The following is a 57,671-nucleotide window of genomic DNA, read 5'->3' on the forward strand; positions in this document are numbered from 1 at the left end:
GCGCTCACCGAGGCCGTCGCACCGCGCCGCGATGTCGCCGCCACCGTCGCCAACCGCCGCCGCAAGGGCACCCTCCACCTCCTCGAAGAACTCTCCGAGCGGGTGGCCGACTGGCCCGCCCGCGCCGTCGAACTCTCCCGCCACGTCTCCCACCACCAGCCCGTGAAGCTGTACGGGACCGGCGGCGCCGAGCGTGGGACGCGTGGCCGCACGGCCGACGTCAGGGACAGCTCCGCGCTCGACCTGGCGGGCGGCCCCTTCGGCGCGGTCGCCCGCTCGGTCGACGTACGCAGGGCCGACTCCCGGTACCGGCAAGGGGGTTGGACCCCGGCGGGCGTCGGACTCTTCGTCTGGCGGCTGAAGGCGTACTCGCTGACGTCCTCGCCGGCGTACTGCATCGACCGGGCCCGCAACCTCTACACCTTCTCGATCCTCGGCAACGACACCCCGCTGGTCACCAAGCCGGTCCCGGAGCCGTCGCCCACCCACATCGCGACCATCGACAACGTCCCGGCCTTCATCCGCCGCCGTCAGCTCCACGACCGCCTCGCCGACTACTACGGCCCCGGCAAGAGCTTCGTGATCCGGCGCGACGGCGAGGACCGGCCCGTACCGCCCGCCGACATCGTGGTCGCCGACCTGTCCGACTGGCGCTACCGGCCCAAGCGCGGCCAGGTCGCGGTCGACCCGGAGCTGGGCCGGATCGCCTTCGGCGCCCGCACCGCGCCCCGCAAGGGCGTCTGGGTCGACTACCACTACGCGTTCGGCGCCGACATGGGCGGCGGCGAGTACGTACGGGACCGCGAACCGCGTCCGGACGCCGCCGTGTTCCGGGTCGGGCCCGGCGAGACGTACCGGCAGATCATGGACGCCTACCGGGCCTGGCAGAACGACCGCCGGGCCGGCCGCTGCGGTCCCGAGGGCATCATCGAGATCACGCACAGCGGCGCCTACCAGGAGCAGCTGGACTTCGACCTCGACCCGGGCGACCGCCTCGAACTGCGCGCGGCCGAGGGCACCCGGCCGGTGATCCGCCTCCTCGACTGGTACAGCAACCGCCCCGACGCGCTCAACATCCGTGCCGTGTCCGAGGATTGCGCCCCCGGCGAGCGACCGCGCATCGTCCTCGACGGACTCCTCGTCGCGGGCCGAGGCATCAACGTCACGGGCCCGATGGGCGCCGTCGTCGTCCGCCACTCGACGCTCGTCCCCGGCTGGTCCCTGGAACCCGAGTGCGACCCGCACTCGCCGGAGGAGCCGAGCATCGTCCTGGAACGCACCACCGCGTGTCTCCAGGTCGAGCACAGCATCCTCGGCACGATCGAGGTCATCGGCGACGAGGTCTCCGAGGAACCCCTCGACATCCACCTCCGCGACAGCGTCCTCGACGCCACCGCCGACGACCGCGAGGCCCTCTCCGCCCCCGACTGCCGGCACGCCCACGCCGTCCTGCACCTGTACCGCACCACCGTGATCGGCGAGATCCACACCCACGCGGTCCGGATCGCCGAGAACTCGATCTTCACCGGACGCCTCCACGTGGCCCGCCGCGGCATCGGCTGCATCCGCTTCTCGTACGTGCCCACCGGGTCCCGTACGCCACGCCGCCACCGCTGCCGGCCGGACCTGGCGGGCCCCGAACAGGCCTCCCGCGTACGGCCGTTGTTCACCTCCCAGCGCTACGGGACGCCCTGGTACGGGCTGTTGGCCGACCGCAGCCCCGAGGAGATCCGGCGCGGCGCGGAGGACGGGGCCGAACTGGGCGCCTTCCACGACCTGTACCGGCCGCAGCGCGAGGACAGCCTGCGGGCTCGGCTCGCGGAGTACACGCCCGCGGGGACGGACGCGGGGATCTTCTTCGTGACCTGACCCACGCGCCCCACGCGCACTCGACGCGCCCCAGAACCCGCACGCAATTCCTGAACCAGGGGGATCCCCTTCATGCACGCAGACCTCTCCCGCTCCACGTTCCGCCCGGAGCGGCACTACTCCGCGGTCATCGCCCAGCAGGGCCGCGTCCAGCTCGACGCCGACGCCAACGAACAGACCGCGATCCAGCTCCACCAGGCCCGCACATTCACCGCCGACCTGATCGGGCAGCACGGAGGCCCGCGCGACGCCGCCGGCTTCCGCATCGAGTACGTCGGCGGCAAGCACGACATCGACACTCTCCACATCCACGGCGGCCGCTACTACGTCGACGGCATCCTGTGCGACGCGGACCGCCCGGCCCCCGGCGTCCCCGTACCGGACGAGGACGACGAGGAGGAGAAGGACAAGGACAAGGCGCAGGACTCCGCGCAGCAGCCCGCCTACTGGACCTACTGGGACCAGCCCGACGGCCACCGCGACCCGGAGAAGCCCGGTGACCGGCTGCCCTCGCCCGCCCAGGCCCCGTTCGTCGTCTACCTCCACGTGTGGGAGCGGTCGGTCACCGCGGCCGAGGACCCGGCGCTGCGCGAGGTCGCGCTCGGCGCGGCCATGCCGGACACCGCCGCCCGCGCCAAGATCGTCTGGCAGGTCCTGCCGCTCGCCCTCGACGAGTTGGAGACCGAAGAGACCGAGCCTTCCAAGGAAGTGGTCCGCGCGGCCTTCGCCCGCTGGGCGCAGAAGCAGTCCGCGCCCACGGCCCGGCTCGCGGCCCGCAGCGAACGGCCCGACCACGCCGACGAGGACCCCTGCCTGGTCAAGCCGGACTCCCGCTACCGCGGCCCCGAGAACCAGCTGTACCGCGTGGAGGTCCACGAGGGCGGCACGGCGGGCGAGCAGACCAAGGGGGACGGGTCGAAGGGGAACGGGTCGAAGGGCGCCACCTTCAAGTGGTCCCGCGAGAACGGCTCCGTGGTCTTCCCGGTCGACGAACTCGACGGCACCTGGGTCCAGTTGGCGTCCCTCGGCCACGACGACAAGCTGGACCTGGACGTCGGCGACCGGGTGGAGTTCACCGACACCGCGTACGCCTCCCGCCTCGAACCCCTGCCGCTGCTGAGGGTCGAGGAACTGGACCTGCCCGGCCGCCGCGTGCGCCTGTCCGCCGAGCCGGAGCCGGGCGTCGGACGCCTGCCGCACCTGCACCCGTTCCTGCGCCGCTGGGACCACCACGAGGGCCCGAAGCGCAAGGGCCGGTCAACCACCCTGCGGGGCGGGGCAGTTCCCGTCGCGGAGGGGGAGTGGCTGCCCCTGGAGGACGGCGTCGAGGTCTACTTCGCCAAGGGCGGCACGTACCGCACCGGCGACCACTGGATCGTCCCCGCCCGTACGGCCACCGGCAGCGTCGAGTGGCCGGTGGACCAGGCGCGCCGCCCGCTGCTCCAGGGCCCGGCAGGCATCGCCCGCCACTTCGCGCCCCTCGCCCTGGTGAAGGGCGAGGGCGAGGCACTGGACCTGCGGCTCGCCTTCGGCCCGCTCGCCAGCAGCATCCCGGCCGCCGACGAGGCGACGCTCGCGGCGGAGACCCGGGCGCGACAGGAGGAACAGGCGGCGGAGGCCGACCCCTCCGGCGGGAGGTCGCAGACCACCGCCGAGGCGGAGGCAGCCGCGGAAGGAGACAAGTAATGGCGAAGCCACTGACAGCCGCCAAGCTGGTGGAGATCCTGCGCGCGGAGGGCCTGACGGTCCATGAGGTGCGCAACTGGCGTCGCCACAACCGGAATTCGAAGGGCCCCTGGGGTCCGATGAACGGCGTGATGATCCACCACACCGTCACCTCCGGCACCGACGCCTCCGTCGACATCTGCTACGACGGCTATTCGGGCCTGCCCGGACCGCTGTGCCACGGCGTCATCGACAAGAAGGGCCACGTCCACCTCGTCGGCAACGGCCGCGCCAACCACGCGGGCCTCGGCGACGGCGACGTCCTGCGCGCCGTGGTCAACGAGACGAAGCTGCCCCCTGACAACGAGGCCGACACCGACGGCAACCGCCACTTCTACGGCTTCGAGTGCATCAACCTCGGCAACGGCAAGGACCCCTGGCCCGAGGCCCAGAAGGAGGCCATCGAGAAGGTCTCCGCCGCGATCTGCCGCGCCCACGGCTGGAGCGAGCGTTCCGTCATCGGCCACAAGGAGTGGCAGCCGGGCAAGCAGGACCCGCGCGGCTTCACGATGGACGGCATGCGGGGGCGCATAGGCGAGCGGCTACGAGGCAAGGGCGACAGCGGGAAACCCGCCCCTGACCCGAAGCCCGCACCCAGGCCCTCGTACGAGCCCTTCCCGGGCGGCGGCTTCTTCCACATCGGCCAGAAGTCCCCCGTGATCACGGCCATGGGCCGCCGCCTGGTCGCCGAGGGCTGCGGCCGCTACGAGGACGGCCCCAGCCCCGAATGGACCGAGGCCGACCGCAGGTCCTACGCGGCCTGGCAACAAAAACAAGGCTTCAAGGGCAAGGACGCGGACGGCATCCCGGGCAAAATCACCTGGACGGCACTGAGGGTCCCGGCGTCCAGCTAGGGCAAGAGGAACCGCCCATCTTCTAGGGGCGCGGGGAACTGCGCGACCAGCCACGGCCGGTCCGCACGTCAAACACCACAGTTCCCCGCGCGACCCCTCCATCCAGGCCACCCAGCGGAGCGCTCACGCACTGGTGGGCGGATACGTCGGCCGCGCCGGAATCGCCGTCCCCGGTGAGGACAGAGCGGGCAACGCCGTCTCCTGCAACCAGGACCGGAACAGCCCCTCCAACGGCTCGGCCGCATACCGGGCCACATGCGCGGTGAAGACGGCCGTGGTGACCGTCCCACTCCGGTGCACCGCGGCCCACCCCCGCAGCATCCGGAAGAACGCGTCGTCGCCCAGCGCACAACGCACCGCGTGCAGCACAAGACCGCCGCGCTGGTAGAGCCGGTCGTCGAACATCAGCTTGCGCCCCGGATCGGACAGCTTCAGGTCCTGCGGCAGCACGGACAGCTTGCGGTGCGCGATGCCCGCGAGCGCCTCCGCGCTGCGCCCGCCGGACCGCTCCGACCACAGCCACTCCGCGTACTTCGCGAACCCCTCGTTCAGCCAGATGTGCCGCCAGTCGGCGATGCTCACACTGTTGCCGAACCACTGGTGCGCCAGCTCGTGCGCCACCAGCCGCTCCGAACTCCTGCTCCCGTCCACGTGGTTGGCACCGAACAGCGAGAGCCCCTGCGCCTCCACCGGGACGTCCAGCTCCTCCTCGGTGACGACCACCGCGTACTCGCCGAACGGGTACGGACCGAAGAGCTCCTCGAACAGCCGCATCATGGTCGGCTGCCGCGCGAAGTCCCGCGAGAACTCCGTCAGCAGTTGTGCCGGGATGTGCCCCACCTGCGGGACGCCGCCCAGCCCCGGGTCGCCGAGCAGCACGGTCTGGTACTTCCCGACGGACAGCCCGACCAGATAGCTGGACGTGGGCGCCGACTGCTCGTACACCCACGTCGTCGTGGACGCCTTCGTCGTACGGGTCAGCAGCCGGCCACCCGCCACGACCTGGTACGCCGACGGCGTGGTGATCGAGATCTGGTACGAGGCCTTGTCCGCCGGGCGGTCGTTGCACGGGTACCAGGACGGCGCCCCGACCGGCTGGCTGGCCACCAGCGCCCCGTCCTCCAGCTCCTCCCAGCCGAGCCCGCCCCACGGGCTGCGCACCGGCTTGGGATTGCCCGACCAGTGCACCTCCACGGTGAACGCGGCCCCGGACCGGATCGGCTTCGACGGCCGGATCCGCAGCTTGCCGCCGCGGTGCGTGTAGTGCGTCGCCCGCCCGTCCACCCGGACCCGGCCGATCCTGAAGTCGGCCAGGTTCAGCTGGAACTCGGCGAGCGGGGCCCGGCCCGCTATGGCGTTGAGCCGAGCGGTGCCGGACAGCCGGTTGGGTCCCGGACGGTAGTCCAGGGCGAGTTCGTACCGATGCACCCGGTAACGGGGATCACCGTTCGCCGGGAAGTACGGATCCGCTCCCACTGTCTGCTGAACCACTGAAGTGTCTGCTCCCTGCGCTGTGCTCGTACGGCGTGCCGGTGGTCCCTCCCCGGGCGCCGGACGGGCCGCTAGTGTCCCGACAGGCAACGTTTGCCCCGTCGCGACGCCCGGCACGCTCCCCCACTGCCTTAAGGGCGTGGGAGGTGCCCCCACTCGCCGCACCGGCCGAAAGCCCCAGTACGTCCAGTACGAGGACTTCCGGCCGGCACGCCGAGAGCACGCACCGGACGCCGCTCCTTGAGGGCAAACGTTGCCTGCCGCGGCACTAGGGACGCCATGCCTCGATCGGGTTGCCCAGCCAGCGGGTGTCGTCGGGAACGGATTCCGCGGCCATGACGAGCGAGGCGGGGCCCAGAGTGCTGCGGGCTCCGACCGTGCTGCCGGGGAGGACGATTCCGCCAGGGCCCAGCGTCGCGCCCTCACGGAGGACCACAGTATCCGTCCGCAAGATCCGGTCATGGAAGAGGTGGGTCTGCAGCACGCAGCCACGATTCACGGTCGCCGCGTCCTCCAGCGTCACCAGGTCCGTCTCCGGCAGCCAGTAGCTCTCGACCCAGACGCCCTTGCCGATCCGGGCACCGAGGCCGCGCAGCCACAGGTTCATCACGGGAGTACCCGGCACGGACCCGGCCAACCACGGTACGGCGACGACCTCGACGAAGGTGTCGGCCAGCTCGTTGCGCCACACGAAGCCGCTCCACAGCGGGTGTTCACCGGTCCGGTGCCGCCCCACGAGCAGCCACTTGGCGATCACGGACAGCAGGCCGGCGGCCGCTCCGGCACCCAGCAGCACAACCCCGGCGAGCGCCCACGCCCACACACCCAGCGCGCTCAGCGCGGCCACCGTCAGCACGGCCAGCGCGGCCGAGCAGAAGACGGGCACGATTCGGCACAGCTCGACCAGACCGCGCGCCCACAGCAGCCGCGCGGGCGGGTCGTACGTACGGCTCTGGTCGCCGCCCTGCGTCGAGCGGGGCAGCTTGACCGGCGGCAGCCCCAGGTAGGAGCTGCCCTTCTTGGCCTTCTTCGGCGTCGCGGACAGCACGCCGACCAGGCCGCCGTCCGGCACGGAACGGCCCGGCGCGGTCATCCCGGAGTTCCCGAGGAAGGCCCGGCGCCCGATCTCCGCGCGCCCGATCCGCATCCAGCCGCCCCCGAGCTCGTACGGCGCGGTCAGCGTGTCGTCGGCCAGGAACGCGCCCTCGCCGACCGTCGTCAGGCTCGGCAGCGCGAGCACCGTCGACACCTCGGCACCTCGGCCGATCCGCATACCCAGCAGCCGCAGCCAGACCGGCGTGGCCAGCCCGGCGTACAGCGGGAACAGCGTGTCGCGGGAGCGGTCCATCAACTGCGTGACCGTCCAGGCCTGCCAGCCGATCCTGCTGTGCGTGGGATGCGTACCGGGCCGCAGTCCGAGACTGAGCAGTCGCACGTTGACCAGCAGAATCAGCGCGTAAGCGAGGCCGAAGGCCAGCGTCGCCGGCACCAGTGCGACGACGGCGCCCCGCAGCGCCTCGCCGAGACCGGCCTCCGGTGAGACGAAGACGCTCGCCACGAGCAGCGCGGCCAGGCCCGCGACCAGCGGCAACGCCGACAGCGCGAACCCGGTGGCGCCGTACATCACGCGCCAGTACGTACCCCGCTGCGGGCGCTCCTTGGGCCAGTCCCGCTTCGCCTTGCCGAGCTTGACCGCGGGCGCGCCGGCCCACCGCTGACCGGTCGTGACATGCCCGGAGACGGCCGAACCGGGCGCCACCTCGGACCGCTTGCCCACCCGGGCACCGGGGAAGAGCATGCTGCGGGTACCGACCACCGCGTGCGCGCCGACCTTGACCGGGCCGATCTCCAGCCGGTCGCCGTCCAGCCAGTGCCCCGACAGGTCCACCTCGGACTCCACGGCGGCACCCCGGCCGAGCTTGAGCATGCCGGTCACCGGCGGCAGCGAGTGCAGGTCCACGTCGGAGCCGACCTTGGCGCCGAGCGCCCGCGCGTACCGCTCCAGCCACGACCCCGTCAGCGAGGTCGCGCCGCTGAACTCGGCGAGCCGCTCGGCCGTCCACAGCCGCAGATGGACGCTCCCGCCCCGCGGGTAGCGCCCGGGCCTCACCCCGCGCAGCAGCAGCCGCGCCCCGCCGGCCGCGATCGCGAGCCGCCCCGGCGGACTGAAGAGCAGCCCCGCCCCGACGGCCACGACCCACCAGGAGACGGTCGGCACCCACGGATACGGCCCGAACCAGTGCAGTACGTTGCCCATCGCGGCCAGCGCCACGGTCCAGCGCAGCCCGAGCAGGGTGAACAGCGGGACGAGCACCAGCAGTTGAACGACCTTGGCGCGCAGGGGCACCGGCGCGATCTCGCGGGTGGCCCCGTCACTTTGAGCGGACTTCTCCAGATGCCGGGCCAGCTTGCGCAGCACGGGCTGCTGGTAGATGTCGACGACGGCGGCGCTGGGGTAGCGGGTGCGCAGCCTGGTGGTGAGCTGGGCGGCGGCGAGACTGCTGCCGCCGATCGCGAAGAAGTCGTCCCGCGCCGAACCGACCGGGATGCCGAGCACCTCGCTCCACTGCTCTGCGAGCCACGCCTCGGTGCCGTACAGCTGCTCGGCGGGTCCGCCCGTCTCCAGGCCCTCCAGGGGCCACGGCAGGGCGTTGCGGTCGACCTTGCCCGAGGTCCGGGTCGGCAGGTCGGCGACCGGCGCGATCAGCGGGACCAGGGCGGCGGGCAGCACGGCGCGCAGTTTCTCGACGGCCGTCGCGTGGTCCCAGCCGTCCTGGGCGACCACATAGCCGACGAGCAGCTGGTTGCCGCTGCGGGCCGTCCGTACGGCCGCCGCGGCGCCCGCGACACCGGGCAGTGCCTGGAGCGCGGTGTCCACCTCGCCCAGCTCGATCCGGCGCCCGCCGAGCTTGATCTGCTCGTCGGCCCGCCCGAGGAAGATCAGCCCTTCCTTCTCGGCCTTGACCAGGTCACCGCTGCGGTAGGCGCGCGGCCAGCCGAGCGACTCCAGCGGGGCGTACTTCTCCGCGTCCTTCTCGGGGTCGAGATAGCGGGCCAGTCCCACGCCGCCGATCACCAGCTGTCCGCTCTCGCCCATCGGCACCGGCTCGCCGGACTCGTCGACGACGGCCAGCTCCCAGCCGTTCAGCGGCAGCCCGATACGGACCGGCTCCTCGCCGGTCATCAGCGAGGCACAGGCGACGACGGTGGCCTCGGTCGGCCCGTACGTGTTCCAGACCTCGCGGCCCTCGGTCACCAGACGCTGCACCAGCTCGGGCGGGCAGGCCTCGCCGCCGAAGATCAGCAGCCGGACCTCGTTGAGAGCCTCCGGCTCCCAGAGGGCGGCCAGCGTCGGCACGGTGGAGACCACCGTGATCTCCTGCTCGACCAGCCACGGCCCCAGATCGGCGCCGCTGCGCACCTGGGAGCGCGGCACGGGCACCAGACAGGCCCCGTACCGCCAGGCCAGCCACATCTCCTCGCAGGACGCGTCGAAGGCGACGGAGAGGCCCGCCATGACCCTGTCACCCGGACCGATGGGGTCCTCGGTGAGGAACAGCCCGGCCTCGGCGTCCACGAAGGCGGCGGCGCTGCGGTGGCTGACGGCCACGCCCTTGGGCTTGCCGGTCGAACCGGAGGTGAAGATGATCCAGGCGTCGTGCTCGGCACCGGGCCGCGTGGCCGGGGTCTCGCTGCGCCCGTTGACGGTCAGCTCGTGCCCGGAGCCGACGACGGCCCGTACCCCGGCCTCGCCGAAGACCAGCTCGGCGCGCTCGTCCGGGTCCTCGGCGTCGACCGGCACGTAGGCGGCCCCCGCCGCGAGGACGGCCAGGATGGCCACGTACAGGTCGTTGGTCCCCGACGGGACGCGGACGCCCACGCGGTCCCCGAGGCCCACCCCGGCGATGCTCAGCCGCCGCCGCAGGGCCTCGACCTCGACGGCCAGGGCGCGGTAGGAGAGGGCGCGGTGGCCGTCGTCCAGCGCGGGCTCGTCGGGGTACGCCCGCACGGAGGCGTCGAGGATGTCGACGAGCGTGCGCGGCGAAGCCGCGGCGGCAGCGGAGAAGCGTGCCGGGTCGCCGAACTCCGCGCGCACCTCGTCGTCGAACAGCGCGAGTGCGGGGCCTTGCTCGAGGGCTGCCATCGGGTCCTCACGTGTGGTTCCCGGAGTAACCGGGGGAGCCGGCGGGCCCGCAGGTATGCCTGGGGATATTCCGGTCAGCTCCGAACAAGCGTGGAATTTTAGTACGACGCTAGCCGCGGACCTGCGTCTCAGCCATGTGAGCGGGCTTCCGGCGGGCTCTGAAGGCGTCTGCTCCGACGCTCTGACGTGGGGGTATGTCATCTTGACGAGATCTGCCCCACATATGAACGTAACACGGTCGAGCCGGGGGGCGTAGGCGACGAAAAAGGACCGCGACCAGTAGGTCGCGGCCCTTCCTCATCTCGTGTGTCCGAGGGGGGACTTGAACCCCCACGCCCGATAAAGGGCACTAGCACCTCAAGCTAGCGCGTCTGCCATTCCGCCACCCGGACAAGGTGCCTGTCGCGCGGGGTTCCCCTCGCGGCGACGGAGGAAACATTACCAGGCTTTCGAGAGCCCCCGATCACGGGCCGGCGGGCGTGAACGACGTGTGACGGGCCTGGTCCGCCCTTGGGGTGGGCAGGGTCGGAGGGGGAGGATGGAGACACCGCCGACGGGAACACCGCCGGCAGGCAGCGTGGGAGGAACCAGCGTGAGTGAGCCGGACACGACCAGGAGCGTCACGGGTGAGGATGAGGTCGTCGACCTCTGCCGCGAGCTGATCCAGATCGATACCAGCAACTACGGCGACCACTCGGGCCCGGGTGAGCGCAAGGCCGCCGAGTACGTCGCGGAGAAGCTCGCCGAGGTGGGACTCGAACCGCAGATCTTCGAGTCGCACCAGGGCCGCGCCTCCACGGTGGTCAGGATCGAGGGAGAGGACCGCTCACGGCCCGGGCTGCTCATCCACGGCCACACCGACGTCGTACCGGCCAACGCCGAGGACTGGACGCACCACCCGTTCTCCGGCGAGATCGCCGACGGCTGTGTGTGGGGCCGTGGCGCGGTCGACATGAAGGACATGGACGCGATGACCCTCGCGGTCGTCCGCGACCGGATGTGCAGCGGCCGCAAGCCGCCCCGCGACCTGGTGCTGGCCTTCCTGGCGGACGAGGAGGCGGGCGGCTTGTTCGGCGCCAAGCACCTCGTCACCAAGCACCCGGACCTCTTCGAGGGCGTGACCGAGGCGATCGGCGAGGTCGGCGGGTTCTCCTTCACGGTCAACGAGAAGCTGCGGCTGTATCTCGTCGAGACCGCCCAGAAGGGCATGCACTGGATGAAGCTGACCGTGGACGGTACCGCCGGACACGGTTCGATGATCCACCGGGACAACGCGATCACCGAGTTGTCGGAGGCCGTCGGCCGGCTCGGCCGGCACAAGTTCCCGGTGCGGGTGACGAAGACACTGCGGCACTTCCTCGACGAGCTCGGCGACGCGCTGGGCACCGAGCTGGACCCGGAGGACATGGACGCGACGCTCGCCAAGCTCGGCGGCATCGCCAAGCTCATCGGCGCCTCGCTCCAGAACACCGCCAACCCGACCCAGCTGGGCGCCGGCTACAAGGTGAACGTGATCCCGGGGCAGGCGACCGCGCACGTCGACGGCCGCTACCTGCCGGGGTACGAGGAGGAGTTCCTCGCCGACCTGGACCGCATCCTCGGCCCGCATGTGAAGCGCGAGGACGTGCACGCCGACAAGGCGCTGGAGACCACCTTCGACGGGGCCCTCGTGGACGCCATGCAGACCGCGTTGTCCGCCGAGGACCCGATCGCCCGGGCCGTCCCGTACATGCTCTCCGCCGGCACCGACGCCAAGTCCTTCGACGACCTCGGCATCCGCTGCTTCGGCTTCGCCCCGCTGAAGCTGCCGCCGGAGCTGGACTTCGCCGGGATGTTCCACGGTGTCGACGAGCGGGTCCCGGTCGACGCGCTCACGTTCGGAGTGCGGGTCCTGGACCGCTTCATCGAGGCGTCCTGAACCCCCGCTTCCTCGAAGCGTCCTGAATTAACCCGCTGAAACGACACTCCAATAATCGCCAGCGCGTACGGGGCCGACTGAGAAGAGTGAATGCGCTCATAGGCTCGTAGCCCTATTACTCCCTCCTCGTTACAGGTGATGTGATCCGCGGCTGGGATCGCATTGCCAACAAGGAGGAATAATGATCAAGAAGATCGTCGCCGCTGCTGCTGCCACTGGTGGCATCGTTCTCGCTGGTGCGGGTATCGCGGCTGCCGACGCCGGTGCTCAGGGTGCTGCCGTGCACTCTCCCGGTGTGCTCTCGGGCAACGTCGTCCAGGCGCCCATCCACGTGCCGGTGAACGCCTGTGGCAACACGGTCTCCGTGATCGGGCTGCTGAACCCTGCCTTCGGCAACACCTGCATCAACGTGTGACGTTGTGCTCATCTCATGAGGGTCTTCACCCCATGAAGGCCTGAAACCCATGAGGGTCTTGAGTTCGCGGCCCCGGAGTGCACGCCATGCGCTCCGGGGCCGCCGACATTCCGCATTCCGTATTCCGCGCAGGCGCACCGGGCGCGTGCGCGTTCCTGAAGCCGCAACGGCTTACAAGGATCACAAGGCAGGGAAAAGCTATGCGACAGGTCACCCGCAAAGGCCTGATGACGGTGGCGGCCGCGAGCGGCGTCCTCGCCGCCACCGGTGGCTACGCGCACGCCGACTCGGGGGCGCACGGCAGCGCCTCGGACTCCCCGGGCGTACTCTCGGGCAACTCGGTGCAGGCGCCGGTGCACGCGCCGGTCAACGTCTGCGGCAACACCGTGAACGTGGTCGGGCTGCTCAACCCGGCGGTGGGCAACAAGTGCTCCAACAAGGGCGGCGGCTCCGGCCGCCACCACGCCGGCGGCGGATCGCAGGCCGGCGGGCACACCGGTAACTCGCCCGGCGTGGGTTCGGGCAACCACGTCGAGGTTCCGGTGGACGTGCCGGTCAACGTCTGCGGCAACAGCGTCTCCGTCGGCGGTGTCGGCAACGCGGCCACGGGCAACGACTGCGCGAACACCGGCGGCGGGCACGGATCGACGCCTCCCGGATACGGGGAGCCGAACCCTCCGGGCAAGCCTGGTCAGCCGGGCGACCCCGGGGAGCCGGGCAAGCCGGGCGAGCCGGGGGAACCGGGACAGCCTGGTAAGCCGGGACAGCCTGGTGAACCGGGTCAGCCCGGTCAGCCCGGTGACCCGGGTCAGCCCGGTGACCCGGGTCGGCCCGGGGGTGAGGATCTGGGCTCCGCGAACCCGAACGACCCCGGCGCCCAGGGGGTCACGCAGCCCAAGGGTTCCGAGCAGCTGGCACAGACCGGCAGTGAGCTGCCCCTCGGCCTCGCGCTGCCGCTGGGCGCGGGCGCGCTCCTGACCGGCTCTGTGCTGTACCGCAAGGCTCGCGCCTCCGCGTGACACGACGCCAAGACCCGACAAACGGTGTCATGGCACGACAAAAGCCCCCGGGGCTGGTGGATGTACCCCCGTGGGGCGAACGGAGCGGGCCCCGTGTGCGCGGGGCCCGCTCCGTTTCAGCCGTCCCGGGTCACCACGTGGCCCGTACCTGGCGGATGATCCGTCGGCGCAGCCGCACCCTGCGACTGCCGTCCGGATGGAGGCTGAGGCGGTCCAACTCCCAGTGTCCGTACTCCGCATGGTCCGTCAGCAGACGTGTGGTTTCCTTGCGGGAGACTCCGCGCGGCACGTACACGTCGACAAATTCGTATTCCGGCATCGCATCTATTGTGCGTGCGGAGGCCCTGTACGGATAGCGTCTGCACTATGTCTGATGCTGCGCAGCCCACCGCTGCCGAGGTACGCGCCTCCGCCGAGGCGGTCAAGGCCGCGCTCGACCGCCACTTGGCGGCGGTCGAGCGCAGGTCGGGTGAGGACGACCCGGCCGTCTACGAGGCGTTCAACGAGCTGGCCGCGGCCGCCGAGGAGTACGACGAACTCCTCTACGACCGTTATGACGAGGTCACTCCCTTCGAGATCCCCGGCACGGAGGACGCGCTGCCGTACACCGGGCCGGAGGAGCCCAACGCGCTGAGTGTGCTGATCCGCCGGGACTACACGGTGGTGGAACCGCAGCGGCTGCTGGCGCAGGCGCAGCGGGTGGAGGCCGTGGAGGAGTCCGGGGCCGCGGCCGCGGGCTTCGACGCCGCGTCCGGGACCGTGCACGGCGCTCTGGGTGTTCTCTTCGGCGAGTTCGAGCCCGACGAGATCGCCTCCCGGCACAAGGAGTTCGGTCTGGAGGAGGGCGACTCCACGCTGTGGGTCACCGCCGCGGACGAACCCGCCGAGCCCGGCGAGTGGCTGGAGGCGCCGTTCGAGCAGGCCGATCCCCACCAGGTGGTGTGCCGCTTCGACGTCAGTGCCGTCTTCGACGACGAGTCGGAGACGGACCTCGACGACGACATCGAGGACACCGCCGGGCCGGACCCGCAGCTCGACGAGGACGAGGACCTGGAGCCGCTCGACGCGGATCGCTGAGGGGTCCGCCGGTTCGTACGGTGGCGGTCACCGGGCAGTGAGCCCGGTGACCGCCACCGGTGTTTTCAGGGTCCGGAGGGCGAAGGGCGGGGGCCGGAGGCCTGAGGCCTGAGGGCGGGCGTCAGACGGCCGCCGCCGGGACCTGGGCCCTGAGCAGTGCCGGGAGCCGGGTGGTACGCGGCTTCGCGGCGACCTCGGTGACCGCGTGCGGCAGTGCCTGCTCGACTCCGTGGACCACGGAGAGATGCCGCTCGGCGCGGCCGAAGGCGGTGTAGATCCAGGGCCGGGTGAGCGCCTGGGCGGCATCGCCGGGCAGCACCACGACCGCGGCGGGCCAGCGGGTACCGACCGCCTGGTGCGCGGTGATCGCCCAGCCGTGCCGCACGCTCTGCTCCACCCGCTCCTTCGGTACGACGACGGGAACGCCCGCGCACTCCAGGTGCAGCCCCTCGGCGTCGGCCTTCACCACGTGACCCGGGATCGTACGGCCCGGCGCGGCGGAGTACGCGATCCTGTCACCCGGGTCGAAGCCGCCGAAGCGGCCGGGGCCGGGGTTGAGCCGCTCCTTCAGCGCGGTGTTGAGCGCGCGGGTGCCCGCCGCGCCGCCGTGGCCCGGGGTGATCACCTGGGTCTGCTCGGACGGGATTCCGAAGGCCCGCGGCACCGAGTCCGCGATCAGCTGTACGGTCCGGTGGACGGCCTCTCCGGCGTCGCGTACCGGGACGATCACGACCTCCTTGCCCGGGGCGGTGACCTGGTTCAGCTCGCCGATACCGATGCCCGAGACCAGCTCGCCGATGGGACCGGGGTCGGGGGTCCGTGAGGCGATCTGCGGGCACACGCGCGCGGCGAGCAGATCCGCGAAGACGCGTCCGGGGCCCGCCGACCACAGCACACCGGGGTCCCCGCTCAGCACGAGCCGGGCCCCGTCGGGCAGCGATTCCGCGAGCATCGCCGCGCTCTCCACGTCGAGCTGCGGCGCGTCGAGCACGACCAGGAGGTCGGTCCGCAGCATGCCGTCGCCGTCCCGCCCCGGGCCCTCGGCTCCGGCGAGCAGTCCGGCGACGGTGGTCACGGCGTCGTGGCCCTCGGCATCGCCCGACGGACCGCTGCCCGACGGCCCGCCGACTGACGGCCCGTTGCCCGATGGCCCGCCCTCCGACGGCCCGGTGCTGGGGTGCCCGGATGTGCCGCCGTGTGTGTCGGCCGTGCTGTAGTGCGTCTGGGCCGGGCCGCCTGGGCCGCCCGGGCCGTCGTCGGCTCCGCGGCGCGGGCCGTTCGGCGCGCTCGCGTCTTCCGCCGCTTCCTGCGCGCTGCGGCCCGGTGCCGACGACGGGTCCGAACCCGCCGAGGCCGCGCCTTGCGCTCTCTGCGCGTCGGCCAGCAGCGCGGTGAAGCGGCGGCGGCCGTCCGGGCCGTGGGCGGCGACGCACACGCGCAGGCCCAGGGACCGGGCGGCGGCCACCAGGGCCGCCGGTTCCGCGCGGGACGCCTCGCCGCCGGTGTGCAGGACGAGGCTGTGGCCCGCGACGGCGCGGATCAGCTCGGCGGCGGAGCCGGACGCGGCGGACTCCCATTCCGCGGCCGAACTGTCTTCCTTGGGCAGCGAGTTGACCACCCGGGCGAGACCGTCGGCGAGGCTCTCCTCGGCGAGCGCGTACCTCTCCAGTCCGATGAGGACACGGACCGGACGCTCCGCCTCGCCCTCCTCGTCCTCATTCTCGTCCTCGCCCCGGGACTGCTGGGGCGAGGACGGTGCGCCGGGCTCGTCCAGCGCGTCCTGGAAGACCAGGGCGTCTCCCTCGGCGAGGGCGCTCTGCACGGCGGCGTCGGGATCCGGCACCGAGCGCTGAGCGAGCGCCGCGTGGAGCGCCTGGGCCTCCAGGGCGGTGTGTCCGGCGAGGGCCGCCTGTTCCAGGAGCCATACCGTGACCGCCCGGCCCCGCCGCTCGTCGTCGGGACCGCATTCCGCGCCGAGCAGTGCCCGCGCGAACCCGTCGGCCTGCTCGGGCCGCACCCCGGCAACGCGCAGCAACTGCCAGGGGTCCTCGCGCAGTTGAGTCTCCGCCCCCTCACCGAGGGTGGCAGCGACCTGCGCGGCCAGTGCCTCCGGGGCGCCGCCTTCGACGAGCACGGCCCTCACGGTGTCGACGGCCTCGGCGGCCACCGGCGCGGGCGTGGCGGAAGGCATGGGCTGCGGCCGCCGCACCGGCTCCGGCGCGGACCTGCGCGGCGCGGGCTCCGGCTCGCTGAAGACGCTCGACGGGGGCTTCTCCCCGCTCTCCACCGCCCGGACGGCGGCGAGCAGATCGGCGGCCTTCCCGCTCAGCCTCGCCCCGGCCTGGACCGGCCCCTCCTTCTCCGCCTTCCGCCGCTCGATCCGCTCCCGCAACTCCCGCTGCGCGGCCAACTCGGCCTCGGCTTCGGACAACTGGCCGGCGCTGTCGGCGGCAGCGGTGCCGTCGGCGGTGCTGTCGGCAGAACCGCCGTCCCCCTCTTCCTCTTCGTCGTGGCGAGCGTCACCGTCGGCCGGGCCGCCCGCGCCCGCGCCCTCGCCGCTCGTCGCGTCGCCGTCCGCGGCGGGGCCTTCCGACTCCGACGGCACGCCTTCACCGCTGCCCGCGTCCGCTGTGTCTGTCATGTCCGCCGCGTCCGCCGCGCTTGCGGCGGCCTCGTCACCGGGGTCGGCAGAAGCGCGGCTCTCGTCCGCGGAACCCGCGTCGCCCTCGGCCCCCGGTCCGGCCCCGGGCCCCCCGGGCTCCGGGCCGGTCACCGGCTCGGTTTCCTCCGCGGCAGCGGGATCCGTGGTCACAGCGTGCTCCAGTCGTGATCGGGATAGTGGTGCACGGGCGCTGACACATCGTCGAGCGCTCGGCAGATCTCGTCAGGAAGACTAAGGGTCTCCACTGACAACGCGCCCGTGAGCTGCAGCGCGTTGCGCGCGCCGACGATGGGGGCGGCCACGCCGGGCCGGTCGCGGATCCAGGCGAGGGCGACCTGGAGCGGGGTCACCGCGAGGCCGTCCGCCGCCGTCGCCACCGCGTCCACGATGCGGCTCGCCGCGTCGTCCAGGTACGGCGCGACGAACGGCGCGAGCTGGTCCGACGCGCCCCGCGAGTCCGCCGGCGTCGAGTGCCGGTACTTGCCGGTCAGCACGCCCCGGCCAAGGGGAGAGGACGGCAGCAGCCCGATACCCAGGTCCAGCGCCGCGGGCAGCACCTCGCGCTCGACACCGCGCTGCAGCAGTGAGTACTCCATCTGCGTACTGGCCAGCCGCGTGCGTATCCCGGGCGCGGCGAGCTGCCAGGTGGCCGCCTTCGCGAGCTGCCAGCCGCAGAAGTTGGAGACGCCGGCATACCGTGCACGGCCGCTGCTGACAGCGATGTCGAGAGCCTGGAGGGTCTCCTCCAGCGGCGACTCGGGATCGAAGGCGTGGATCTGCCACAGGTCGACATAGTCCGTGCCGAGCCGCGCCAGCGAGGCGTCGAGCGCCGACAGCAGATGCCCCCGCGAACCGTCGAAGCGCCGGTCCGGATCCGGCACGCTCCCCGCCTTCGTCGAGATCACCAGATCCCGGCGCGGCACCAGACCCTCCATGAGCTGCCCGAGCAGATACTCGGCCTCCCCGTCCCCGTACACATCGGCTGTGTCCACGAGCGTCCCGCCCGCCTCCCAGAACGCCTTCAACTGGTCCGCGGCGTCGTGCTCGTCGGTGTCCCGGCCCCAGGTGAGGGTGCCGAGCCCGATCCGTGACACGCGCAGGCCGGTACGGCCGAGATGCCTCTGCTCCATGTGGGCTGAGATTACTGGCCAGAAGTCGGTGTGTGGGGCCCTGTGGACAACCAGGATCATGTGATCCCCAACCCGGTCCCTGCCGCTCGGCGTACCAGCGCGCTAGGGTGCCGCACAAGGGACGTTACTGATCAGTAAGGGGATCGGCCATGCAGCTCGGGATCAACCTCGGCTACTGGGGTGCCGGAATGGACGCGGACAACCTCGCCGTGGCCAAGGAGGCCGACCGGCTGGGTTATGCGGTCTGCTGGGCCGCCGAGGCGTACGGATCGGACGCGGCCACCGTGCTGAGTTGGGTCGCCGCCAAGACCGAGCGCATCGACGTCGGCTCCGCCATCTTCCAGATCCCGGCCCGCCAGCCCGCGATGACCGCGATGACCGCCGCCACCCTCGACTCGCTCTCCGGCGGCCGCTTCCGCCTCGGCCTCGGCGTCTCCGGACCGCAGGTCTCCGAGGGCTGGTACGGCGTCAAGTTCGACAAGCCGCTGGCCCGCACCCGCGAGTACGTGGAGATCGTACGGAAGGCCATGACGCGCGAGCGGCTCTCGTACGAGGGCGAGCACTGGACGCTGCCGCTGCCGGGCGGCCCGGGCAAGCCGCTCAAGCTGACCGTGCACCCGGAGCGCGAGCACATCCCGCTCTACATCGCCGCGATCGGCCCGAAGAACCTGGAGCAGACCGGCGAGATCGCCGACGGCGCCCTGCTGATCTTCCCGTCCGCCGACCACATCGAGGACACCGCGATCACGTACCTGCGCGCGGGACGCGAGAAGTCCGGGCAGACCATGGACGGCTTCGACGTCTGCCCGACGCTGCCGCTGGCACTCGGCGAGGACAAGGACGTACCGGCCCTGGCCGACATGTTCCGCCCGTACACCGCGCTCTACGTGGGCGGCATGGGCAGCCGCAAGCAGAACTTCTACAACCAGCTCGCCCAGCGCATGGGCTACGAGAAGGAGGCCGCCGAGATCCAGGACAAGTACCTGGCCGGCGACAAGAACGGCGCGGCCGCCGCCATTCCCCAGCAGCTCATCGACCAGACCTCGCTGCTCGGTTCCGTGGACCGCATCGCGGACCGGATGAAGGCCTACGCGGCCGTCGGGGTCACCACGCTCACGGTGACCCCCGCGGGCTTCACGCTGGACGAGCGGGTCGCCGCGCTCCGGGCCGGCTCCGACGCCCTGGAGCGGGCCGGACTCGCGTAAGGGGCCTGTCCGACGGTCAGGACGGCTTGACGGCCAGGACGGCGGGCCGGGAGAGATTCAGCGGCCGTGGTGGGGGCTCGGGGGGTCTTCCCCGCCACGGCCGTCACGGAGAACAACGCGCCACGGCTCGCTCGGTTACGCGCCTCTCATACCCCTCGCGTCCACCGTTCGGCGGAATTGTCCGACACAGGTGTTGCCGCGCCTCTGGCTGCGCATTTGACTCGTTCTTTGCGGAGTCCCGCACAGGTGGGAGTCCCGCATGGAGGTGGCAGACATGCTTTCGGCCAAGAGTCTTTTCCAGGAGATCGTCGACGACGACGAGTCGTTCCGGCTTTTCTGTTCCATCGCCGCCAGCGGGGAGGCCCAGGGAGGCTGGGAGAACGGACGGATCTCGGCCCTCGTCCCGGAGAGCGAACGCGCGCTCGCGCCCAAGATCACCAGGCACGGCGCGGACGAGGACAAGCACGGCCGGATCTTCAACGCGCTCATGAGCAAGCGGGGCGTCACACCCGTCGAGATCCCGCCCGAGACCGATTACACGATGCTTCTGGAGAAGAGCGGCATCGGCCTCGCGCACGACAAGCTCAAGCGCGACGAGCCGCTCACCGTCCAGGATGTCGTCACCTACCTCTCCCACAGCAGGGTCACCGAGCAGCGCGCCGCGGACCAGATGGTGATGCTGCGCAAGGACTTCGGGGACCACCCGGAGATCGGCAAGGCCGTACGGATGATCTCCAACGACGAGGACAACCACCTCGCCTACTGCCACGAGGAACTGCTGCGCTTCGCCGCCGCGGGCCACGGCCGGGCCATCCAGCGGACCCTGCGCGAGTGCGCGCTCGCCGAGATCCGCGTCTACCGGGACGTCAGCCTCGCCGTGATGGACCACATGGGGCGCATCCTCGGCTGGCCGAAGCCCAAGGCGGCCGTGCTCGCCGCGGGCATCCACGCCATGTACGCGTACGAGCGTCTTCTCGGCTGGCGGCGGATGGTCTCACTGACGATGCCGGAGCGGCGCGACGCCCTGGGCGGACCGGCGTCCGCGGCACCCGAGTTCGCGTGAACGTGACCCACGCGCGCGCGTGGCCCCGTACGCGGTACGCGCGCGCGGAGCTGTGGAGCCGCGAAAGGACGCCGCTCACAGCCAGCCCCGCCGTTTGAAGAGCCGGTAGAGGAACACCTCCAGCGCGGCCATCAGCGCGATGAGCGCCGGATAGGCCCAGACCCAGTGCAGCTCCGGCATGTGGTCGAAGTTCATGCCGTAGATCCCCGCGATCATCGTGGGGACCGCGGCCATGGCCGCCCACGCGGAGATCTTCCGCATGTCGTCGTTCTGCCGGACGCTCATCTGCGCGAGATGAGCGGAGAGGATGTCCGAGACGAGCCGGTCCAGGCCCTCCACGGACTCGTTCACGCGCATCAGATGGTCGTTGACGTCCCGGAAGAAGGGCTGCGCCTTGTCGTGCACGAAGGGCACCCCCGTGCTGAAGAAGCCGCCGCCCGCGAGCCGGTTCAGCGGGTGCGCCAGCGGGCCCGTGGCCCGGCGGAACTCCAGGATCTGCCGCTTGAAGTTGTAGATCCGGGACGCCGTGTCCCGCGAGCCGCCGCCCGTCGGGGAGAACACCGCGGTCTCCAGCTCCTCCAGGTCGGTGCCGAGCTCGCCCGCCACCTCCACGTAGTGGTCGACCACGGCGTCGGCGATCGAGTACAGCACCGCGGTGGGACCGTGCCGGAGCATCTCGGGCTCCGCCTCCAGCCGGTGCCGAACGGCCGCGAGGGGCGATTCCTCACCGTGCCGGACGGTCACGACGAACGAGTCACCGATGAAGACCATGACCTCGCCGGCGGAGACGATGTCGTTGTCCGGCTCGTATCCCACCGGTTTGAGCACCACGAACAGCGAGTCGTCGTACACCTCCAGCTTGGGACGCTGGTGCGCGTTCAGAGCGTCCTCGACGGCCAGGGGGTGCAGCCCGAACTCCTCCGTGACCAGGTCGAACTCCTGCTCCGTGGGCTCGTACAGGCCGATCCACACGAAGGCCTCGCTCTCGGCACGGCACTGGGCCAGGGCGTCGGAGAGGTCGTCGGGGCCCTTGGTCCGGCGGCCGTCGCGGTAGATGGCGCAGTCGACGATCACGGAGCGTATTCTCCCGCCGCTCGATCCGCGGCGCACTCGCGGCGCAGCCTAGGCTGGACCGCATGCCCACCTTGATCCTCGTCCGGCACGGACGTTCCACCGCCAACACCGCGGGGCTGCTCGCCGGGTGGACACCCGGTGTCGCACTCGACGAGCGCGGGGCCGCGCAGGCCGCCGCACTGCCCGGGCGCCTCGCGGAACTGCCGATCACGGAGGTCGTCAGCAGCCCGCTGCAACGCTGCCAGGAGACGATTCAGCCCCTCCTCGACGCGCGGCCCGGACTGCGGGTCCACTCCGACGACCGGATCGGGGAGGCCCACTACGGCGACTGGTCCGGCCGCAAGCTCGCCGAGCTCAAGGACGAGCCGCTGATGGAGGTCGTGCAGGCGCACCCCTCCGCCGCCGCGTTCCCGGGCGGCGAGTCGATGCGGGCCATGCAGACCCGGGCCGCCGAGGCGGTACGGGAGTGGAACGCGCGCGTGGAGCGCGATCACGGCGGCGACGCCGTGTACCTGATGTGCTCGCACGGCGACATCATCAAGTCGCTTGTCGCCGACGCCCTCGGACTTCATCTGGACCTCTTCCAGCGGATCTCCGTGGAACCGTGTTCCATCACCGCGATCCGTTACACACGACTGCGGCCATTTCTCGTTCGCCTGGGGGACACCGGCGATTTCACGTCGCTCGCGCCGCGCGAGGAACCCCCCGGCGGCGATGCCACAGTCGGGGGCGGTGCGGGCGCACCGTGATCGTCGGCCGCAGTAGGGTGAAGCGGTCGAAGCAGCGCAGCAGTTGTCAGCAGCAGACGCAGTCGACGGCAGAAGCGGTCGATCGATCCAATGGAGACAGGACGTGTCCCGTCAGGTGTTCCTCTATGACCCGCCGGACCGTTTCGTGGCCGGCACGGTCGGGCTGCCCGGGCGCCGTACCTTCTTCCTGCAGGCGTCCTCCGGGCCCAGGGTGACCAGCGTCGCCCTGGAGAAGACCCAGGTCGCGGCGCTCGCCGAACGCATGGACGAGCTTCTCGACGAGGTCGTACGGCGTACCGGGGGCAGCGCCCCCGTTCCGGCGATGGCCCCGACGGAGGTCTCCGACACCGCCCCGCTCGAAGCTCCCGTCGAGGAGGAGTTCCGGGTCGGCACCATGGCGCTCGCCTGGGACGGCGACGAGCAGCGCATGATCGTCGAGGCCCAGGCGCTCGTCGAGCTGGACGCCGATTCGGAGGAAGACCTCGCCGAGGCTGAGGAAAGGCTCCTGCAGGACGAGGAGAACGGTCCGCCGATGCTGCGGGTCCGCCTCACCGGCGCCCAGGCCCGTGCCTTCGCCAAGCGCGCCCTCGACGTCGTCAACGCCGGCAGGCCGCCCTGCCCGCTGTGCAGTCTCCCGCTCGACCCGGAAGGACACGTATGTCCGCGCCAGAACGGATACCGCCGCGAAGCGTGACCACGGCCGAGCTGCTCGCCGAGGGCGAGCTGACCGTGCGCGGACGCATCCGTGAGGCGTCCAACGCGGTACTGCTGTGCGACGTCACGTACGAGGGGCGGACGGCGTCCTGCGTCTACAAGCCCGTGGCAGGCGAGCGCCCGCTGTGGGACTTCCCCGACGGGACCCTCGCCCAGCGGGAGGTCGCCGCCTACGAGGTGTCCGAGGCGACCGGCTGGGGGCTCGTCCCGACCACGATCCTGCGCGACGGGCCGTACGGCGAGGGCATGTGCCAGCTGTGGATCGACGCGGTGTCCGAGGGGGCGGAGCTGCTCGCGCTGGTCGACGGTGAGGAGCCCGGCGAGGGCTGGAAGGCCGTCGCCCTCGCCGAGGTCGGCGAGGGACGCACCGCCCTGCTCGTGCACGCCGACGACGACCGGCTGCGTCGGCTCGCCGTCCTCGACGTGGTGATCAACAACGGCGACCGCAAGGGCGGACACCTGCTGCCCGCGCCCGAGGGACGGTTGTACGGGATCGACCACGGGGTCAGCTTCAACGCCGAGAACAAGCTGCGTACGTTGTTGTGGGGCTGGGCGGGGGAGAAGCTCACCCACGAGGCGGTCGAGGTCCTGGAGCGGCTCAGGGACGCCCTGGGCGGGACGCTGGGCGTGCGCCTGGAGACACTGATCACCGGGGCCGAACTGGACGCCACGCGCGCGCGTGTGGCCGGTCTGCTCGCGTCCGGGCGGCATCCGGAACCGTCGGGGGAGTGGCCCGCCATCCCGTGGCCGCCCGTATGACGGACGCGCACGGCTCCGGTAGCTGACGGCACACACTCCGGCAGCCGACGTGCACGGGTTCGGTCGTCGGCACGCACAGCTCCGGTGGGCGGCGACACACACCCCGGATCCGTACGCAAGAGGGCCTTCTAGGCCATCAGGCCCGGTCCGGTTCGTATACGGAACATCCGTCCGGTTAGGCTCAGGACATGCATGCCTGGCCCGCTTCTGACGTCCCCGCCCTGCCCGGCAGGGGCCACGACCTCCGGATCCACGACACCGCGACCGGTGGTCCTGTGACCCTCGACCCCGGTCCCGTCGCCCGTATCTACGTCTGCGGCATCACTCCGTACGACGCGACCCATCTGGGTCACGCGGCGACCTACAACGCGTTCGACCTCGTTCAGCGCGTGTGGCTCGACACCAAGCGGCAGGTTCACTACGTCCAGAACGTGACGGACGTCGACGACCCGCTGCTGGAGCGCGCCGCGCGGGACAACGTCGACTGGGTCTCCCTCGCCGAGAAGGAGACCACCCTGTTCCGCGAGGACATGACCGCCCTGCGGATGCTGCCCCCGAAGCACTACATCGGCGCCGTCGAGGCGATACCCGGGATCGTGCCGCTCGTCGAGCGGCTGCGGGACGTGGGCGCGGCGTACGAACTCGAAGGGGACGTCTACTTCTCCGTCGAGGCCGACCCGCACTTCGGCAGGGTGTCCAACCTGGACGCGGCGGCGATGCGGCTGCTGTCCGCCGAGCGCGGCGGCGACCCGGACCGTCCGGGCAAGAAGAACGCGCTCGACCCGATGCTGTGGATGGCCGCCCGCGAGGGCCAGCCGAGCTGGGACGGCGCCTCGCTCGGGCGCGGCCGGCCCGGCTGGCACATCGAGTGCGTCGCGATCGCGCTCGACCATCTGGGCATGGGCTTCGACGTGCAGGGCGGCGGCTCCGACCTCGCCTTCCCGCACCACGAGATGGGCGCCTCCCACGCGCAGGCGCTGACCGGCGAGTTCCCGATGGCCAAGGCGTACGTGCACGCCGGCATGGTCGCGCTCGACGGCGAGAAGATGTCCAAGTCCAAGGGCAATCTCGTCTTCGTGTCGACGCTCCGGCGCGAGGGAGTCGACCCGGCGGCCATCCGGCTCGCCCTGCTCTCGCACCACTACCGGGCCGACTGGGAGTGGACCGGCCAGGTGCTCCAGGACGCCCTCGCGCGCCTCGACCGCTGGCGGGCCGCCGTGTCGCGGCCCGACGGCCCGTCCGCCGAGGCACTCGTCGAGGAGATCCGCGCGGCCCTCGCGAACGACCTGGACGCGCCGGCCGCGCTCGCGGCCGTCGACCGCTGGGCCGTGCTCCAGGACGAGCGGGGCGGTACGGACGAGGGCGCCCCCGGCGTCGTGTCCCGAGCCGTGGACGCCCTGTTGGGCGTGGCGCTGTAGCAACGCCGGGCGCCGGACGGGTCGTTGCCCGCCCGGCGCCCTCTGTGCGGTGGATCGTCCGTCGTGCCGTTCGGTGCTACTTGTTCACGATGACGGCCTGGAGCGTGTTGCTCGTGGAGTCGTAGATCCCGATGACCTGCTGGCCGAAGGCGAAAGCCTCCTGGACCTCGTCGTGCGTCACCTGGTTCGGGTTGACCAGCGGGCGCCAGCCCTGGTTGATGTACAGGTAGAGGATCGACGGCTGGCCCGGGAGCGGTGTGACGACGTCCCAGAAGTGCTCGGCCACACCGCTCGTCAGCGCCGCGGCCTCGACCGCGCTGCGCACGATCAGCGGCTGGCCCTGGCCTTGCTGTTGCTGCTGCCCGCCGAGCTGCTGAAGCAACTGCTGGAACGGCTGCTGCTGGCCGAGCTGCTGAAGCTGCTGGTGCAGGTGCTGAGGAACCTGCTGCTGCGGGTGCTGGGGAATCTGCTGCTGACCGATGCCCTGCTGGCCGTACGGCTGCTGCATCTGCTGGCCGAAGGGCTGCTGTTGCTGCTGCCCGAACGGGATCTGCTGGCCGAAGCCCTGCTGCTGACCCTGCCCGTGCTGCTGCGGGGGCGCCGTGCTCGCGCCCTGCTGCTGAACTTGCCGGCCCTGCTGCTGTTCCAGTTGGCTCATCTGCGGGGTGGTGCTCATGCGGGTGCCACCTTCCCTCAATCGTTGAGCGATGGTTGATTCGTTGATCGTTGAGCGATGGTCGGTTCTTGCGCGACCGTCGGGTTTTGGGGACGGTCAGTTCTTGTGGGCCGGGCGGTTCTTGTGGGACGGGCGATCGCGTCAGCCCGTGACGACCAGGCCGACGATCTCGTCGTCCGAGAACCAGACACGTACGTCGGGCCGTCCGCCCGCGAAGGCGGAGTGCACCGCCTGGCGGATCTCGGCGGACGGGTGGTTCAGGTTCCGCCAGCCGCCGGCCACGAACAGCCGGAGCCTGGGCGGGAGTTCACGCGGATACGGCAGCAACTCGTCCCAGTACCGCTCGGCCTGGCCCGAGCCGACCGCCTCCGGCAGCAGATGGGCGACCGCCGCCTTGATGTCGGGCCGGTTGCCGATCCGCTGCGACGCGGGCCGGCCCGGTGCGTCCTGCTGCGGGGAGCCCGTGGCCCGCAGCACCTCGCGCGCCCGCTCCGGGAACATCGGCTCCTGGCCCGCCGTCCTGAGCATGCCCTGCAAGGCGGCCAGAGCGCCGACCACCACCGGGGAGGCGGACGAGGTCCCGGAGAACGTGTCGGTGAACCAGGCGATCTCCTCGGCGCCGCCCTGCAGATCGCCGGGCTTGTCCCAGAAGCCGCCGGTCGTGGTGACCTCACGGCCCCAGCCCTGCGCGTCCACCCGCGCCCCGTAGTCGGAGAACGCCAGCCGCGAGCGGTCCGGGCCGTGGTCGCGGCCGTGGGTGCCGGGCGGCGGCGCGCCCGCGCCGACCACGATCGCGCCGGAGGACCGGTTGGACGGGTTGAAGGGGTTGCGCCACCACTCGGGGAACTCGTCGGGCCGGCGCTCGTACACCGCGTCGTCGAGGGACTCCCCGCCGTTGCCCGCGGCCTCCACCACGAGGACACCCTTGGCGGTGGCGTACCGGATGGCCGCAAAGTCGTCCGGCCACCATTCCAGCGCGATGTAGCCGCGCTGGTCGTCGCGCGTCTGGAAGTCGAACCGCGGTCCCGGGCGGTGCAGTTCGATCAGGATGATGTCCCCGGCGCTCAGCCGGTCGGCCGCCGCGTGGATCGCGGCAGCGGTGCCGATGCCGTGGAAGGACGCGGCCGCGGTCACGGTGTCCGGCACGATGCCGGTGATCCCGTACTCATTGCGGTCGCCGCCGATCACACCGATGACGGCGGTACCGTGGTTGCGCCAGGCGAGGTCCTGGATCGGGGTGCCGACCACGACACCCGCCAGTTTCGCGGCCAGGTCCTCGTGACCGAGCTGCCAGGCGCCCTCCACGTCGATCACGGTGACGCCCTGGCCGGACCCGCCGGGCCGCTGCCAGGCCCAGTACGCGTCCACGCCCTCGGGCGCGGGGCGCAAGTAGCCCTGACGGCTGGTGAAGTCGGGTGTGACAGGGGCGCCTTCCTTGCGCCGCCGGCTCTCGTCGGTGCTGTGTCCGACGGACCCCACCGAGGCCGGTACGGCACCCGGCTTCACATAGGCGGTGGCGATCTCGGGCAGTGCCGCGATCCGCGAACGCAGCTCCTGCGCCCGGCTCTCGACGCCGCGCACCCGGTAGAAGAGCCCGAGATCGGGCAGTGTCCCGTCGCCCGAGGCCGGGGGCGGCGCCGCCGACTGCAGTCGCTCCTCGCTGCCGAACAGCGGTTGCAGGGCGAGCTGTTCGTCGCTGAGGAACATGTTCAGTGCCGACACGTCGGCGCCGGCCGCCGAACGGACTCCGTCGGCCTCGGCGCGCAGCCGGGCCTCGGGCCGTGCGACGACGATCAGTTCCTGCTCGGCTCCTCGGTAGGTGAATCCCGCTCCGTCAGGCCCTGGCCCGGACGCTCCCGGGCCCTGCGCCGGCTGTACCTGGTCGGTCATCGCGTGCCGCTCCCTTCCGTCCGGTCGTGTCCTTCGGGGCACACCTTGCTCCTCCCCGACCGACTCGTCCACCCCCGAGTTGGCCAACTGAGTTTGAGTACAAGTTGAATTGGGTACCGTGTGCAATCCGTCCTGAAACAGATGTCACGCCACAATCCGGCCAAAGAATGCGGAGACGGGTGTCATGTGATGGGGTGTCAGCGTCTGTTGACCGTCGGGCCGGTCATCTGCCGGCCCTCTTGTGGAAGGACGCACAGTGGCACTCGCAGACCGTTCCTTCGCACGTCGAAGACTCCTCACCACGGCCGCCGCCCTGGGAGGAGCGGCGCTCCTCGGCGGTACGGCACACGCGGCCGAAACGCCGAAGCAGGGCCACGGAAGGGGCCGCGGCAGGGCTTGCGGAAGGGCCCGCCGACGCAGTTGTCGCTGCCGAACGGCTTCCAGCCGGAGGGCATAGCCATCGGCTCGGCCCCGTTCGCGTACTTCGGATCGCTGGCCAACGGCGACATCTACCGCGCGAGCCTCGCCACCGGGCGCGGCACCGTCATCAGCGAGGGCCCCGGCGCCGGACACCCCAGCGTGGGCCTGAAGATCGACCGGCACGGCAGGCTGTTCATCAGCGGCGGGGCCGGCGGTGATCTGCGTACCGTCGACGTCCGTACGGGGAGGATCGAGAAGACGTACGCCGTCGGCGGCTCCTTCGTGAACGACGTGATCCTCACGCCGGGCGCCGCCTGGTTCACCGACTCCTTCGCGGCTCAGCTCTACCGGCTCGCGCTCGACCGGCACGGGAGGCCCGGGGCCGTCACGACCGTGCCGCTCGGCGGCGACTGGCAGCAGGGCCCGGACTTCAGCGCCAACGGGATCGAGCGCACACCGGACGGCAGCGCGCTCCTGGTGGTGAACGTCTTCGCCGACGGCGGCTCGCTGATGCGGGTCGACCCGCGCACCGGAGCCGCCGCCGCGGTCGACCTCGGCGGCGCCAGGATCCCCAACGGCGACGGGCTGTTGCTCCTCGGCCGGACCCTCTACGTCGTCCAGCAACAGCAGAACGCGATCGACGTGTTCCGGCTGAACTCCGCCGGCACCAGGGGCACGGCGATCACCCGGATCACCGACCCGCGCTTCCGTATCCCGACGACGGCCGCGGCGTGGGGCGACCGCCTCTACCTGCCGAACGCACGCTTCGATGTCGAGCCGACGCCCGACACGGACTACGACGTGGTGGCGGTGCGTCAGGTGTGACACGCCAGGGCCTGTCTGTCAGACAGGCCCGTCTGACAGACACGCCCTGGGGGCGGTGCGCCCGACGCGCGCCGCCCCTTCGCCTGGTCAGTCCTCCGAGGAATCCGCAGAGCCGGAATCCGAGGAGTCGGCGTCCGAGTCGTCCGAGGGACCGGACGCCTCTGTCGGGTCCGACGAGTCGTCCGAGGAGCCGGAGGCGTCGTCAGTGTCGTCGGCGGCGGCGCCGTCCGTCACCTCGGCCTCCGGCCGCTGCCGCCTCGGCGGCCGGGTGCGACCGCTCGGGCTGTCCCGGAGATACGTGGCGGGATCGCCGCTCTCCGTGGCATGGCTGCCGGGCGGCGATGCCGGACCGCTCCCGTCCCGGCGGCGCAGATACCGCTCGAACTCGCGGGCGATCGCCTCGCCCGACGCCTCCGGCAGCTCGGCGGTGTCCCGGGCCTCCTCCAGCGTCTGTACGTACTCCGCGACCTCGCTGTCCTCGGCGGCCAGCTGGTCCACGCCCAGCTGCCAGGCCCGCGCGTCCTCGGGCAGCTCGCCCAGCGGGATCCGCATGTCGATGAGGTCCTCCAGGCGGTTGAGGAGGGCCAGCGTCGCCTTCGGGTTCGGTGGCTGCGAGACGTAGTGCGGCACGGCTGCCCACAGCGACACCGCCGGTACGCCCGCGTGCGTGCACGCCTCCTGGAGGATGCCGACGATGCCCGTGGGGCCCTCGTACTTGGTCTCCTCCAGGTCCATCGTGCGGGCCAGGTCCGAGTCGGACGTGACTCCGCTGACCGGGACCGGACGGGTGTGGGGGGTGTCGCCCAGCAGGGCGCCCAGGATGACGACCAGCTCGACGCCCAGTTCATGCGCGAAACCGAGCAGTTCGTTGCAGAACGAGCGCCAGCGCATCGACGGCTCGATGCCCCTCACCAGCACCAGGTCCCGCGGCTTGTCACCGCCGACCCGGACCACTGACAACCTTGTCGTCGGCCAGGTGACCTTGCGTACACCGCCGTCCAGCCACACGGTCGGGCGGTTCACCTGGAAGTCGTAGTAGTCCTCGGCGTCGAGCGCCGCGAACACCTCGCCCTTCCACTCCCTGTCCAGATGCGCGACCGCGGTCGAGGCGGCGTCGCCGGCGTCGTTCCAGCCCTCGAACGCGGCCACCATGACCGGGTCGACCAGCTCGGGAACCCCCTCGAGCTCGATCACCCAGCGCCTCCTTCCGACGTGCCCTCACGTACGCCCCAACCTTACGGCTTGCGCGGGGGGCGTCCGCAGCCCCCTCGTACGGGGGGAGTGATCGCATCACTGCCCCGTTCGCCACCTCCGAACACCCAGCAGTCATCCGAAGTCATCCGAAGCAATCCGAGCTGTCCCGGGCCAACGTCGACCGCGGGCTCGGACGTTGTTTCGAGGGGGCCGTATCTCGGACGACCGCCAGAGGTCCGATGTTCCGGGAGTTCACAACGTCGAGCGCAGCCACTGCTCCACGCTCGCGATGTGCACGGTCGCCCAGGAGCGGGCCGCCTCCGCGTCGCGGTCGCGCAGCGCGCTGAGGATCGCGCGGTGCTCGTGGAGGGTGCGGCTGACCGCGTCCTCCTGGGTCAGGCCGCGCCAGATGCGGGCGCGGGTGGTGGGACCGGACAGGCCGTCGAGGAGGGAGCAGAGCACCGAGTTGCCGGAGGACTGGACGATGCCCCGGTGGAACTCCAGGTCGCAGGCGACGAGTTCCTCCACCGAGGGCGCGTCGCCGAGCGCGTCCAACTGGGCGGTGAGCGCATTGAGTTGCTGCTCGCTGATCCGCAGTGCCGCCATCGCCGTCGCGGCCGGTTCCAGGATGCGGCGTACCGCGAGGAACTCCAGGACCGTGTCGTCGCGGTGGAAGTCCACGACGAAACTCAGCGCTTCGAGGAGGAGTTGCGGGTCCAGGCTCGTGACGTACGTGCCGTCGCCCTGCCGCACGTCCAGGATGCGGATCAGGGAGAGCGCCCGTACCGCCTCGCGCAGGGAGTTGCGGGACAGGCCCAGGTCGGCGGCGAGCTCGCTCTCCTTGGGAAGCCGGTCGCCGGGGCTCAGCGCGCCGGAGACGATCATTCCCTTGATCTTTTCGATCGCCTCGTCGGTGACTGCCATGGCGGGCCTCCCTGTCGGATCAGATGTGTCGCTCAGACATCCGATGTCTCATTATGCGGTTTCCGTCGCCCCGGAGAGCCCCGTCGTGACGATCACGATCACCCCAGGTCGGACGGTGACACGAGGGCCGCCAGGTCCGCAAGCGCCGCGGCCTCGTCGAGCGTCGTGAGCGTACGGCCGTGCGTCAGGATCCGCCCCTCCAGGACGACCGGATCGGCCCGCCGGCCCGCCTCACCCGGTCCGGATGCGGCGGACGTGGCGGACGCCGTCATCTCGCGTCCCCCTCCGCGAGCAGCCGCAGGGCTTCGAGCGCGACCACGCCGCCGCGCTCCATGCCGGTCGCGACGATGTCCCGGTGCGGGTCGTACCCGCCGGTGGCCGCCTCGTCGACGAGTTCGTCCGCGTTCACGCCGTCGATCACGAGCACGCCGCCCGCGGTCAGCCCGCGCAGCGAAGCCGTCACGTACAGCCCGGACAGCTCCATCTCGATCGCCGCGAGCCCCGCCCCGTCGTACCAGGTCAGGGGTATCAGCCCCGGCTGGAAGGCGGCCCGCGTCCACACGATGCCCCGGTGGTGCGCGGCGCCCTGCTCGCGCGCCGCCCGCTGGAGCGCGAGCACCGCCTCGGGCGCCGCCACCGCCGGATACTCGGGCGGCACCAGCTGCTGGGTCACCCCGTCGTCGCGTACGGCCGCCTCCGCTATGACCAGGTCGCCGTCCCGGATGCCGGACCGCATCGCACCCGCGGTGCCGAACCGCAGGAAGGTGTGGACCCCCGCGTCCGCCAGCTCCTGGAAGAGCAGGACCGCACCCGGCGCACCGACCCCGTGCGAGCCGACGAGCACCGGCAGCCCCTTCCAACTCCCCCTGAACACACGGTATTCGCGGTGGTGCGAGACCTCCTCGGCGCCGTCGAGCAGCGCGGCCACGAAGGCGGCGCGCGCCGGGTCGCCGACCACGACGGCGTGCGGCGGCAGCCCGGTGCGGGGGATGCGCGTGATGGGTGCCAGGTCCCGAGTCATGAGACGCCGCCAGCTGCTGACGATCCGTCAAAAGTGCTCTGCATACTGAAGATCGTACGGAGAGGGGGACCGTAGGGAGAGGGAAGACCGTGGGAAGCGGGAAGTCCGTACGCAGCGGGCGGCCCGGCACGTACGCCGAAGGGCGGCCGCCTCTCGGCAGCCGCCCTCAACTCGACGCGGACGTCTACTTGTTGTCGAGCAGGTCCTGCACCTTGGCCCGCACGTCGTCCGTCGCGAGCCCGCGGATCGTCAGCGTCGTACGGCGGCGCAGTACGTCGTCCGCGGTCTCGGCCCACTCGTTGTCACGGGCGTACACGACCTGCGCCCAGATCTCGGGAGCGTCCGGGTGGACGCGCTCGCTCAGCTCCGGGTGGTCGTCCGCGAGGCGCGCGATGTCGAAGGCCAGCGAACCGTAGTGCGTGGCCAGGTGCCTGGCGGTGTCGGCGGCCATCCGCGGACCGGGCGCCGAACCGTCGACCAGGAGCCGGTGCGCGACCGCGCGCGGGTTGGCGACCCCCGGCAGCGGCAGCTTCTTCGGCAGCTCGGAGATCGGCTCGAAGTCCTTGCCCAGCGGACGGCCCGGCAGCGACTCCAACTGCTTCATGACCGTACGGCCGATGTGCCGGAAGGTCGTCCACTTGCCGCCCGCGACGGACAGCATGCCGCCCCGGCCCTCGGTGACGACCGTCTCCCGCTTGGCCTTCGACGTGTCGCCCGGACCGCCGGGCAGCACCCGCAGCCCGGCGAAGGAGTACGCGATCAGATCGCGCGAGAGCTGCTGGTCGCGGATGGAGAACGCGGCCTCGTCCAGTATCTGGGATATGTCCTTCTCGTTGACCGCGACGTCCGCCGGGTCGCCCTCGTACTCCTCGTCGGTCGTGCCGAGCAGCAGCATGTCCTCCCAGGGGAGGGCGAAGGTGATGCGGTACTTGTCGATCGGCGTGGCCAGCGCGGCCCGCCAGGGGGCGGTGCGCTTGAGGACCAGGTGCGCGCCCTTCGACAGCCGGATGGACGGAGCCGCGTGCTCGTCCTCCATCTTCCGCAGGTGGTCGACCCACGGCCCGGTCGCGTTCAGCACGAGGCGCGCCGACACGCCGAACTCGTCACCGGAGAGCCGGTCCTTGAGCTCCGCGCCGGTCACCCGGCCCCGGGTGAAGCGCAGGCCCGTTACCTCGGCGTGGTTGAGCACGGTGGCACCGGACTCGACGGCCGCGCGGACCGTCATCAGCGCCATCCGGGAGTCGTTCATCTGGTCGTCGCCGTACACGGCCACGGCCTTGAGGTTGTCCGTACGCAGTTCGGGCACGTCCCGCGCCGCCTTCGACGGGCTCAGCAGATGCCCCACTCCGTCGCCGAACGCCGACAGTGCGGAGTAGGCGAAGACGCCCGCCCCGAGCTTCGCCGCGCCGTGCGGCCCGCCCTTGTACACGGGGAGGTAGAACGTGAGCGGATTCGCCAGGTGGGGGGCCACCTGACGGGAGACCGCACGGCGCTCGAAGTGGTTCTCCGCCACCAGCTTCACCGCGCCGGTCTGCAGATAGCGCAGACCGCCGTGGAGCAGCTTGGAGGAGGCGGAGGAGGTCGCGCCGGCGAAGTCGCCGGCGTCGACCAGGGCCACCCGCAGGCCCGACTGTGCGGCATGCCAGGCGGTGGAGATGCCCAGAATCCCGCCACCGATCACCAGGAGGTCGTATGCCGCCTTGGACAGCTGCTCCCGGGTCTCGGCGCGGCTCACCGCGTTCGAACGGAACACGGCGGAACCGTTGGCCGGACGCGTCCCAAGAGCCGGGACACTCTGCAGGGTGGTCATCGCGAATTACTCCTAGTCAGCGTCGTCTTCGAGCCAGCCCATGGTCCGCTCGACGGCCTTGAGCCAGCTCTTGTACTCACGGTCGCGGGTCTCCGCGGCCATGTTCGGGGTCCACTCGGCGGCCCTGCGCCAGTTGGCGCGCAGGTCCTCGGTGTTGGTCCAGAAGCCGACGGCGAGACCGGCGGCATAGGCGGCGCCGAGGCAGGTGGTCTCGGCGACCATCGGGCGCACCACGGGGGCGTCCAGGACGTCGGCCAGGGTCTGCATCAGCAGGTTGTTGGAGGTCATGCCGCCGTCGACCTTGAGAGCCGTGAGCTCGACGCCGGAGTCCTTCGTCATGGCGTCGCTGATCTCACGGGTCTGCCAGGCCGTGGCCTCCAGGACGGCGCGCGCGATGTGCGCCTTGGTGACGTACCGGGTCAGACCGGCGATCACACCGCGGGCGTCGGGACGCCAGTAGGGGGCGAACAGACCGGAGAAGGCCGGCACGAAGTACGCGCCGCCGTTGTCCTCGACCGACAGCGCGAGCGTCTCGATCTCGGCGGCGGACTTGATCAGACCCATCTGGTCGCGCATCCACTGGACGAGCGAGCCGGTGACGGCGATGGACCCCTCAAGGGCGTAGACCGGCTTCTGGTCGCCGATCTGGTACCCGACGGTGGTCAGCAGCCCGCTGTACGAGTTGATGAGCTTGTCACCGGTGTTCATCAGCATGAACGTGCCGGTGCCGTACGTGGACTTGGCCTCGCCCTCGGAGAAACAGGTCTGGCCGAACAGGGCCGCCTGCTGGTCGCCGAGCGCGGAGGCGACCGGGATGCCGCCGAGCAGATCGCCCAGCCTGCCACCGGTGATCTCGCCGTACACCTCGGCGGAGGAGCGGATCTCGGGCAGCATCGCCAGCGGGACACCGATGGACTCGGCGATCTTCGGGTCCCACTGCATGGTGTGCAGGTTCATCAGCATCGTGCGGGAGGCATTGGTGACGTCGGTGACGTGATGGCCGCCGTTCACACCGCCCGTCAGGTTCCAGATGACCCAGGAGTCCATGGTGCCGAAGAGGATGTCGCCGGCCTCGGCGCGCTCGCGCAGGCCCTCGACGTTGTCGAGCAGCCAGCGGGCCTTCGGACCGGCGAAGTACGAGGCGAGGGGAAGGCCCGTCTCACGGCGGAAGCGGTCCTGGCCCACGTTGCGGCCCAGTTCCTTGCAGAGCGCGTCGGTGCGGGTGTCCTGCCAGACGAGGGCGTTGTGGACGGGCTCACCGGTGTTCTTGTCCCACAGCAGCGTCGTCTCGCGCTGGTTGGTGATGCCGATGGCCTTGATGTCGTCGCGGGTGATGCCGGCCTTCTCGATGGCACTGGCGACGACTTCCTGGACGTTGGTCCAGATCTCGGTGGCGTTGTGCTCGACCCAGCCCGGCTTCGGGAAGATCTGCTCGTGCTCCTTCTGGTCCACGGAGACGATGCGTCCGTCGCGGTCGAAGACGATGCAGCGGCTGGAGGTGGTGCCCTGGTCGATGGCGGCGATGAACGGGCCGGTGCCGTGGGAATGCGTGGCGGCGGTCTGCGCGTCGGTCACGGTGTGCTCCTGAAGTCCGTGGATAAAGGGGCTGGCTTACGGCGTATTGCTCTCGGCTCCGAGTCGGCGTCCTTCCCGTACCGGACGGACGCCGACCCCGAGCGGATGAACGGCTCTAAGCAAAAGCGACGTTGTAGAGGCCTGCGGCGATCGCTCCGCCGATGAGCGGACCGACGACCGGGATCCAGGCATAGCTCCAGTCGGAACCGCCCTTGTTGGGCAGGGGCAGCAGCGCGTGCACGATACGCGGGCCGAGGTCACGGGCCGGGTTGATGGCGTACCCCGTCGGGCCACCGAGCGAGAGACCGATACTGACGACGACCAGGGCGGTGACCAGCGCGCCCAGCGTGCCGAGACCCTTGCCGCTGTCGTTCAGACCCTGCGTGAGCACCGCGAGCACCAGCACGATCGTGCCGATGATCTCCGTGGCGAGGTTCTGCCACACGACCCGGACCTCCGGACCGGTGGAGAAGATGCCGAGCACCGGGCCCGCCTTGGCCTCCCGCGCCTCCACGGACTTGATGTCCTGCGCACCCGGACCGCCCACGATCTCGCGGTCGGTGAGGTGCGCGTGGAACTGGCCGTAGTAGGCGACCCACACCAGCGCCGCACCGATCATGGCGCCGAACATCTGGCCCGACCAGTAGGTCAGGACATTGCTCCAGGCGTCGTCCTTGATGGCGATCGCGAGGGTCACGGCCGGGTTCAGATGGGCACCGGAGAGAGGCGCCGAGGTGTACACGGCGGTCAGTACCGCGAAACCCCACCCGAAGGTGATGGCGAGCCATCCGGCGTTGCGTGCCTTGGAGGCCTTCAGCGTGACGGCGGCGCAGACACCGCCGCCGAGCAGGATGAGTATGGCGGTACCGATGGTCTCGCCGATGAAGATGTCGGAGCTGGACACCCGCGACTCCTTTGTCCTTCGTCCAGGGGAAGGCGAACCCCGGGTCCCTCCGGTGGTCCGCGACCTCAGCTGAGGTTGTTACCGGCCCGTGGCGTTGCGACACTCTAACGCGTATTGCCGGTAGGTGTTCGACAATGCCGACCGATGGACGCGAGTCTCGCTCTCTCGTTACCACCTCGTCAAGGCTTCCGTTACCGAAAACGCGATCGTTACTGATGACGGTGAGGCGTCGATCCCGGAACGGCCGCGCACCGCGTGCGAGCTGGCACGTTGTGTGGCCGCCGGAACACGTCAAAAGGCCGGCACGTCGTCGACGTACCGGCCTTGTTCCGTATGGAGTCAGCTTGGAGTCCGCTGTTCTGTACATACGGGGTCCGCTGTTCTGTACGTACGGGGTCCGCCGCGAACCTCAGAACCGTCCGGCGCCCAGATCCCGGGACACCGCGCGGGCGCAGTCGCGGACCGCCGCGATCAGATCGGGACGCAGCTCGCCGTCCTTGCAGACCCGCTCCACCGCCCCGGTGACGCCCACCGCGCCGACCGGCATCCGCCGCTGGTTGTGGATGGGTGCGGCCACCGAGGCCACGCCCGTCCAGGTCTCCTCGATGTCGGCCGCGTACCCGCGCGCGCGGGTGAGGTCGAGGACGCCCTCGAACGCCGCCGCCTCGCTCGTCGTGCGGGCCGTGAACTGCTTGCGCTCGGCCTCCAGGACCTCGCTGTGCGCCACCGGGTCGTAGGCCGACAGGACCTTGCCCAGCGCCGTGGAGTGCAGCGGCTGCATGGCCCCGACCTCCAGCACCTGCCGGCTGTCGTCGGGCCGGAACACGTGGTGCACGATCAGCACGCCCTGCTGGTGCAGGACCCCGAGATAGACGCTCTCCCCGCTCGACCGGGCGAGGTCGTCCGTCCACACCAGCGCGCGCGCCCGCAGCTCGTGCACGTCGAGATACGTGGTGCCCAGGCGCAGCAGCTCGGCGCCCAGCTGGTAGCGCCCGGACGCCGGGTCCTGCTCGACGAAGCCCTCCTGCTGCAGCGTGCGCAGAATGCCGTGGGCCGTACCCTTGGCCAGGCCGAGCGACGAGGCGATGTCCGACAGGCCGAGCCGCCGCTCGCCGCCCGCGAGCAGCCGCAGCATCGCTGCCGCCCGTTCGAGCGACTGGATGTTCCGTGCCATCGCCGTCCTGCCCTCCGTCCCCTTGGACCGTCGGTCGGCGCTTCACTGCCACCGTTCGGCAATGCCGAACATTACCGGTCGTGGTCGACCTCCCGCTAATGGGTGGTCGTGATGTGTTGCAGCCGCATCGCCATCGGTGCCGCGGGTCGCGTCCCCACCACTGGTGCCGCACCGGTCCCGTACGTATTCGCCCGTCCGCCCCGTGGACTTACCTGACTCGGCGCGCCGCCGCGGGCTACCCTTGCGGCGTGCGCCTTCCATGAGAAGCGCAAAGCCGACAGCCGTCGCACTCCAGGGAGCATCTTCCATGGCCTCGTCGCCGAACCCGTCCCTCTCGTCCTCCTCCGCCTACAGCCGGACCCGAACCGACGCCCTCCGCGAGGCCCTCGCCACCCGTGTGGTGGTGGCCGATGGTGCGATGGGCACGATGCTGCAGGCGCAGGATCCGACGCTGGAGGATTTCCAGAATCTCGAGGGCTGCAACGAGATTCTGAACGTCACCCGCCCCGACATCGTGCGCTCCGTCCACGAGGAGTACTTCGCCGTCGGCGTCGACTGCGTCGAGACGAACACCTTCGGCTCGAACCACTCAGCGGCGAACGAGTACGAGATCGCCGACCGGATCTTTGAGCTGTCCGAGGCGGGCGCACGGATCGCCCGCGAGGTCGCCGACGAGTTCGGCGCCAAGGACGGTCGCCAGCGCTGGGTCCTCGGCTCGATCGGTCCGGGCACCAAGCTGCCGTCGCTCGGCCACATCGCGTACGACGTACTGCGTGACGGCTACCAGCAGAACGCCGAGGGCCTGCTCGCCGGTGGTGCGGACGCCCTGATCGTGGAGACCACGCAGGACCTGCTCCAGACCAAGTCCAGTCTGATCGGCGCGCGCCGTGCGATGGACGCCCTGGGCGTCGATGTGCCGCTGATCTGCTCGCTCGCCTTCGAGACCACGGGCGTCATGCTGCTCGGCTCGGAGATCGGTGCGGCGCTGACCGCCCTGGAGCCTCTCGGCATTGACCTGATCGGCCTGAACTGCTCGACCGGCCCGGCCGAGATGAGCGAGCACCTGCGCTATCTGGCCCGCCACTCGCGTACGCCGCTGATGTGCATGCCGAACGCGGGCCTGCCGGTGCTGACAAAGGACGGCGCGTACTTCCCGCTGACCGCGCCCGAGATGGCCGACGCGCAGGAGAACTTCGTACGCGACTACGGCCTCCAACTGGTCGGCGGCTGCTGCGGCTCGACGCCCGAGCACCTGCGCCAGGTCGTCGAGCGAGTGCGCGGCATGGAGCCGACGACGCGCGACCCGCGTCCCGAACCCGGCGCCGCCTCGCTCTACCAGACCGTCCCGTTCCGCCAGGACACCGCGTACATGGCGATCGGTGAGCGGACGAACGCCAACGGGTCGAAGAAGTTCCGTGAGGCCATGCTGGACGGCCGCTGGGACGACTGTGTGGAGATGGCCCGCGACCAGATCCGCGAGGGCGCGCACATGCTCGACCTGTGCGTCGACTACGTGGGCCGTGACGGCGTCGCGGACATGGAGGAGCTGGCCGGCCGTTTCGCGACCGCCTCCACGCTGCCCATCGTGCTGGACTCCACCGAGGTCCCGGTCATCCGGGCCGGTCTGGAGAAGCTCGGCGGGCGCGCGGTCATCAACTCGGTCAACTACGAGGACGGTGACGGCCCCGAGTCGCGGTTCGCGAAGGTCACCACGCTGGCGCAGGAGCACGGCGCCGCGCTGATCGCGCTGACCATCGACGAGGAGGGCCAGGCCCGCACCGTCGAGCACAAGGTCGCCATCGCCGAGCGGCTCATCGAGGACCTGACGACGAACTGGGGCATCCACGAGTCGGACATCCTCATCGACACGCTCACGTTCACGATCTGCACCGGTCAGGAGGAGTCCCGCAAGGACGGCATCGCGACGATCGGGGCGATCCGTGAGCTGAAGCGGCGTCATCCGGACGTGCAGACCACGCTGGGCCTGTCGAACATCTCCTTCGGCCTCAACCCGGCCGCCCGCGTCCTGCTCAACTCGGTCTTCCTGGACGAGTGCGTGAAGGCGGGTCTGGACTCGGCGATCGTGCACGCGTCGAAGATCCTGCCGATCGCGCGCTTCGACGATGAGCAGGTCCAGACGGCCCTCGACCTGATCTACGACCGGCGTGCGGAGGGCTACGACCCCCTGCAGAAGCTGATGGCGCTGTTCGAGGGCGCGACGACGAAGTCCCTGAAGGCGGGCCGGGCCGAGGAACTGGCCGCGCTGCCCCTGGACGAGCGGCTCAAGCGGCGCATCATCGACGGCGAGAAGAACGGCCTCGAACAGGACCTGAACGACGCCCTCCAGGAGCGCCCGGCCCTCGACATCGTCAACGAGACGCTCCTTGACGGAATGAAGGTCGTCGGCGAACTGTTCGGCTCCGGCCAGATGCAGCTGCCGTTCGTGCTCCAGTCGGCCGAGGTGATGAAGACCGCGGTGGCCCATCTGGAGCCGCACATGGAGAAGAGCGACGACGAGGGCAAGGGCACCATCGTGCTGGCCACCGTGCGCGGCGATGTCCACGACATCGGCAAGAACCTCGTCGACATCATCCTGTCCAACAACGGCTACACCGTCGTCAACCTCGGCATCAAGCAGCCCGTCTCCGCGATCCTGGAGGCCGCGGTCGAGCACCGTGCCGACGTCATCGGCATGTCGGGGCTGCTGGTCAAGTCCACGGTGATCATGAAGGAGAACCTGGAGGAGCTCAACCAGCGCAAGCTGGCCGCCGACTACCCCGTGATCCTCGGCGGCGCGGCCCTCACCAGGGCGTACGTTGAGCAGGACCTGCACGAGGTCTACGAGGGCGAAGTCCGCTACGCCCGGGACGCGTTCGAGGGCCTGCGCCTGATGGACTCGCTCATCGGGATCAAGCGCGGGGTGCCCGGTGCGAGCCTCCCCGAGCTGAAGCAGCGCCGGGTACGGGCCACCGCCCAGGCGGTCGTGGAGGAGCGCCCCGAGGAGGGCGCGGTCCGCTCGGACGTGTCCGTCGACAACCCGGTCCCCGAGCCGCCGTTCTGGGGCACCCGGGTCATCAAGGGCATCCAGCTCAAGGAGTACGCGTCCTGGCTGGACGAGGGCGCGCTGTTCAAGGGTCAGTGGGGCCTGAAGCAGGCGCGCACGGGTGACGGGCCCACCTATGAGGAGCTGGTGGAGACCGAGGGCCGGCCGCGGCTGCGCGGTCTGCTGGACCAGCTCCAGACCGGCAATCTGCTGGAGGCGGCCGTGGTCTACGGCTACTTCCCGTGCGTGTCCAAGGACGACGACCTGATCCTCCTGGACGAGCAGGGCAACGAACGCACCCGCTTCACCTTCCCGCGCCAGCGCCGCGGCCGTCGGCTGTGCCTGGCCGACTTCTTCCGTCCGGAGGAGTCCGGCGAGAGGGACGTGGTCGGTCTCCAGGTCGTCACGGTCGGCTCTCGGATCGGCGAGGAGACCGCCAAGCTCTTCGAGGCGAACTCCTACCGCGACTACCTCGAACTGCACGGTCTGTCCGTGCAGTTGGCCGAGGCCCTCGCCGAGTACTGGCACGCCCGCGTGCGCTCCGAACTCGGCTTCGCCGGCGAGGACCCGGCCGATGTCGAGGACATGTTCGCGCTCAAGTACCGAGGCGCCCGCTTCTCCCTCGGCTATGGCGCCTGCCCGGACCTGGAGGACCGCGCCAAGATCGCCGAGCTGCTCCAGCCCGAGCGGATCGGCGTACAGCTCTCCGAGGAGTTCCAGCTCCACCCGGAACAGTCCACGGACGCCATCGTCATCCACCACCCGGAGGCGAAGTACTTCAACGCGCGCTGAGGGCGGGTTCCCCGCGTTTCAGGGGGCACGCCTCCCGAGGCGCGGGGCTGTGACAATTCGCGGCCTCCCCCACTCTCGGCTTCTCCCTCACTCTCGGCTCCGCTCGAGCGGGGGGACCCCCATGAGCGGGGGGACCCCCACCGTGGGCGCGAGCAACCACAACGGGCCCGCGGCCGCCGACGTGCCGCGGCCCCCGTTACAGGAGGCACTTCGTCCGACAGCGACGTACACTGGTCGGTCCAGTGCAGGCCGGTTCCCCTGGAGGGAGCCGGCCTTCTCGTCCCTCACGGAGGTGCGCCTATATGACCAGCACGGTCCCCGCACTCGGTACCCATACGGCCGAGGGCTCCGCCCTCCAGGCCGTGCTCCTCGACATGGACGGCACCCTGGTGGACACGGAGGGCTTCTGGTGGGACGCCGAGGTGGAGGTGTTCGCCCGGCTCGGCCACGCCCTCGACGACTCCTGGCGCCATGTGGTGGTCGGCGGCCCGATGACCCGCAGCGCTGGCTTCCTCATCGAGGCCACCGGCGCGGACATCACCCTCGCCGAGCTCACGGTGCTGCTGAACGACGGGTTCGAGGACCGCATCAGCCGCGTTCTGCCGCTGATGCCGGGCGCCGCGAGGCTCCTCGCCGAGTTGGCCGCGCACCAGGTCCCCACAGCCCTGGTCTCCGCCTCCCACCGGCGCATCATCGACCGCGTCGTGACCTCGCTGGGCCCCCGGAATTTCGCCCTGACGATCGCGGGCGACGAGGTCGAGCGCACCAAGCCGTTCCCCGACCCGTATCTGCTGGCGGCTGCGGGACTCGGCGCGAATCCGGCGAGATGCGCGGTCATCGAGGACACCGCGACGGGTGTCGCCGCGGCCGAGGCCGCGGGCTGCCACGTGGTCGCCGTACCGTCCGTGGCGCCCATTACTCCGGCGGCCCGACGCACCGTTGTTCCGTCCCTCGAACAGGTCGACCTGTCTTTTCTACGAGGCCTGATGACGGAAAAGCGCTAATCCTTCACCCAGGGTGCACGATTGGATACCGCAAAACTCCATGGTCACGACACCGGAGTAATTCGGTCCTCTCCCACGCGTCCCGGACGGTCGAATTCCGGCGCCTCCCAACTCGGTTGAGGCTGTGACGTTTGCCACTTCACGGGGTGTCGACAGGGTGCCTCGGGTGTGTCTCGAACCCCCTTTCGGGGAGGGGTGGTGCGTCCTTGTGTCACGATTCGTGGAACGCTGCACCAATCCTTCCGCTGTCGGTTTTTCGGTGCGTCCACACCCGGCTTCGCAGCGTGATGGGAACTCAACTCCAGTCCCTGTGAACGGTCCTGCTGGTGCGGACTAATCTCATCGAGAACATCGACATAACCCCGTGGCCCGTCCGCCACACCCCCGGCCCCCCGGGTTCGCGGGATCGACAGCTCTGGAGAACTTCGAGCATGAACCGTAAGACTTTGGTGCTGCCGGCCGTGATCGGTCTGCTCGCCCCGGTCCTCGCCGCGTGCGGCGGTTCCGACAGCGGCGACAACGGCGGCGACGCCATCGTCGTCGGCACTACCGACCGGTTCACCGCCTCGAAGGAGAACCCGGCGCCGCTCGACCCGGCCTCCGCGTACGACGTCGGCACCTGGAACATCCTCCGCCAGACCGTCCAGACGCTGTTGGTCATGCCCAACGGCGGTGGCGACCCGGCGCCCGAGGCAGCCGAGGAGTGCGGCTTCACCGACTCGGGCAACGAGCGGTACGCGTGCACCCTGCGCAAGGACCTCAAGTTCTCGAACGGCGACGCGATCACCGCCGAGGACGTGAAGTTCTCCATCGACCGCGCCCTGCGGATCAAGGCCGACAGTGGGGTCTTCGCGCTGCTGTCCACCGTCGACACCGTCGAGACCAAGGGCGACCGAGAGGTGATCTTCCACCTCAATAGCGCGGACGCCACCTTCCCCTTCAAGCTGTCCACGCCGGTCGCGGGCATCGTCAACCCCGACGACTACGACAAGAACAAGCTGCGGGACGGCTTCGACGTGAGCGGCTCCGGGCCGTACACCCTCAAGGCCGAGGCCAAGAACGACGAGATCGTCAAGGCCGTCTTCACCAAGAACCCCAACTACCAGGGGACTTCGGAGCTGAAGAACGACAAGGTCGAGCTGCGTTCCTTCCAGAGCACCGACGCCATGGGCACCGCGCTCGACAAGGGCGACATCGACATGATGACCCGCACCATGTCGCCCGCGCAGATCAAGAAGCTCCAGAACGACAAGGGCACCGACATCGACCTGATCGAGCAGCCCGGTCTGGAGATCCGCTACCTCGGCTTCAACACCAACGACCCGTCGGTGAAGACGAAGGCGGTCCGTCAGGCGATGGCCCAGGTCATCAACCGCGGCGAACTCACCTCGCAGGTGTACGGCTCCGGCGCCGACCCGCTGTACTCCATGGTCCCGGCCACCGTCACCGGCCACGCCAACTCGTTCTTCAACAAGTACGGCGTCCCGAGCATCCCCAAGGCCAGGGACCTGCTGTCCGCGGCGAGCATCCCCACACCGGTGGAGCTGACGCTGCACTACACGGACGACCACTACGGCCCGGCCACCAAGGAGGAGTTCGAGCTGCTCCAGAAGCAGCTGAACGACAGCGGCCTGTTCAAGGTGAAGATCAAGGGCGAGAACTGGGCGACGTTCCGCCCGAACGAGCAGAAGGGCGAGTACGAGGTCTACGGCATGGGCTGGTTCCCGGACTTCCCCGACGCCGACAACTACCTCGCGCCGTTCCTCGACAAGGACAACACGATCGGCTCGCCGTACGCGAACCCCGAGATCCGCACCAAGCTGATCCCCGACTCCCGCCGCGAGGCCGACCGGCTCAGCGCCTCGAAGAGCATCGAGGAGATCCAGAGCATCGTCGCCGACGACGTCCCGGTGCTGCCGCTGTGGCAGGGCAAGCAGTACATCGCCGCACAGGACGACATCACCGGCGCCGAGTACGCGCTCAACTCGTCCGCGACGCTCCAGCTGTGGGAGCTCGGCCGCGGAGTCAGCAGCTGACATCGTCCGACCTCGTTCGGAATGGACACGCAGAACGGCCGCCCCCTCACAAAGGGGGCGGCCGTTTCTGTCAGAGGTCTCGAGAGGTCCTCAAGACGTTCGGTGCGAGGTCTTGGTCTTGGTCTTGGTCTTGAGATGCCCTCAGAGGCCCGGTGCGGTGGCACTCACTGCGCGCCGGGGCGCACCAGACCGCTCTCGTACGCGTACACCGCGGCCTGTACGCGGTCGCGCAGCCCCAGCTTGGTGAGGACGTGGCCCACGTGGGTCTTGACCGTCGTCTCGCTGACGAACAGATCGGCGGCGATCTCCGCGTTCGACAGCCCGCGGGCCACCAGCTTCAGCACCTCGACCTCGCGCTCGGTGAGCGTGTGGAGGGAGTCGGGCACCGGCTCGTCGCCCGAGGGCAGATGACTCGCGTACTTGTCGAGGAGCCGACGGGTGATGCTGGGCGCGAGCATGGCCTCACCGGAGGCCACCACACGGATCGCCTGCACCAGTTCGTTGGCGGGGGCGTCCTTGAGGAGGAAGCCGCTTGCGCCGGCGCGCAGCGCCTCCACGACGTACTCGTCGAGATCGAAGGTCGTCAGGACCAGCACCTTCGCCGGACCGTCCCGGCCGGGGCCGGTGATCTGCCGGGTCGCCTCGACCCCGTCCATCCGCGGCATGCGGATGTCCATCAGAACCACATCGGGCTGCAGGGCCCGTACCTGATCGAGTGCCTGGAGACCGTCGCCGGCCTCGCCGACGACCGCGATGTCCTGCTCGGCCTCCAGGATCATCCGGAAGCCGGTACGCAGCAGGGGCTGGTCGTCGACCAATAGGACGCGGATGGCCACGTAAGTCTCCTTCGTTAGTCCGGCCCCATTCTGCCCTGCTCGGCACCGCCGGACTCGGGCGCCCTCACGGGGACGACTTCGCGCCCCCGGAGCCGCCCCCTGACTCTCGGCAGAGCCCGACGCCGACTCCTACTCCGGCTCCTACTCGGGCTCCGGCTCCGCCAGGCGTACCGGCAGCGGATACGGCGGGGGAGTGCCGCCGAATTCCGGACACACGGACTGGTGGTCGCACCAGCCGCAGAGCTTGGTGGGCCGCGGTCGCCAGTCACCGGTCTCGGTGGCGAGCCGGATCGCGTCCCACAGCGAGTGCAGCTTGCGCTCGACGCGCTCCAGGTCGGCGGGCACCGGGTCGTACGTGAGGACGTCGCCGCTGCCCAGGTAGACGAGCTGGAGGCGGCGCGGGACGACCTGCTTCAGCCGCCAGACCACGAGTGCGTAGAACTTCATCTGGAACAGGGCGCCCTCCGCATACTGGGGGCGCGGGGCCTTGCCCGTCTTGTAGTCGACGATCCGCACCTCGCCGGTCGGTGCCACGTCCACTCGGTCGATGATGCCGCGCAGCTTCAGGCCCGAGTCGAGCTGGGCCTCCACGAACAGCTCACGCTCGGCCGGTTCGAGACGGGTCGGGTCCTCCAGGGTGAACCAGCGCTCGACCAGCTGCTCCGCCTCGGTGAGCCAGCGCGCCAGCCGCTCGCCCGCCGCCTTCTCGTCGGAGTCCGCGAACAGCTCGGCAAGCTCCGGCTTGGCCTGGCGCAGCCGGTCCCACTGCCCGGGGATCAGCGACTTCGCGCGCGGCGCGGTCCGCTCGGCGGCCGGCGCGTCGAAGAGCCGCTCCAGCACCGCGTGCACCAACGTGCCCCGCGTAGCCGCCTCACTCGGCTTCTCGGGCAACTTGTCGATCACCCGGAAGCGGTACAGCAACGGACACTGCATAAAGTCCCCGGCACGCGAGGGCGACAACGAGACGGGGGCCGCGGGAACCACGACGCGAGCGACCGCCGTGAGGGCGTCGGCTTGGGCGGCGATGCCTGCGACCTCGCCCGCGGGGGCGCCCGCCCGCGACCCCACGGCATCGGCCGACCGGCCGGGGGCGCCACCGGCCGGGCCCTCCGCTGCTCGGGCGGACTCGCTGTCCGCGTCCGCCGGCCCGGCTGCCGTGCGGGCGGACTGAGCTGCCCTGGCATCGGCGGACTCGCCGCCCGAGCCCGCCAGTGCGGCTGCGGTGTCGGTGGGTGAAGCCTTCACGGTGTGGGTGGGTTCGCCGTTCGTGTCCGCCGGCCCGGCTGCCGTGCTGGCGGACCGAGTCGCCCCGGCTTCGGTGGGCCGGGTCCCGGTGCCCGCCGTCTTGGCTCCCGGGCCCACAGGGCGCGCCGCCACGACTCCCTCGGGCTCGTCCTCCGTACCTACGGCCTTCGCGGCCACTAAGTTCGCGGGCTCGGCGGCCGGGCCTACCGACTGCGGCGCCACGGCCCCGGTCGGCCGGGCCGCTGGGCCGACGGGCGTCGAGGTCACGGCATCCGCCGACCCGACGTCGGTGCCCGGCGGCTCCGCCGGTGCGTCGGCGGGCTGTGGCACCGAGGCACCGGCCCGGTCGGCCGCAGCGTCGGCCGGACCCCGGGGCGCCACGTCCACGGGCTCGGCCGAGGTGCCCGTCGGCTCGCCTTGAGGGCCCGCCTGCGGGACACCGTCGGTGCTGGATTCCATGACGACAGACCTTACGGCCCGCCACTGACAGTGCGACACACGGTGACCTGCGCGCCGCGCGCCACGGCACGGGAAACAGAGGGGGTGCCGGGGCCGAACGCGACGCGACGGCCGCATACCATCGACCACAGGACCTCTCGCCGTGCATGATCGCGAGCGGGAGACGCGTCGAACGAGGGGACATCGTGGACGAGAGCGGCGGGAGCGGGCAGCCGCGATCCGGCACGGACGAGGCGGACGAGCACCGCACGGGTCAGCCGCGCCCCGGCGATCCGGCCACCTCGACGGCCCGGCCGCACTCCGACGAGGAGCCGCACGACGCCGCCACCCCGGAGAAACCCGAGCCGGAGGCCGGCACGGGAGCCGGGCACCCGGTCAGGAGCCCGGAAAACGAGGAAACCTCGGGAACCCCGAGCACCCCGGGAACCGCTAGTACTCCAGGAACCGCTGGGACTTCGGCAGACGGTCAGTCCCGAGACGAACGGGCTGACTCGCCTCCGGCCGACCTGCGGAAGGCTCCCACCCCGCCGACCACCCCCGACCCTCGGTCCGACGACCACGCGCCCCGGCAGCCCCACGACTCCCACCGCTCCGAGGCACACACCCCGCCCCCGGGACGCTCCTCCAGGCGCAAGAAGGGCTCCGCTGCCAGGCGCGGCAAGGAACCGGGCGGCGGTCTGCTCATGGGGCGCCCGTTCGGCGTCCCCGTGTACGTGGCGCCCAGCTGGTTCCTCGTCGCCGCACTCATCACCTGGGTCTTCGGCGGCCAGCTCGACCGCGTCCTGCCCGAACTCGGCATGGCCCGCTACCTCGTCTCCCTCTTCTTCGCGGTCGCCTTCTACGCCTCCGTACTCGTCCACGAACTGGCCCACACCGTCGCCGCCCTGCGCTTCGGACTGCCGGTACGTCGCATCCAGCTGCAGTTCTTCGGCGGCGTCTCGGAGATCGAGAAGGAATCCGAGACTCCCGGCCGCGAGTTCGTCCTCGCCTTCGTCGGCCCACTGCTCTCGCTGGTACTCGCCGGCCTCTTCTACCTCCCCCTGCAGATCGTCGAACCGGGCACCGTCCCCGGCGTCCTGCTGGCCGGCCTGATGATCTCGAACCTCATCGTCGCCGCGTTCAACCTGCTCCCAGGCCTGCCCCTAGACGGCGGCCGGATGCTCCGGGCCGTCGTCTGGAAGATCACCGGCAAGCCGATGAGCGGCACGATCGCCGCAGCCTGGGTCGGCCGCGCCCTCGCGATCTCCGTGCTCGTCGGACTGCCCCTGCTCACCCAGTCCGGGGCGCTCGGCACCGACGCCGAGGACATCGGCGGCATGGACACCGTCATGGACGCCCTGCTCGCCGCGATCCTGGCCGCGATCATCTGGACCGGCGCCGGGAACAGCCTCCGCATGGCCCGCCTGCGCGAACACCTGCCCGAGCTGAGGGCCCGTGCCCTCACCCGCCGCGCGGTGCCCGTGGAGACCGACACCCCGCTCTCCGAAGCGCTGCGCCGCGCCAACGACGCGGGCGCCCGCGCCCTGGTCGTGGTCGACGCCGAGGGCGAACCCCTCTCGCTCGTCCGCGAGGCCGCCATCGTCGGCGTACCGGAACACCGCCGCCCCTGGGTCGTCGTCAGCGGCCTCGCCCAGGACCTGACGGACGGCATGCGGGTCTCCGCCGAACTGGCCGGCGAGGACCTCCTCGACACCCTCCGAGCGACCCCCGCGACCGAGTACCTGGTGGTGGAGGAGTCCGGCGAGATCTATGGAGTCCTCTCGGCGGCGGACGTGGAACGCGCCTTCGTGAAGGCGATGGCCAGGCCCTCCTGAAGGCGATGGCGGGGCCCTCCTGGTGGTCGGCGGGCCCCGGTGGGACCGGTAGGCTGTTCACATGTCCGAACCGACCGGTGCCGCCCGCCGACGCGGGCCCTTCAAGGTCGGGGACCAGGTTCAGCTGACCGACCCCAAGGGCCGCCACTACACGTTCACGCTCGAAGCGGGGAAGAACTTCCACACCCACAAGGGTTCCTTCCCGCACGACGAACTGATCGGCGCTCCCGAGGGCAGCGTGGTCCGCACCACGGGGAACGTCGCCTATCTGGCGTTGCGCCCCCTGCTCCCCGACTATGTCCTGTCCATGCCCCGCGGCGCCGCCGTGGTCTACCCCAAGGACGCGGGACAGATCCTGTCCTTCGCCGACATCTTCCCCGGCGCACGCGTCGTGGAAGCCGGCGTGGGCTCCGGCTCGCTCAGCAGTTTCCTGCTGCGCGCCATCGGCGACCAGGGCATGCTGCACTCGTACGAGCGCCGCGCGGACTTCGCCGAGATCGCCCAGCAGAACGTGGAGCGCTACTTCGGCGGCCCGCACCCCGCCTGGCAGCTCACCGTCGGCGACCTCCAGGACAACCTCAGCGACACCGAGGTCGACCGCGTCATCCTCGACATGCTCGCCCCCTGGGAGTGCCTGGAGGCCGTCTCCAAGGCGCTCGTTCCCGGCGGCATCCTCTGCTGCTACGTGGCGACCACCACCCAGCTCGCGCGGACCGTCGAGTCCATCCGCGAGATCGGCTGCTTCAACGAGCCGACCGCCTGGGAGTCGATGATCCGCAACTGGCACATCGAGGGCCTGGCCGTCCGCCCCGACCACCGGATGATCGGGCACACCGGCTTCCTGCTCACCGCCCGCCGCCTTGCCGACGGCGTCGAGCCGCCCATGCGCCGCCGCCGCCCCGCCAAGGGCGCGTACGGCGACGACTACGCGGGTCCGAACGCCGACGGAGGCGTCGGCCGCTGACCGGCTCAGGCGCCGGCCGCCGTGGCGGCCCTGTGCCGCGTACAACGCTCAAGCGTCGTGGCCGAGTTCCCGGAAGCACCTAGGGAACTCGGCCACGACGTTTTTTCCCTTGTCTGTTCGCCTGACAGTTCACCAGAACCAGGGTCTCCACCGTCAGTTCACCAGAACCAGGGACCCCACCGTTCCCTCGCGATGTGACGTGTGGCACCATGCTGGCCACCCCACCGGCACAGCCCTCACAGGAGACACTTCCTAGTGCAGCAATCCGCCGTCCCGGAACTGGCACACACGCACACCCGCCCGATCCACTGGCTGGCCACGGCAACCGCCCTCGCCGGGGTGGTCGCGGTCTCCGGCTTCCTGCAACCCGACCGGGCCACCGCCGCCCAGCACGGCTCCGAGGGAAAGACGGCTCCGGCCGCCGTGGCGGCCCCCGACCCGGCCGGCGTCGACTTCCCGATCGAGTGCGGCCCCACCAAGGCCGTCGTCCAGAAACGTGCCTCCGGCGACCTCGACGGCGACGGCCGGCCCGAAACGGTCGCCGTGGTCCGCTGCGAGGCCGGCTCCGGCACCCCGCCCAGCGGTGTCTACGTCCTCACGCGGGCCGAGGACGACCCGAGGGCCCGAGTCGTCGCCACCCTGGTCGACCCGAAGGAACGTCTGAGCGTCACGGACTTCACCGTCCGCGACGCCACGATCACCGTGACCCTCCTCGGCTACTCGTCGCGCGACGTACCGAGTTGCTGCCCGGACGTGACCGACCGCGCCAAGTGGCAGTGGAAGAACGGCGCGTTCGTCCGCTCGACCCCGTCCGGGGCGCACAGCGTGTGAGAAGAAAGACAGACGTCGGAAATCGGACAGATTATTACGCGGGGTGGCCGCCAGGTCACTCCGCGTCGGGGCCGTAGACCTCGACGCTGTCCGAAACCCGACGCACATGGATGCAGTCGCCCGGACACTCCTTGGCGGAGTCGGCCACATCCCGCAGAAGCGTCAGGGGTACGGGCGTTGTGGCGCCCGGGGCCTGCAGAAGTTCGTCCCCGGAGCTCTTCACGTAGGCCAGGCCGTCGATGTCCAGCTCGAAGACCTCGGGGGCGTACTGGACGCAGATGCCGTCGCCCGTACAGAGATCCTGGTCGATCCAGACCTCAAGCGCCTCGCCGTCGACTCCGGCCTCCTGCTGCACGGTCATTTCTCCTGCCGTTTCCTGTGCCGAGTGGTCCGAAGGCTGGGGAATCAGGCCAGCTCTGACGGGTGTTGAACACTTCGACCCTACCTCCGTCGGCTTCCCAACCACGTTGTGTGGGTATTCCCCTGGCGTGAGGGAGAGCGCAAGGGTGAAGATCGGACACACCTCGACCGTCTTTGTGATCTAGGGGTTTCAATCGACACCCACCCAGGTAGGGTCTGGAAGCGTCCAGCTCCCCTTGGAGGAGGTGAGGACCGTGGCAGCCCACGACGACGACATGAACCGCGGCATCCGCCCGGGACGAGGGTCCGACGACCCGTCCGGGCAGATTGCCTACCTTGAGCAGGAGATCGCCGTCCTGCGACGCAAGCTCGCCGACTCTCCGCGACACACGAGGATTCTCGAAGAGCGGATCGTCGAGCTGCAGACAAACCTGGCCGGCGTGTCCGCGCAGAACGAGCGGCTCGCCAACACCCTCCGAGAGGCCCGCGACCAGATCGTGGCACTCAAGGAGGAGGTCGACCGGCTCGCACAGCCGCCGGCCGGCTTCGGTGTCTTTCTTACGGCGAACGAGGACGGCACGGCCGACATCTTCACCGGGGGCCGCAAGCTCCGGGTGAACGTCAGCCCCAGCGTCGAGCTCGAAGAGCTCCGGCGCGGCCAGGAACTGATGCTCAACGAAGCTCTCAACGTGGTCGAGGCCATGGAGTACGAGAGCGTCGGCGACATCGTCACCCTCAAGGAGATCCTGGAGGACGGCGAGCGCGCCCTCGTACAGGGGCACACCGACGAGGAGCGGGTGGTGCGGCTCGCCGAGCCGCTGCTGGACATCAACATCCGCCCCGGCGACGCCCTGCTGCTCGAACCCCGCTCGGGGTACGTCTACGAGGTCGTGCCCAAGAGCGAGGTCGAGGAACTCGTCCTCGAAGAGGTCCCGGACATCGGCTACGAGCAGATCGGCGGTCTGGGCGGCCAGATCGAGATGATCCGCGACGCGGTCGAGCTCCCGTACCTCTACCCGGACCTGTTCAAGGAGCACGAACTGCGGCCGCCCAAGGGTGTCCTGCTGTACGGGCCTCCCGGATGCGGCAAGACGCTCATCGCCAAGGCCGTCGCCAACTCGCTGGCCAAGAAGGTCGCCGAGGTGACCGGACAGGCCCAGGGCAAGAGCTTCTTCCTCAACATCAAGGGCCCCGAGCTCCTCAACAAGTACGTCGGTGAGACCGAGCGGCAGATCCGCCTCGTCTTCCAGCGGGCTCGTGAGAAGGCCAGCGAGGGCACCCCCGTCATCGTCTTCTTCGACGAGATGGAGTCCCTCTTCCGCACCCGTGGATCGGGCGTCAGCTCGGACGTGGAGAACACCATCGTCCCGCAGCTGCTCGCCGAGATCGACGGCGTGGAGGGCCTGCAGAACGTGGTGGTGATCGGCGCCTCGAACCGCGAGGACATGATCGACCCCGCGATCCTGCGCCCCGGCCGTCTCGACGTGAAGATCAAGATCGAGCGTCCAGACGCCGAGGCGGCGAAGGACATCTTCGGGAAGTACCTCACCGAGCGGCTCCCGCTGCACTCCGACGACGTCGGCGAGCACGGTGGCAGCAAGACCACCACGGTCCAGAGCATGATCCAGACCGCCGTCGAGCACATGTACACCGAGTCCGAGGAAAACCGCTTCCTCGAGGTCACGTACGCCAACGGCGACAAGGAAGTCCTGTACTTCAAGGACTTCAACTCCGGCGCCATGATCGAGAACATCGTCGGCCGCGCCAAGAAGATGGCGATCAAGGACTTCCTCGAGCACAACCAGAAGGGTCTGCGGGTCTCCCACCTGCTCCAGGCCTGCGTGGACGAGTTCAAGGAGAACGAGGACCTGCCGAACACCACTAACCCGGACGACTGGGCCCGTATCTCCGGAAAGAAGGGCGAACGGATCGTTTACATCCGGACGCTCATCACCGGAAAGCAGGGCGCAGACACCGGACGCTCCATCGACACGGTGGCGAACACCGGTCAGTACCTGTAAAAGACAGGGTGGCTGCGGGTGCCCTCACGGGGTACCCGCAGCCGACTGTTTTTCAGGGCACAGCTGGAGTGAGCAATGACGCAAATGATCTCCCCACCAGCGCAAAGGCGCTCTAGGCTCTTCGGTACCGCCGAGTCGCGCAGTGCGGGGACGGGCACCGCACACGCACCGGAGCGCCAGCGGTACTTGAGCGGCGTCCCCGACCGAGGACGCCGCCGGGCAAGGAGGGCCGCATGACCGTACGGCGAGTAATGGGCATCGAGACGGAGTACGGGATCTCCGTCCCCGGCCACCCCAACGCCAATGCCATGCTCACCTCGTCCCAGATCGTCAACGCCTACGCGGCGGCGATGCACCGGGCCCGGCGGGCCCGCTGGGACTTCGAGGAGGAGAACCCGCTGCGGGACGCGCGGGGCTTCGACCTCGCCCGCGAGGCCGCCGACTCCAGTCAGCTCACCGACGAGGACATCGGCCTCGCCAATGTCATCCTCACCAACGGGGCGCGACTGTACGTGGACCACGCACACCCGGAGTACAGCTCTCCGGAGGTGACCAATCCGATGGACGCCGTCCTGTGGGACAAGGCCGGCGAACGCATCATGGCGGAGGCCGCCGAGCGCGCGGCCCAGCTGCCCGGCGCCCAGCCGATCCACCTCTACAAGAACAACACGGACAACAAGGGCGCCTCGTACGGCACGCACGAGAACTACCTGATGAAGCGGGAGACCCCCTTCTCGGACATCGTGCGCCACCTCACGCCGTTCTTCGTCTCACGTCAGGTCGTCACCGGAGCGGGCCGCGTCGGTATCGGCCAGGACGGGCACGAGCACGGCTTCCAGCTCAGCCAGCGAGCCGACTACTTCGAGGTCGAGGTGGGCCTCGAAACCACGCTGAAGCGCCCGATCATCAACACGCGTGACGAGCCGCACGCGGACGCCGAGAAGTACCGCCGCCTGCACGTGATCATCGGCGACGCCAACCTCTCGGAGATCTCGACCTATCTCAAGCTCGGCACGACCGCCCTTGTCCTGTCGATGATCGAGGACGGCTTCATCGCCGTGGACCTCGCCGTGGACCAGCCCGTACGCACCCTGCACCAGGTCTCCCACGACCCGACCCTCAAGCGCCTGATCACGCTCCGCAGCGGCCGGACACTCACCGCGGTCCAGCTGCAGATGGAGTACTTCGAGCTGGCGCGCAAGTACGTCGAGGAGCGGTTCGGCGCGGACGCGGACGAGCAGACCAAGGACGTGCTCACCCGTTGGGAGGACGTCCTGGGGCGCCTGGAGAGCGATCCCATGAGCCTGGCGGGCGAACTGGACTGGGTGGCCAAGCGGGAGCTCATGGAGGGCTACCGGCGCCGTGACAGCCTCGACTGGGACGCCGCCAGGCTGCACCTGGTCGACCTCCAGTACGCCGACGTGCGTCCGGAGAAGGGCCTCTACAACCGTCTCGTGGCCCGTGGCAGGATGAAGCGCCTGCTGGACGAGACGGGCGTGGAGCGGGCCGAGACGAAGCCGCCGGAGGACACGCGCGCGTACTTCCGCGGGCGCTGCCTGGAGCAGTACGCGGACGACGTCGCGGCGGCCTCCTGGGACTCGGTGATCTTCGATCTGCCGGGCCGGGACTCGCTCCAGCGGGTCCCAACCCTCGAGCCGCTTCGCGGAACGCGTAATCACGTAAAGGAGCTCCTCGACCGCTGTCGTACGGCGGAAGACCTGGTCAGGGTGCTGTCGGGCAACTGAAACGGCCACCTGGCCGATCCCGCCCGGCAGGGTGGAAAAGGCGCCGTCCGGGAATCATCGAGGTGGCCCCCGGACGTTGTAGCAACTGCGGGGCCGATGTCGGACCCTGCTTGTAGGGTCTGATCAAGAACGTCGAACCGAGCGGGGTGAGGGTTATGGCGACCAAGGACACCGGCGGCGGACAGCAGAAGGCCACACGCAACACCGAGGAGGTCGAGGAGGCGCCCGAGGCGCAGGCATCCGAAGACCTCAAGGAGCGCCAGGAGAAGCTGAGCGACGACGTCGACTCGGTTCTGGATGAGATCGATGATGTCCTCGAGGAGAATGCGGAGGACTTCGTTCGAAGTTTCGTTCAGAAGGGTGGCGAGTAGCCTTCGAATCGAAGGCTGCGGGGGGTATTTGGGTTGGAGAGTGGAGGAAGTGTGAAGTGCTGCTCGCGGTGCAAGACATCCAAGCCGCGGGCAGCCTTCGCCAGCAATAAGGCGGCCCGTGACGGGCTGCAGGCCTATTGCCGAGAGTGCTGGGCTGCATACCACCAAGCTCGGCAGTTGGCCAAGGGCAAGAATGTGCGGCCCAAGGTGAGTGTGCTTCCGGGGCACAAGTTCTGCCGAAGCTGCGGAGAGAGCAAGCCGCATGGAGAGTGGCATCGCAACGCCACAGCCTCCGACGGCCTTTCGACCAGTTGCAAGGCGTGCAGAGCGGCCAAGGGGCGTGCAGGTCACCTCAAGCGCCAGTACGGCATCACCGAAGCCGAGCGTGACGAGATGGTCGCCTCCCAGATGGGCCTCTGCGTGATCTGCCTGAAAGCTCCGGCCGTTCATGTGGATCACTGCCACCTGACGGGTAGGGTCCGTGGCGTACTGTGCTTCAACTGCAATTCGGCCATCGGCAAGTTGGGAGATGATCCCGACGCAGTTCGTCGGGCTGCCGCCTACTTGGAAGGATCCTCGTGGAAGCCAACACTCGTAGCACCGGGCGTCTACCAGCTGCCTTCCTGACGCCTGGGTCGTCGTCCTTCATGGACTTCCTGTCCGAGCACCAGCCGGACATTCTGCCGGGCAACCGGCAGCTGCCGCCCATGAAGGGCGTCATCGAGGCGCCGCACGGGACCACGATCGTGGCTGTCACGTTCCCCGGTGGTGTCGTTCTCGCCGGTGACCGGCGAGCCACCATGGGCAACATGATCGCCCAGCGCGACATCGAGAAGGTCTTCCCGGCCGACGAGTACTCGGCGGTGGGCATCGCCGGTACGGCGGGTCTGGCCGTGGAGATGGTGAAGCTGTTCCAGCTGGAGCTGGAGCACTTCGAGAAGGTGGAGGGCGACACGCTCTCCCTGGAGGGCAAGGCGAACCGCCTGTCCACGATGATCCGGTCCAACCTCGCCATGGCCATGCAGGGCCTGGCCGTGGTCCCGCTCTTCGCGGGGTACGACGTGGACCGCGGGAAGGGCCGCATCTTCTCGTACGACGTGACGGGCGGCCGTTCCGAGGAGCACGGCTTCGCGGCCACGGGCTCCGGCTCGATCTTCGCCCGCGGCGCCATGAAGAAGCTGTACAGCAACGACCTGGACGAACAGCAGGCCACGACGCTCGTCGTGCAGGCGTTGTACGACGCGGCAGACGACGACTCGGCGACCGGTGGTCCCGATGTCGCCCGCCGGATCTACCCGATCGTCACCGTGATCACCGAAGACGGATTCCGCCGCCTCACCGACGACGAGTCCTCCGAGATCGCCCGCTCGATCCTGGAGCGGCGCCTGGAGCAGCCCGACGGCCCGCGGGCCGCGCTGCTCTGACAGCGGCCCTCTTGCCAAGGTGATCGAGTGACTTCCACAGAAAGGGACGGATAGCCGGTGTCGACGCCGTTCTATGTCTCACCCCAGCAGGCCATGGCCGACCGGGCGGAATACGCCCGCAAGGGCATCGCCCGTGGTCGCAGCCTCGTCGTGCTGCAGTTCGCCGACGGCATCGTGTTCGTCGGCGAGAACCCGTCCCGTGCGCTGCACAAGTTCAGCGAGATCTATGACCGGATCGGTTTCGCTGCCGCAGGCAAATACAACGAATACGAGAACCTCCGGATCGGCGGCGTCCGATACGCCGACCTCCGGGGCTACACCTACGACCGCGACGACGTGACCGCCCGCGGTCTCGCCAACGTCTACGCCCAGACGCTCGGCACGATCTTCTCGTCCGCGGCCGAGAAGCCGTACGAGGTGGAGCTCGTCGTCGCCGAGGTGGGGGAGACCCCCGAGGGCGACCAGATCTACCGCCTTCCGCACGACGGGTCGATCGTGGACGAGCACGGCTCGGTCGCCGTCGGCGGCAACGCCGAGCAGATCAGCACCTACCTCGACCAGCGGCACCAGGACGGGATGTCGCTCGCCGAGGCGCTCAAGCTGGCCGTTCAGGCGCTGTCGCGCGATACGAACGGCAGTGAGCGGGAGATTCCCGCGGAGCGGCTGGAGGTCGCTGTGCTGGACCGGACGCGGCCGCAGGCGCGGAAGTTCAAGCGGATTGTCGGCCGACAGCTCGGTCGGCTGTTGGAGGAGGGTGGGGCGTCCACCGCAGCGGAGGCGGAGGACCCGGAGGACGAGGAGTGACCTCCTCGACCTGGTAGAGCTTTGTGTGCCCCCGGCCTGTTGCAGGCCGGGGGCACACGGCGTTCTGGGGCTGCGGGGCGGTATGCCGAGTGCGGGTCGTGGGGGTTGAGCGCGCCGTTCCCCGCGCCCCTTGGTCGTGGGGCCCGGGCCGGGTGTGTCCTGTGCGGGTTGTCGGGGCTGGTCGCGGCCCGCGGCGGAGCCGCAAATGTCACAGCCCCGCGCG

46 protein-coding genes and 1 tRNA gene (1 of these 47 running past the window's edge) are annotated in these 57,671 nt (G+C 70.3%); 27 read left to right on the forward strand and 20 right to left on the reverse strand.

The genetic code is table 11. The features are described 5' to 3' along the window. The 3 genes from OHA11_RS38290 to OHA11_RS38300 all read left to right on the forward strand — a co-directional run. On the forward strand, window positions 1–1,869 hold the 3' portion of the coding sequence (locus tag OHA11_RS38290; protein WP_266504250.1) for a hypothetical protein. 273 nt of this gene lie to the left of the window's left edge; 1,869 of the gene's 2,142 nt are visible here — the last part of the coding sequence; its start codon lies beyond the left edge, outside the window; its stop codon occupies window positions 1,867–1,869. Between the two features lie 72 nt (window positions 1,870–1,941). Then, window positions 1,942–3,555, forward strand: coding sequence for a DUF6519 domain-containing protein (locus OHA11_RS38295; protein WP_266504252.1), 1,614 nt, complete (start codon window positions 1,942–1,944; stop codon window positions 3,553–3,555). Further along, window positions 3,555–4,448 carry a peptidoglycan-binding protein gene (locus tag OHA11_RS38300; protein ID WP_266504254.1) on the forward strand — a complete coding sequence of 298 codons (894 nt, stop codon included), beginning with the start codon at window positions 3,555–3,557 and terminating at the stop codon, window positions 4,446–4,448. Before OHA11_RS38295 ends, OHA11_RS38300 begins: the two co-directional genes overlap by 1 nt. 123 nt (window positions 4,449–4,571) lie before the next feature. Here the strand turns inward: OHA11_RS38300 and OHA11_RS38305 are convergent, their stop codons facing one another. The 3 genes from OHA11_RS38305 to OHA11_RS38315 form a co-directional block, all read right to left on the reverse strand. After that, entirely contained in the window at window positions 4,572–5,939 is a 1,368-nt protein-coding gene (locus OHA11_RS38305; protein ID WP_266504256.1) for a M1 family metallopeptidase, read from the reverse strand. 268 nt (window positions 5,940–6,207) lie between these two features. Next, complete coding sequence (locus tag OHA11_RS38310; protein ID WP_266504257.1) at window positions 6,208–10,083, reverse strand: Pls/PosA family non-ribosomal peptide synthetase; 3,876 nt, start codon at window positions 10,081–10,083, stop codon at window positions 6,208–6,210. Window positions 10,084–10,390: 307 nt separating this feature from the next. Further along, window positions 10,391–10,475, reverse strand: a tRNA-Leu gene (locus OHA11_RS38315). A 200-nt stretch (window positions 10,476–10,675) separates the two neighbouring features. Between OHA11_RS38315 and OHA11_RS38320 the strand changes: the two genes are divergently transcribed. From OHA11_RS38320 to OHA11_RS48440, 3 genes are all read left to right on the forward strand, one after another. Then, entirely contained in the window at window positions 10,676–12,001 is a 1,326-nt protein-coding gene (locus OHA11_RS38320; protein WP_266504260.1) for a M20/M25/M40 family metallo-hydrolase, read from the forward strand. Window positions 12,002–12,182: 181 nt separating this feature from the next. Further along, window positions 12,183–12,416 (forward strand): chaplin ChpH, encoded by a 234-nt coding sequence (gene chpH / locus OHA11_RS38325; RefSeq protein ID WP_266504263.1) that lies wholly within the window; start codon window positions 12,183–12,185, stop codon window positions 12,414–12,416. 200 nt (window positions 12,417–12,616) lie between these two features. Beyond that, on the forward strand, window positions 12,617–13,435 hold the full coding sequence (locus tag OHA11_RS48440) for a chaplin family protein (RefSeq protein ID WP_323186729.1): 819 nt from the start codon (window positions 12,617–12,619) through the stop codon (window positions 13,433–13,435). A 130-nt stretch (window positions 13,436–13,565) separates the two neighbouring features. Here the strand turns inward: OHA11_RS48440 and OHA11_RS38340 are convergent, their stop codons facing one another. Continuing rightward, entirely contained in the window at window positions 13,566–13,754 is a 189-nt protein-coding gene (locus OHA11_RS38340) for a DUF5703 family protein (protein ID WP_033323315.1), read from the reverse strand. 47 nt (window positions 13,755–13,801) lie between these two features. Between OHA11_RS38340 and OHA11_RS38345 the strand changes: the two genes are divergently transcribed. Continuing rightward, the gene (locus OHA11_RS38345) at window positions 13,802–14,512 is read left to right on the forward strand and encodes a hypothetical protein (RefSeq protein WP_266504276.1); all 711 of its coding nucleotides are present in this window, start codon (window positions 13,802–13,804) and stop codon (window positions 14,510–14,512) included. Window positions 14,513–14,633: 121 nt separating this feature from the next. Here the strand turns inward: OHA11_RS38345 and OHA11_RS38350 are convergent, their stop codons facing one another. Both OHA11_RS38350 and OHA11_RS38355 read right to left on the reverse strand, forming a co-directional pair. Then, window positions 14,634–17,153: a helix-hairpin-helix domain-containing protein gene (locus OHA11_RS38350; protein WP_266507744.1), complete on the reverse strand. Its 2,520-nt coding sequence runs from the start codon at window positions 17,151–17,153 to the stop codon at window positions 14,634–14,636. Between the two features lie 167 nt (window positions 17,154–17,320). Further along, complete coding sequence (locus OHA11_RS38355; protein ID WP_266504278.1) at window positions 17,321–18,304, reverse strand: aldo/keto reductase; 984 nt, start codon at window positions 18,302–18,304, stop codon at window positions 17,321–17,323. Window positions 18,305–18,453: 149 nt separating this feature from the next. On the opposite strand from OHA11_RS38355, the gene OHA11_RS38360 reads away from it, so the two are divergent. Beyond that, window positions 18,454–19,509 (forward strand): LLM class F420-dependent oxidoreductase, encoded by a 1,056-nt coding sequence (locus OHA11_RS38360; RefSeq protein ID WP_266504281.1) that lies wholly within the window; start codon window positions 18,454–18,456, stop codon window positions 19,507–19,509. 274 nt (window positions 19,510–19,783) lie between these two features. After that, window positions 19,784–20,572 (forward strand): ferritin-like domain-containing protein, encoded by a 789-nt coding sequence (locus tag OHA11_RS38365; protein ID WP_266504284.1) that lies wholly within the window; start codon window positions 19,784–19,786, stop codon window positions 20,570–20,572. Window positions 20,573–20,647: 75 nt separating this feature from the next. Here the strand turns inward: OHA11_RS38365 and corA are convergent, their stop codons facing one another. Beyond that, window positions 20,648–21,646, reverse strand: coding sequence for a magnesium/cobalt transporter CorA (corA, locus tag OHA11_RS38370; protein WP_266504286.1), 999 nt, complete (start codon window positions 21,644–21,646; stop codon window positions 20,648–20,650). A 62-nt stretch (window positions 21,647–21,708) separates the two neighbouring features. Between corA and OHA11_RS38375 the strand changes: the two genes are divergently transcribed. The 4 genes from OHA11_RS38375 (at window position 21,709) to mshC (ending at window position 25,286) form a co-directional block, all read left to right on the forward strand. Further along, window positions 21,709–22,395, forward strand: a complete 687-nt coding sequence (locus OHA11_RS38375; RefSeq protein WP_266504289.1) for a histidine phosphatase family protein — start codon at window positions 21,709–21,711, stop codon at window positions 22,393–22,395. A gap of 103 nt (window positions 22,396–22,498) precedes the next feature. Then, window positions 22,499–23,089: a DUF3090 domain-containing protein gene (locus tag OHA11_RS38380; RefSeq protein ID WP_055613325.1), complete on the forward strand. Its 591-nt coding sequence runs from the start codon at window positions 22,499–22,501 to the stop codon at window positions 23,087–23,089. Then, window positions 23,053–23,868, forward strand: a complete 816-nt coding sequence (locus tag OHA11_RS38385; protein ID WP_266504294.1) for an SCO1664 family protein — start codon at window positions 23,053–23,055, stop codon at window positions 23,866–23,868. The genes OHA11_RS38380 and OHA11_RS38385 overlap by 37 nt, the downstream gene beginning before the upstream one ends. Window positions 23,869–24,056: 188 nt before the next feature. Further along, complete coding sequence (gene mshC / locus OHA11_RS38390; RefSeq protein ID WP_266504297.1) at window positions 24,057–25,286, forward strand: cysteine--1-D-myo-inosityl 2-amino-2-deoxy-alpha-D-glucopyranoside ligase; 1,230 nt, start codon at window positions 24,057–24,059, stop codon at window positions 25,284–25,286. A gap of 76 nt (window positions 25,287–25,362) precedes the next feature. Here mshC and OHA11_RS38395 read toward each other — a convergent pair whose 3' ends face one another. Next, window positions 25,363–25,572 carry a hypothetical protein gene (locus OHA11_RS38395; RefSeq protein ID WP_266504300.1) on the reverse strand — a complete coding sequence of 70 codons (210 nt, stop codon included), beginning with the start codon at window positions 25,570–25,572 and terminating at the stop codon, window positions 25,363–25,365. On the opposite strand from OHA11_RS38395, the gene OHA11_RS38400 reads away from it, so the two are divergent. After that, window positions 25,561–26,001 carry a hypothetical protein gene (locus OHA11_RS38400; protein WP_266504302.1) on the forward strand — a complete coding sequence of 147 codons (441 nt, stop codon included), beginning with the start codon at window positions 25,561–25,563 and terminating at the stop codon, window positions 25,999–26,001. The two genes, OHA11_RS38395 and OHA11_RS38400, sit on opposite strands and share 12 nt — an antisense overlap. A gap of 102 nt (window positions 26,002–26,103) precedes the next feature. Here the strand turns inward: OHA11_RS38400 and OHA11_RS38405 are convergent, their stop codons facing one another. After that, window positions 26,104–27,852: a S8 family peptidase gene (locus tag OHA11_RS38405; protein ID WP_266504304.1), complete on the reverse strand. Its 1,749-nt coding sequence runs from the start codon at window positions 27,850–27,852 to the stop codon at window positions 26,104–26,106. Window positions 27,853–28,248: 396 nt separating this feature from the next. Here OHA11_RS38405 and OHA11_RS38410 point away from each other — a divergent pair, with 396 nt between their 5' ends. Continuing rightward, entirely contained in the window at window positions 28,249–29,097 is an 849-nt protein-coding gene (locus OHA11_RS38410; RefSeq protein WP_266504306.1) for an SMP-30/gluconolactonase/LRE family protein, read from the forward strand. 87 nt (window positions 29,098–29,184) lie between these two features. Here OHA11_RS38410 and OHA11_RS38415 read toward each other — a convergent pair whose 3' ends face one another. The 8 genes from OHA11_RS38415 to OHA11_RS38450 all read right to left on the reverse strand — a co-directional run bounded on the left by OHA11_RS38415 (window position 29,185) and on the right by OHA11_RS38450 (window position 37,699). Continuing rightward, the gene (locus tag OHA11_RS38415) at window positions 29,185–30,291 is read right to left on the reverse strand and encodes a PAC2 family protein (protein ID WP_266504309.1); all 1,107 of its coding nucleotides are present in this window, start codon (window positions 30,289–30,291) and stop codon (window positions 29,185–29,187) included. Between the two features lie 252 nt (window positions 30,292–30,543). Beyond that, window positions 30,544–31,215 (reverse strand): FadR/GntR family transcriptional regulator, encoded by a 672-nt coding sequence (locus OHA11_RS38420; protein WP_266504311.1) that lies wholly within the window; start codon window positions 31,213–31,215, stop codon window positions 30,544–30,546. A gap of 98 nt (window positions 31,216–31,313) precedes the next feature. Beyond that, window positions 31,314–31,487, reverse strand: coding sequence for a hypothetical protein (locus tag OHA11_RS38425; protein WP_266504314.1), 174 nt, complete (start codon window positions 31,485–31,487; stop codon window positions 31,314–31,316). Continuing rightward, complete coding sequence (locus OHA11_RS38430; protein WP_266504317.1) at window positions 31,484–32,236, reverse strand: nucleoside phosphorylase; 753 nt, start codon at window positions 32,234–32,236, stop codon at window positions 31,484–31,486. The genes OHA11_RS38425 and OHA11_RS38430 overlap by 4 nt, the downstream gene beginning before the upstream one ends. 184 nt (window positions 32,237–32,420) lie before the next feature. Beyond that, the gene (locus OHA11_RS38435; protein ID WP_266504320.1) at window positions 32,421–34,046 is read right to left on the reverse strand and encodes a glycerol-3-phosphate dehydrogenase/oxidase; all 1,626 of its coding nucleotides are present in this window, start codon (window positions 34,044–34,046) and stop codon (window positions 32,421–32,423) included. A 12-nt stretch (window positions 34,047–34,058) separates the two neighbouring features. Then, a complete protein-coding gene (gene glpK / locus OHA11_RS38440; RefSeq protein WP_266504323.1) occupies window positions 34,059–35,621 on the reverse strand; it encodes a glycerol kinase GlpK in 1,563 nt (520 codons plus the stop codon). A gap of 115 nt (window positions 35,622–35,736) precedes the next feature. Beyond that, window positions 35,737–36,525 carry an MIP/aquaporin family protein gene (locus OHA11_RS38445; protein WP_266504326.1) on the reverse strand — a complete coding sequence of 263 codons (789 nt, stop codon included), beginning with the start codon at window positions 36,523–36,525 and terminating at the stop codon, window positions 35,737–35,739. A 409-nt stretch (window positions 36,526–36,934) separates the two neighbouring features. Continuing rightward, on the reverse strand, window positions 36,935–37,699 hold the full coding sequence (locus OHA11_RS38450; RefSeq protein WP_266504328.1) for an IclR family transcriptional regulator: 765 nt from the start codon (window positions 37,697–37,699) through the stop codon (window positions 36,935–36,937). Between the two features lie 307 nt (window positions 37,700–38,006). On the opposite strand from OHA11_RS38450, the gene metH reads away from it, so the two are divergent. From metH to OHA11_RS38465, 3 genes are all read left to right on the forward strand, one after another. Next, complete coding sequence (metH, locus tag OHA11_RS38455; protein WP_266504331.1) at window positions 38,007–41,534, forward strand: methionine synthase; 3,528 nt, start codon at window positions 38,007–38,009, stop codon at window positions 41,532–41,534. A gap of 302 nt (window positions 41,535–41,836) precedes the next feature. After that, window positions 41,837–42,538 carry an HAD family phosphatase gene (locus OHA11_RS38460; protein WP_266504333.1) on the forward strand — a complete coding sequence of 234 codons (702 nt, stop codon included), beginning with the start codon at window positions 41,837–41,839 and terminating at the stop codon, window positions 42,536–42,538. 431 nt (window positions 42,539–42,969) lie between these two features. Beyond that, window positions 42,970–44,574 carry an ABC transporter substrate-binding protein gene (locus tag OHA11_RS38465; RefSeq protein WP_266504334.1) on the forward strand — a complete coding sequence of 535 codons (1,605 nt, stop codon included), beginning with the start codon at window positions 42,970–42,972 and terminating at the stop codon, window positions 44,572–44,574. 164 nt (window positions 44,575–44,738) lie between these two features. Here the strand turns inward: OHA11_RS38465 and OHA11_RS38470 are convergent, their stop codons facing one another. Beyond that, on the reverse strand, window positions 44,739–45,410 hold the full coding sequence (locus OHA11_RS38470) for a response regulator transcription factor (protein WP_266504335.1): 672 nt from the start codon (window positions 45,408–45,410) through the stop codon (window positions 44,739–44,741). A gap of 141 nt (window positions 45,411–45,551) precedes the next feature. Continuing rightward, window positions 45,552–46,436, reverse strand: a complete 885-nt coding sequence (locus OHA11_RS38475) for a RecB family exonuclease (RefSeq protein ID WP_266507747.1) — start codon at window positions 46,434–46,436, stop codon at window positions 45,552–45,554. A gap of 863 nt (window positions 46,437–47,299) precedes the next feature. Between OHA11_RS38475 and OHA11_RS38480 the strand changes: the two genes are divergently transcribed. The 3 genes from OHA11_RS38480 to OHA11_RS38490 all read left to right on the forward strand — a co-directional run bounded on the left by OHA11_RS38480 (window position 47,300) and on the right by OHA11_RS38490 (window position 50,723). Then, on the forward strand, window positions 47,300–48,928 hold the full coding sequence (locus OHA11_RS38480) for a site-2 protease family protein (protein WP_266504338.1): 1,629 nt from the start codon (window positions 47,300–47,302) through the stop codon (window positions 48,926–48,928). A gap of 61 nt (window positions 48,929–48,989) precedes the next feature. Then, window positions 48,990–49,892, forward strand: coding sequence for a tRNA (adenine-N1)-methyltransferase (locus tag OHA11_RS38485; protein ID WP_266504341.1), 903 nt, complete (start codon window positions 48,990–48,992; stop codon window positions 49,890–49,892). A gap of 255 nt (window positions 49,893–50,147) precedes the next feature. Further along, window positions 50,148–50,723: a hypothetical protein gene (locus OHA11_RS38490; protein WP_266504343.1), complete on the forward strand. Its 576-nt coding sequence runs from the start codon at window positions 50,148–50,150 to the stop codon at window positions 50,721–50,723. Window positions 50,724–50,778: 55 nt separating this feature from the next. Here the strand turns inward: OHA11_RS38490 and OHA11_RS38495 are convergent, their stop codons facing one another. Then, window positions 50,779–51,084, reverse strand: a complete 306-nt coding sequence (locus OHA11_RS38495; RefSeq protein ID WP_266504345.1) for a ferredoxin — start codon at window positions 51,082–51,084, stop codon at window positions 50,779–50,781. 253 nt (window positions 51,085–51,337) lie between these two features. Between OHA11_RS38495 and arc the strand changes: the two genes are divergently transcribed. The 6 genes from arc (at window position 51,338) to prcA (ending at window position 57,448) form a co-directional block, all read left to right on the forward strand. Then, entirely contained in the window at window positions 51,338–53,104 is a 1,767-nt protein-coding gene (gene arc / locus OHA11_RS38500; RefSeq protein WP_266504346.1) for a proteasome ATPase, read from the forward strand. A 233-nt stretch (window positions 53,105–53,337) separates the two neighbouring features. Further along, window positions 53,338–54,849, forward strand: a complete 1,512-nt coding sequence (gene dop / locus OHA11_RS38505) for a depupylase/deamidase Dop (RefSeq protein WP_353962962.1) — start codon at window positions 53,338–53,340, stop codon at window positions 54,847–54,849. A gap of 155 nt (window positions 54,850–55,004) precedes the next feature. Beyond that, window positions 55,005–55,220 (forward strand): ubiquitin-like protein Pup, encoded by a 216-nt coding sequence (locus OHA11_RS38510; RefSeq protein ID WP_030932625.1) that lies wholly within the window; start codon window positions 55,005–55,007, stop codon window positions 55,218–55,220. A gap of 51 nt (window positions 55,221–55,271) precedes the next feature. Continuing rightward, window positions 55,272–55,847 (forward strand): endonuclease VII domain-containing protein, encoded by a 576-nt coding sequence (locus tag OHA11_RS38515; RefSeq protein WP_266504352.1) that lies wholly within the window; start codon window positions 55,272–55,274, stop codon window positions 55,845–55,847. Continuing rightward, a complete protein-coding gene (gene prcB, locus OHA11_RS38520; RefSeq protein ID WP_266504354.1) occupies window positions 55,799–56,644 on the forward strand; it encodes a proteasome subunit beta in 846 nt (281 codons plus the stop codon). The genes OHA11_RS38515 and prcB overlap by 49 nt, the downstream gene beginning before the upstream one ends. A gap of 57 nt (window positions 56,645–56,701) precedes the next feature. Then, window positions 56,702–57,448 (forward strand): proteasome subunit alpha, encoded by a 747-nt coding sequence (prcA, locus tag OHA11_RS38525; RefSeq protein WP_266504355.1) that lies wholly within the window; start codon window positions 56,702–56,704, stop codon window positions 57,446–57,448. Window positions 57,449–57,671: the final 223 nt, after the last annotated feature.

This window comes from Streptomyces sp. NBC_00878, from assembly GCF_026341515.1.
GTDB lineage: Bacteria > Actinomycetota > Actinomycetes > Streptomycetales > Streptomycetaceae > Streptomyces.

Coding starts and splice junctions, on each gene's coding strand:
- OHA11_RS38510 (WP_030932625.1), top strand. CDS start 55,005: ATGGCGACCAAGGACACCGGCGGCGGACAGCAGAAGGCCACACGCAAC.
- OHA11_RS38450 (WP_266504328.1), bottom strand. CDS start 37,699: ATGGCACGGAACATCCAGTCGCTCGAACGGGCGGCAGCGATGCTGCGG.
- OHA11_RS38460 (WP_266504333.1), top strand. CDS start 41,837: ATGACCAGCACGGTCCCCGCACTCGGTACCCATACGGCCGAGGGCTCC.
- chpH (WP_266504263.1), top strand. CDS start 12,183: ATGATCAAGAAGATCGTCGCCGCTGCTGCTGCCACTGGTGGCATCGTT.
- OHA11_RS38425 (WP_266504314.1), bottom strand. CDS start 31,487: ATGACGGCGTCCGCCACGTCCGCCGCATCCGGACCGGGTGAGGCGGGC.
- OHA11_RS38405 (WP_266504304.1), bottom strand. CDS start 27,852: ATGACCGACCAGGTACAGCCGGCGCAGGGCCCGGGAGCGTCCGGGCCA.
- OHA11_RS38340 (WP_033323315.1), bottom strand. CDS start 13,754: ATGCCGGAATACGAATTTGTCGACGTGTACGTGCCGCGCGGAGTCTCC.
- OHA11_RS38350 (WP_266507744.1), bottom strand. CDS start 17,153: ATGACAGACACAGCGGACGCGGGCAGCGGTGAAGGCGTGCCGTCGGAG.
- OHA11_RS38375 (WP_266504289.1), top strand. CDS start 21,709: ATGCCCACCTTGATCCTCGTCCGGCACGGACGTTCCACCGCCAACACC.
- OHA11_RS38435 (WP_266504320.1), bottom strand. CDS start 34,046: ATGACCACCCTGCAGAGTGTCCCGGCTCTTGGGACGCGTCCGGCCAAC.
- OHA11_RS38420 (WP_266504311.1), bottom strand. CDS start 31,215: ATGGCAGTCACCGACGAGGCGATCGAAAAGATCAAGGGAATGATCGTC.
- metH (WP_266504331.1), top strand. CDS start 38,007: ATGGCCTCGTCGCCGAACCCGTCCCTCTCGTCCTCCTCCGCCTACAGC.
- OHA11_RS48440 (WP_323186729.1), top strand. CDS start 12,617: ATGCGACAGGTCACCCGCAAAGGCCTGATGACGGTGGCGGCCGCGAGC.
- OHA11_RS38310 (WP_266504257.1), bottom strand. CDS start 10,083: ATGGCAGCCCTCGAGCAAGGCCCCGCACTCGCGCTGTTCGACGACGAG.
- OHA11_RS38365 (WP_266504284.1), top strand. CDS start 19,784: ATGCTTTCGGCCAAGAGTCTTTTCCAGGAGATCGTCGACGACGACGAG.
- OHA11_RS38300 (WP_266504254.1), top strand. CDS start 3,555: ATGGCGAAGCCACTGACAGCCGCCAAGCTGGTGGAGATCCTGCGCGCG.
- OHA11_RS38430 (WP_266504317.1), bottom strand. CDS start 32,236: ATGACTCGGGACCTGGCACCCATCACGCGCATCCCCCGCACCGGGCTG.
- mshC (WP_266504297.1), top strand. CDS start 24,057: ATGCATGCCTGGCCCGCTTCTGACGTCCCCGCCCTGCCCGGCAGGGGC.
- OHA11_RS38465 (WP_266504334.1), top strand. CDS start 42,970: ATGAACCGTAAGACTTTGGTGCTGCCGGCCGTGATCGGTCTGCTCGCC.
- OHA11_RS38355 (WP_266504278.1), bottom strand. CDS start 18,304: ATGGAGCAGAGGCATCTCGGCCGTACCGGCCTGCGCGTGTCACGGATC.
- OHA11_RS38345 (WP_266504276.1), top strand. CDS start 13,802: ATGTCTGATGCTGCGCAGCCCACCGCTGCCGAGGTACGCGCCTCCGCC.
- OHA11_RS38385 (WP_266504294.1), top strand. CDS start 23,053: ATGTCCGCGCCAGAACGGATACCGCCGCGAAGCGTGACCACGGCCGAG.
- dop (WP_353962962.1), top strand. CDS start 53,338: ATGACCGTACGGCGAGTAATGGGCATCGAGACGGAGTACGGGATCTCC.
- OHA11_RS38485 (WP_266504341.1), top strand. CDS start 48,990: ATGTCCGAACCGACCGGTGCCGCCCGCCGACGCGGGCCCTTCAAGGTC.
- OHA11_RS38495 (WP_266504345.1), bottom strand. CDS start 51,084: ATGACCGTGCAGCAGGAGGCCGGAGTCGACGGCGAGGCGCTTGAGGTC.
- OHA11_RS38360 (WP_266504281.1), top strand. CDS start 18,454: ATGCAGCTCGGGATCAACCTCGGCTACTGGGGTGCCGGAATGGACGCG.
- OHA11_RS38295 (WP_266504252.1), top strand. CDS start 1,942: ATGCACGCAGACCTCTCCCGCTCCACGTTCCGCCCGGAGCGGCACTAC.